The organism is Streptomyces sp. NPDC058459, from assembly GCF_042721685.1.
Taxonomy (GTDB): Bacteria; Actinomycetota; Actinomycetes; order Streptomycetales; family Streptomycetaceae; genus Streptomyces.
On record NZ_JBHXLV010000021.1, the window covers coordinates 1 to 45832 of the forward strand.

Below are 45832 nucleotides of genomic sequence, written 5' to 3' on the forward strand. Positions count from 1 at the left end.
GCCGCCGCCCCGGGGGGGCCCCCGCCGGCCCGGGCGGGCCGCGCGCGCCCGGGGGGGGCGGGGGGCGCGCCCCCGCCGGCGGCGCCCCCCCCGCGACCGCGTTGTCTCTAGTCGACCTCGGCGACCGCCTGCGCGAACTGGGCCTTGTACAGCCGCGCGTAGGCGCCATCGGCGGCCAACAGCTCGGCGTGCGCGCCCTGTTCGACGATCGCGCCGTCCTCCATCACCAGGATCGTGTCCGCGTCCCGGATCGTGGAGAGGCGGTGGGCGATGACGAACGACGTGCGGCCGTCGGCCAGTTTGGCCATCGCCTTCTGGATCAGCACCTCGGTCCGGGTGTCCACCGAACTCGTCGCCTCGTCCAGTACCAGGATCACCGGCTCGGACAGGAACGCCCGCGCGATGGTGATCAGCTGCTTCTCACCGGCGCTCACCCCCGTGCCCTCGTCGTCGATCACCGTGTCGTAACCGTCGGGCAGCGTACGCACGAAGCGGTCCGCGTGGGCCGCCCGCGCCGCCTCCTCGATCTCCCCCCGGGTGACCTCGCGCGAGGAGCCGTACGCGATGTTCTCCGCGATGGTGCCGCCGAACAGCCAGGTGTCCTGGAGCACCATGCCGATCCCGGCCCGCAGCTCGTCGCGGGACATCTTGCGGACGTCCACCCCGTCGAGGGTGATCCGGCCGCCCGTGACGTCGTAGAACCGCATCAGCAGGTTGACCAGCGTGGTCTTGCCCGCGCCGGTCGGGCCGACGATGGCCACCGTCTGGCCCGGCTCCACGGTGAGCGACAGATCCTCGATCAGCGGCTTGTCCGGGTCGTACCGGAACGACACATGCTCCAGCCCCACCCGGCCGCGCCGCTTCGCGGGCCGCTCGCCCGGCACCGGGTCCGCCTCCTGCTCCTCGGCGTCCAGCAGCTCGAACACCCGCTCCGCCGAGGCGACGCCGGACTGCACCAGGTTCGCCATCGAGGCCACCTGCGTCAACGGCATCGAGAACTGCCGGGAGTACTGGATGAACGCCTGCACATCACCGATGGACAGCGTGCCCGAGGCCACCCGCAGCCCGCCGACGACGGCGACCAGCACGTAGTTCAGGTTCGACACGAACATCATCAGCGGCTGCATCACACCGCTGTGGAACTGCGCCCTGAACGCGGCCTCGTACAGCTCGTCGTTCTGCTCGGCGAACTGCCGCGCCGACTGCTCCTGCCGGCCGAACACCTTCACCAGGGTGTGCCCGGTGTACATCTCCTCGACGTGCGCGTTCAGCGTGCCGGTGACGCGCCACTGCTGCACGAAGTGCGGCTGGGAGCGCTTGCCGACCCGGGTCGCCACCACGAAGGACAGCGGCACCGTCACCAGCGCGACCAGCGCGAGTATCCACGAGACGTAGAACATCATCACCAGCACGCCGATGATGGTCAGCACCGAGTTGATCAGCTGGCCCATCGACTGCTGGAGCGTCTGGCCGATGTTGTCGATGTCGTTGGTGGCGCGGGAGAGCACCTCACCGCGCTGCCGCTTGTCAAAGTAGGACAGCGGCAGCCGCGACAGCTTCCCCTGCACCTGCTCGCGCAGCCGGTACATCGTGCGGTTCACGGCCCGGTTCACCAGCCGCGTCGCCACCGCCATCAGCAGCCCCGCGACCAGGAAGACACCGAGCGCCAGCAGCAGCACCCGGCCGACCGCGTCGAAGTCGATGCCCTGACCGGGTACGAAGTCGGTGCCGCGCAGCATGTCCGCGACCGAGCCCTGGCCCCGCGCGCGCAGCGAGTCCAGCACCTGCTCCTTGGACCCACCGGCGGGCATCCGCCGGCCCACGATGCCGGCGAACACCAGGTCGGTGGCCCTGCCGAGGATCTTCGGGCCGATCACGCTCAGCGCCACGCTGACCACCACGCAGGCCAGCAGCCCGTAGATGGTCATCCGTTCGGGCCGGAACTGGGCGACGAGCCGCTTGCCCGAGCCCTTGAAGTCCATCGACCGCTGGTCGGGGCCGCCCCCGGTCATCATGCGTCCCATGGGACCGGCCATCAGGCGGCCTCCGCTTCCGTCAGCTGGGAGAGCACGATCTCCCGGTACGTCTCATTGCCCGCCATCAGCTCGTGGTGCCGGCCGGAACCCACCACCCGGCCCTCGTCCAGCACGATGATCCGGTCCGCGTCCCGGATGGTCGCCACCCGCTGGGCCACGATCACCACCGTGGCGTCCGCCGTCTCCCGGCCGAGCGCCGACCGCAGCGCCGCGTCGGTGGCGTAGTCGAGCGCGGAGAACGAGTCGTCGAACAGGTAGATCTCCGGGCGCTGGACCAGGGTGCGGGCGATGGCCAGCCGCTGGCGCTGCCCGCCGGACACATTGGTGCCGCCCTGCGCGATCGGCGCCTCCAGACCGCCTTCGAGACGCTCCACGAACTCCCTGGCCTGCGCGGTCTCCAGCGCGGCCCACAGCTCGTCGTCGGTGGCGTCCGGCTTGCCGTACCGGAGATTGCCGCCGACGGTGCCGGCGAACAGGTACGGCTTCTGCGGCACCAGGCCGACGGTACGGGCGAGCAGGGCCGGGTCGGCCTCGCGCACGTCCACCCCGTCCACCAGGACCTCGCCCTCGGTGGCGTCGAACAGCCGGGGGACCAGGCCGAGCAGGGTCGACTTGCCGCTGCCGGTCGAGCCGATCACCGCCGTGGTCTCGCCCGCCCGCGCCACCAGGTCGATGGAGCGCAGCACCGGCTCCTCGGCCCCCGGATACCGGAAGCCCGCGCCCCGGATCTCCAGCCGCCCGTGCCCGCGCAGCTCGGTGACCGGCGCCACCGGCGGCACGACGCTGGACTCCGTCCCCAGCACCTCCTGGATGCGCTCGGCACACACCTCCGCGCGCGGCACCATCATGAACATGAACGTGGCCATCATCACGGACATCACTATCTGCATCAGATAGGCGAGGAACGCCGTCAGGTCACCGATCTGCATCCCGCCGCTGTCGATGCGGTGCGCGCCGAACCACACCACGGCGATGGACGACAGGTTCACCACCGTCATCACGATGGGGAACATCAGCGCCAGCATCCGGCCGCTCGCGAGCTGCATCTCGGTCAGCTCGCCGTTGGCCCTGCCGAACCGCCCCTGCTCGTACTCGTCGCGGACGAACGCGCGGATGACCCGGTTGCCGGTGATCTGCTCGCGCAGCACCCGGTTCACGGTGTCCAGCCGGGTCTGCATCGACCGGAAGAGCGGCCGCAGCCGGCGCACGATCAGCGTCACGCAGATGCCCAGCACCGGTACCACGGCGACCAGCACGCCGGAGAGCGGCACGTCCAGCCCCAGGGCCAGCACGATGCCGCCGACACACATGATGGGCGCCGACACCATCAGCGTGAACGTCAGCAGGACCAGCATCTGGACCTGCTGCACGTCATTGGTCGTACGGGTGATCAGCGAGGGCGCGCCGAAGTGGCCCAGCTCCCGCGAGGAGAAGGACTGCACCCGGTCGAAGACCGCGGCACGCAGGTCCCGGCCGAGCGCGGAGGCGGTACGGGCGCCGTAGTACACGGCGCCGATGTTGCAGACGACCTGGACCAGCGAGATGCCGATCATCAGGGCGCCGGCGGTGACGATGTAACCCGTGTCACCCGTCACGACACCGTTGTCGATGATGTGCGCGTTGAGGTTGGGCAGGTAGAGCGTGGCGCAGGTCTGGAGGAGCTGCAGCGCCACCAGCAGGACGATGGGTTTCTTGTAGGGCCTGAGACAGGTCCGCAGAAGTCGTATGAGCACGCTTGTCTCTCGGAGTCGGCGGTGGGGGCGGTGGTCTGCCCATGGCCCTATCGTCGGGCACTCCACCCTTGTTACCTCAACCGATTAACCCATCGGGTGGCCCGCCGGCCCCGGCTTGCCCGGCTCTTTACGTCCTCACGGCCGGAAGGCGCCCGGATGGGTCTGCTCCCGTACCGCCACGTACTGCTGGCGCACCGCCTGCCCCACGGCCAGTTCGTCGCCCGGCTCCAGCACCTGCGCGGCCGCCCCGTGCCAGGCGGGCGGGGTACGCGGGTCCAGGGTGCCCTGGGCCGCCCCGAGGGCCCACGCGGCCTGGCGGGCGGCGCCGATCGCGGCGTAGTCGGCGGGCTGCGGCACGACCACCTGCACGCCGAACAGCGCCGGCGCGATCGCCTGTACGGCGGGCAGCTCGGCGGCCTGGCCCAGCAGGAAGATCCGCCGCACCGCCACACCCCGGCCGCGCAGCACGTCCAGCGCGTCCGCGAGGCCGCACAGCATGCCCTCGAAGGAGGCCCGCGCCAGATGCTCGGGCTTCATCGACTCCCGGCGCAGCCCGGACAGGGTGCCCGCGGTGTGCGGGAGGCTGGGGGTGCGCTCGCCCTCCAGATAGGGCAGCAGCACCAGGCCGTGCGAGCCGGGCGTGGACTTCAGGGCCAGGTCGGAGAGGGTCTCCAGGTCGGGCAGGCCGAGGAGACCGGCGCTGCCGCGCAGGGCCCGTACGGCGTTCAGCGTGGTGACGACCGGCAGGTGCATGCCGGTGGCGTCGGCGAGGGAGGTGATCATCCCGGTCTGGTCGGCCAGCGCCTCGGTGTGCACGGCCATCACGGAACCGGAGGCGCCGAGCGAGACCACCGCGTCGCCCAGACCGATCCCGAGCCCGAACGCGGCGGCCATCGTCTCGCCCGTACCGGCGGAGATCAGCAGCCCCTCCGGGGTGGTGCCCGCGGCGTCGGCCGGGCCGATCACCTCGGGCAGCGCCACCTGGTGGCCGAGCGCCAGCTCGACCAGGTCGGGCCGGTAGGCGCCGGTGGCGGCGGACCAGTACCCGGTACCCGAGGCGCCGCCCCGGTCGGTGGTCCGGCGCACCGGCCGCCCCAGCAGCTGCCAGACCAGCCAGTCGTGCGCCTGGAGCAGGACGGCGGTACGGCTCGCGTTCTCCGGCTCGTTCCTCGCCAGCCAGCGCAGCTTGGTCACCGGCCGGGCGGCCTGCGGCACACAGCCCACCGCCTGCGCCCACGCCTCCCGGCCGCCGAGCGCGTCGATCAGGTCGGCGGCGGCCACCTGGGCCCGCTTGTCGGCCCCGGCCATCGCCGGGCGCACGGTGTTGCCCTGCGCGTCCAGCGGGACCACCGCGTTGGCCTGCGTGGAGACCCCGATGGCCTGCACACCCTCCAGCAGCCCGCCCCCGGCGGCCTCGCCCAGGGAGAGCAGCCACGCCTGCGGGTCGACGTCACCTGGCCGCGGAGCGCCGTCCGGCACGTCCAGCGGATGCGGGGCGTACCCCTGACGCAGCACGGCCCCCGTGGCCGTGTCGCAGACCACGATGCGAGTGAATGCGGGCGAACTGTCCAACCCGGCGACTATCCCCATGACTCAAATTCTGCCGCAGAGCGGAGGCTGCTCCCGCCGGTACGCCGGTGCCCCCTGGAGCCGCGGCTCAGGGGGCACACGCACGGGGTGGCCGATTCAGGGATGGCTGGTGCCCCAGTCGTCCTGGGCCGGCCGGCCGGGACCGCGCCGACCGAGGCGGGAGCGGACGCGGCCGGTGAACGACTCGGGAACGCTCTCGCCGACCTTCTCGCTCACCGTGTGCAGCGCCTTGCCCGCGTAGACCTTGCCCTGCTGCGCGGCGGTCTCGGCGGAGTTCCGCACGGCGGGGTTCTGCGCGATCCCGCGAACGGCCTTCTTGATCTGCTCGTAGCGCTGCTGGCCGGCGCGTGCTCCGAGTACGTATCCGACGGCCAGGCCGGCGACGAACGTGAGCCGGTAGCGCATGTGGGCCACCCTTCCTTGCGTTGTCCCTGACGGGGGGTCTGTGGTGCCGAGCGGGGTCGGAGGGGAACCGATTGGCGGAGCACCCCCCTGCTTGCGCTAATGTATGTGTCGCAGCGACCGCCCGCCCCCTGGCGAATACCCAGGCGGAGGCGTTCGATGCAGACGAAGCGATCCCCTGTAGCTCAATTGGCAGAGCAGCCGGCTGTTAACCGGCAGGTTACTGGTTCGAGTCCAGTCGGGGGAGCTTCGGTCCCCTGTAGCTCAATTGGCAGAGCAGCCGGCTGTTAACCGGCAGGTTACTGGTTCGAGTCCAGTCGGGGGAGCGCGTTGGACGAGGACGGTGGACGAGGACCCTGCGGGGTCCTTTTTCATGTCCGGTCCCCTGCCCGGGAGCCGTGCCAGGTCAGGGAAGCAGCGCGGAAGCCGACCATCCGAAGCAGGAGATCGTATGAGCGGCTATGCTGCGGCAGACGGCGCGCACAGTTGTACGCGACACGCCGCGAGGGGCGGTAGCTCAGCCGGTTAGAGCAGCGGACTCATAATCCGTCGGCCGTGGGTTCGAGTCCCACCCGCCCCACTCAAGAGTGTCCTGACCTGCGAAAACGTTCCTAGTGAGGTGCCGGATCGTCAACTTCGCCTCAACGGAACGAAATTCGGTGCTCGCGACCTCGGATCGCGGTGCGGCTCATGCTCCCTCGCGGAGCAGGCGACGCGCTGACCTGCGAGAATGCTGACGTTCGGAGCTTGAGTCGACGAGCTGGCAACACCTCCCCGATCTCATTTTCATGATCGTGGGAAGCGTTGGGGACGCCAGGTCTCGGTGACATCCGTCGGCCGCCGTCCGCACGCCCTTCGTCCGGCGTTCGGAAGACCTCCGGCCGGGACTGCCGACCGGGTTCGACATCAACCTCTAGTGTCCTGAGTCGTTAGTTCGCTTGCGGTTGTAGGGTGGGGTGATGCCTGGTCCGAAGCCGTTGCCTCTGGAGTTGTCCGATCACGAACGCAGGGTGCTGCGCGGGTGGTTGCGCAAGCAGACGGCGTCTCAGGCACTGGTGCTGCGGTCGAGGATCGTGCTCGCGTGCGCGGAGGGCCTGTCGAACGCGCGGGTCGCGGACGACCTGGGCATCTCGCGGGAGACGGTACGCAAGTGGCGGTCCCGGTTCGCGGCGGACCGGTTGGAGGGCCTGGTGGACCGGCCGCGTTCGGGGCCACCGCGAAGGATCACGGACGAGCAGGTCGAAGCCCTGGTCGCCAGGACACTTGGCCAAGCTCCGCCTACCGGTGATTCGCACTGGTCGACACGTTCGATGGCCGACGCGGAAGGCATGTCGCAGTCGGCCGTCTCGCGGATCTGGCGGGCGTTCGGCCTCAAGCCGCACATCGTGGAGACCTGGAAGCTGTCGACCGACCCGCAGTTCGTCACCAAGGTCCGCGACGTGGTGGGTATCTACCTGTCCCCGCCGGAGAACGCCCTGGTCCTGGCGGTGGACGAGAAGTCGCAGATACAGGCCCTGGACCGCACCCAACCGGTGCTGCCGATGGCACCGACCACGCCGGCGAGGATGACCCACGACTACGTCCGGCACGGCACCACCAGCCTGTTCGCGGCCCTGGACATCGCCTCCGGGTCGGTCATCGCCCAGCACTACCGCCGCCACCGCCACCAGGAGTTCCTCCGCTTCCTGAAAGTCATCGACGCCGCCGTCCCCAAGAACCTCGAACTCCACCTGATCCTGCACAACTACGCCACCCACAAGACCGAGCCGGTCAAGAAGTGGCTGCTGCGCCACCCCCGCTTCCACCTGCACTTCACCCCCACCTCGGCGTCCTGGCTCAACCTCGTCGAACGCTGGTTCGCCGAGCTGACCACCCGCAAACTCCGCCGCTCGGCCCACCGCAGCGTTGTCGAACTCGAACGGGACATCCGCCGCTGGATCAACGAGTGGAACAGCAACCCCAAGCCGTTCATCTGGACCAAGACCGCCGACGACATCCTCGACACCCTCGCCGCATACTGCACACGAATTAACGACTCGGGACACTAGGATCCCGATCGCGCTGGCGCCGGGGCGTGAGGTTTGTTGCGCGCCGGACGGAAACGGCTCGAACTGAAACGGCCCGGGCGTCCTGATGAATCGCTCGACCATGGTGCCGCCGTCGCTCGCCGCCGTGATGCGGTCCGCACAGGGCCTGCACCGCGTGGGGCGCAACGGTCACTGTCGAATGATCGGCGCCGCCTGTTGTGCCGCCGTGCTCCGCAGGAGGCGGGGTGGAGGCGCAGACGGTCAGGGAACGGCCGACGTCCGGAAGGAGGCCGTCATGACCCGCTAGTCCGAAGCCCCGCCACACACCTGACGGGGCTTCAACTTTGCAGTTCGGAATGGGGGGAAGATCAGCAGACCCCCAGGAGAGCGAGGCCCTCACGCCGCATGCGAGGAACTGGTGAAACCCTCGAATGGAGCCTCGCCCGTTCCTGCGAGCACCAAGGAGCTATTTACCTTCTTCCCTCAGCAAGATCTGAACCTTTGAGGGAAATTGTGGATCATCCGCCATTGCCGAACAGATCACAGAGTCGCGAAATCCAGCGAATTGCATTCGGACGTATTCGTTCGGGTCCTGCAATACGAGCCACCCAGACGGACATGGGAGTGACACCTCGAAGAGGTTCGCAGGAAGCACAGCCGGCGGAGCTGACTTCCACACCTCGCATTCGACAGGACCGTCAACGCCGGCCTGAACGCCGAAGATAAGCGAACTGCCCTCTCGATACCAGCTGCTCGACGCCGGATCCCAGTCGCTGACGTCATCGTCGCTTCCCGCGTCCCGCAAGATCAGGCATCCATGCTCGATTTTTGCCAGGAATGCAACCACAGGACTATTAGCTACCATTCCTTCTTGCTCTTTCCTTGTGAAAGTTGTGATACGACTCCACCCTGTCTCCTGGCACAAGGCAGGCAGTGCGGATACGCCGTCTGAGGAGATCCGGCAGCGACGAGACTGGACGGCGGCTGGTGATCTGGTATCCAGTCCCCGTCCTTGGTGCCAGGGGCCGTGGCATCGCAAGTATGACAGCCGTGCGCATTTCCTGATTCATTGATCAGATCTCGAACGCCATCTGCTTCGATGTCGCCGTTCTCCAGACCTACTCCCTCTCGGGCATTCGGACCGGCACCCAGCGTCAGATCGCACTTCTGACCTGGCGTTGCATTGTGAACCAGAACCGGCGTGGCCCCCGCCAGCACATAGTACGTATGCACCGTCCCGACCGTGAGGTCGTACGTCGTCCTGTGCTGGTGGAAGTTGGTGACGGCGGTGACCGTGACCTTGGTGCCGTCGAGTTGGCGGAGCTCGGTGCCGGGGGTGAGGTCGTGCGCGTCGGTCCAGCGGTGGTGGGTGACGTCCCAGAAGGGGTGGTGCCAGGTGGTGGTCAGCTTCTGTGCAACCGGCTTGCGGTGGGGCGGACCACGGACCGGTGCCGTCTTCAGGGTCAGGGAGGTGAAGTCATGGTCCGTGCGGGTGACGATCACCCTCTGGACCGGTTCGGGTGCCGTCACACCGGTCTGCGGGTCCGTCGCCAGGACCGTGTCGCCGACCTTGACCTTGCTGATCGGTCTGGAGGAACCGTCGGCCAACTGGACGTCTGTGCCGGGTACGAAGCTGTGAGTCGCGCAGGTGACGGCTTCCGTGCCGGCACTCTCCACCTTCTCCGCTTCCACGATCGCGCGTTCGGCATCCAGTGCGTCGTCGGCGATCTTCACCGCTTCCTCGGCGTCCTTCACCGCCGTGTAGGCGCGGTCCAGCGCGCGCCAGATCTTCATGGCCTCGAGGCCGATCTTGACGACCTTGAAGACCTTGCCCCACGGGACGAATGTCAGGGCGGTGTTGATGCACCCCATGACATCGCCCTTGGTGAAGCAGTTGTACGCGTCGGTCACGCCGATGACGTCGGCTACCAGGCTGAGCAGTTGATGCTTGAACCCGCCGGCTTGTCGTTTCGCCGCCGCTGCCGCGGCGTTCGCTGTCGCCTTCTGGCGTTCGAGGGCGCGCTGCTCCTGCTGCGCGTGGACCACCGAGTTGCTGATGTCCGCCTTGTACTGCTTGGCGTATGCCTTCGTGTTGTTGACCGTGCTGCCCGAGCCCGGCCGGTCGGTCAACGCCGGCGAATTCGGGTTCGTGTCGATCGGCGTGCGGTTGAGGCAGTTCGGGCAATTGCGGGTCGGGCAGTCAATATCAGGGCAGGCGCCCGACGGGTCCGAAGTGGTGACCGGGGTGTCGTCCGCGTAGTCGTACGCGTTCCAGGACTGCGGTGCTCCTGGGGCCAGCAATGGGTCAGGACTCAGGAAGCGACCGATCGGCGGGTCGTACTCGCGGGCCCCCAGGTTGGTGAGGCCGGTGTTGTCGTCCTGGGTGCCGCCGACGTAGCCGCGCTGGCCGGCTGCCCAGGGGCCTGTCTGGTCGCGAGTCTCACCGAAGGGCTTGTACTGGCGGCGGACCACCTGCTGGGTCTGGGCGTCGATCGTGAGTGTGCCGGTGCCCTGGCGGTCGGGGATCAGGTAGGTGAAGCGGCCGTCGGAGGAGTGGCTGGCCACCGTCTGGCCGGCCAGCGAGATGTACCGGACGCCGTCGGCACTGGTGGCGTTCTTCTTGAGGGTGATCTCCTCGTCACCGGTGTACAGCGTGGTCCCGTCCGGGCTGTGACGCAGGAGGAGCCCGCCGTCGGCGCCGTACTGGTAGGTGGTGTCGCCGGCGCTGCCAGTGGAGGACAGCTTGGCTAGCTTGTCCTCGTCGTCGTAGGTGAAGGTGTCGGTGCCCGCGCGGGTGGTGCGGGTCTGGACGTTGCCGTTGTCGTCGTAGGTGTAGGTATTCGAGGTGTTGGAAGCCGGGTCGGTCGGGGTGGTCCTGTTCACCTGCGCGACAGCGTGCGCGGGATGGCCACTCCCAGCGGTGAAGGGAGTGTAGGCGGCGGTGGCGTCGAGGGAGGTGTCACCGGAAATGTTGTGGTCGACCTGGGACTGCCGAGCTCCGGTGGCGTCGAAGGTCCAGCTCTGCCAGTACGGGGAAGGGCCGCCCACGGTCGCTGAATTGCCCGGGGTGGGAGTGGCAGTGCAACCGTCGGTCGCTGTCCAGGCGGCCTTCAGTCGCTGGGCCCAGTCGTAGTCGAAGCACTGGGTGTCCGTCTGACCGGTCTCCAGTTTGTCGGCGATCTTGGTGACGTTGCCGGAGGGCTGGTAGCCGTATGTCGCCTGGTCGGCGATTGCGGCACCGGAGCGGGTGACGGTGGTGGAACCCGTGAGCCGGTGCGTCTGGTCATCGTAGCTCAGCGTCTGCTGGGCGAAGTTGCCAGAGGTGCCGTAGGTGAACTGCTGCGGTTCGTCGAACTCCGTGTAAGTCAGACCGCTGACGTAAGCCCAGCCGTTGGTGTCGCCGCCCACCCCGACCGGGCGGTCGGCGGAGTCGTAAGTGTAGGAGACCGTCTCCGACGGAAGTTTGACCGTGCCCGGGTCCTGGTCGGTGTACGACTTGAGGGTGCCGGTCAGGTTGTAGCGGTTCTGATGGAGGTACGTGCCGGCCAGCGCGCCCTCGGAGGACGGGACGACGAGTTGGGTGGCCTGCACCCAGCCGTGACTGTCGTAGCCGAGAACCTTGCTGGTGTACGCGGGTCCCGCACTGCCGCCGACGTAGCGGGTGGAAGCGGTGGGCAGACCCTTTTTCAGGGTGTCGTAGGTCCAGGCGGCGAGCTGGTCGCCCGAGGCCGGAGTGGCGCCGCCGGTGACGTCGTACTCGGCGGTCTTGCGACCCATCTCGTCGTAGGCGAGCTGGATCACCTTGTTCCGGGCGTCCTTGGTGGTCAGAAGCTGCCCGGCATTGTCATAGGTGGATGTGGAGGAGCCGGCGTCGGGGTCGGTCTGGGAGGTGCGACGACCCAGCAGGTCGTAGACGCTGGTCCAGCTGTGCCCCTGTCCGTCGTCCTGGCCGGTCTGGTGACCGGCGTCGTCGTACGCGTACGTGACGGTGTCGGCGTCCCCGGAGGGCGTGCTGCCGTGGTAACGCAGCAGTTTGGTCGTACGACCGCGGCCGTCCGTGTACGTCGTCGTGGGTGTGGCGCCCTGGGCGGGTGTGACATCGACGCGGTCTGCGCCGGGATACGCGGTGGTGGTACGCCAGGTCTCGGACGCGAAGTGGTACGCGATCGAGGCTGTGGCACGGCCGGCGCCGTCGTACACCGTGGCTGTCTGGGACGGAGTCTGGTTGTCGGCGGCGTCCACCAGCGTGCCGGAGGGGGCACCACTGTTGTAGTAGGGGTCGGACGACTTGACCGACCATCCGTGACTGTCGTAGACGGTGTCCGCGATGATCCGGCCGCCGTCCGCGGTGGACGTCTGCGTCTCACGCGGGCGCAGCGAGGAGTCGTAGATCGAGACGGACGTGTCGTAGGTGTTGTCGTCCTTGAGGGTCTGGGTGGTGACCGTCGAGGGCGCGGCGGGGTTGAGGTCGTAGCTGTATTTGGTGTTGGGGTTGTTCGACGTGGAGAAGCCGGGTTCCCACACCGCCGTGAGACGGCCCAGCGGGTCGTATGTGCTGGTGGTGGAGTAGCCGGCGGCGTCCGTGGTCTTCAGATCGAGGCTACGTGCGGGGTCGATGGTCGTCGTGCTGCTGAACGCGGTGGTCTGGCCGGTGACCTTGGGCTGGGTGACTTTGACGGCGGAAGGAGAGGCGCCCGCGGCGGGTGTGTACGCCGTGGTGGTGGTGCGGTTGTCGGCATCGGTCTCAGTGAGTTCGCGGCCGTAGTCGTCGTAGGTGTTCTGCAGCGCGGTGATGTAGTGCGGGGTGCCGTCGGCGGCGACCGAGTCGGCCTTCTGCACCATCGTCACGTCGCCCTTGGTGGGTACGGCCGTGTTGTCGGTGGACTTGTCGAAGAAGGTCAGGTCGTCGCTGATCAGGTCGGCCGGGTACTTGGGGGTGGCCGAGCAGGAGACGGCGACCTCCTGGACCCGGCGGGGGACGGGCAACGTTTCGCCGGACGTGTCCTTGATGTACCAGGTGCGGCTGCAGGTGTCGTCCGCCGAGGTGGAGACGTCACCGCGGTCGTCCGCGGCCATCGGCAGGCCGGTGGCGTCGTCGATGGTGTAGTCGGTCTCAGTGGTACGAGGCGTGCCGTCGGTCTTGGTCGTGACGGTGCGGGTGCGCTGCACATTGGTGCGGTGGGCGACCAGTGGGTCCAACCCGGCCTTGGTGCGTGACTGGGTCGCGGTGGCGGGCGAGGTCCAGGGGTCGGTGGTCTCGTCCGACAGCAGCGCACCACCGTCGCCGTTGAAGCCCTCGGTCTCGAACGTCTGGCCTGCCAGCCAGTCGGAGTCCTTCTGCGGGTCGTCGCCGGCCCGGTCGTTCAGCGTGACGCTGCGGGCGCCTGAAGCCGTCTTGTCGCCGTCCATTCCCCGGAAGTACGTCTCCCGGGACAGCGTGATCTTCTCGGGCGAGGTTCCGGTACGGGTCTCGACCCGGCCGTAGCCACGCCACTGGTTCCAGGTGCGGTACTTGGCCTGCGAGAGCGGGTCGTCGTTGTAGTGCCAGGCCGGGTCGCCGAGGTAGGTGTACGCCGTCTGGACGGGAAGGCTCTTGGTGGCCGGGTCCTGCGTGGTGACGGTGTTGACGACGAACTTGTTGAACCAGTCCAGTTGTGGCGAGGTCTGCCCCAGTGGGGTCCAGTACGACGGGAAACAGCGGTAGATGTTTGAGTCCGGCGCGGACGGCAGCACCGTGGTGCCCTGACGGTGGCACTGGGGGCTGGAGTAGTTGACGGCGATGACTCCACCGGACTCGGTGGTCACTGTGGTCAGCCGGTAGCGGGTGATGGGTTGGTAGCCGTCCAGGCCGTCGACGCGGTTGGCCAGTGCCTGGCCCACGAAGGTGGCCGGGGGCAGGTTCTTGCTGCCGCCGTCCTTGCCGGTCCGGGTGACCGACGACAGCCACAGCGACGGGGTGGTGGTGTCCCCGGTCGTGGGAAAGGTGTGGGCAAGGGACCAGGAGTCCACGTCCTGGTAAGCGGTGCCCACGAGAATCCTGGTGCGAATCCCCGTCAGACGCTTGGTGGTGAAGAACGCAGGCCCGTGATTGTTGCAGCTCCCGGTGGACGCGCAGGCTTGGTCCACTGGCACGTCCGGCCAGCGCGCCGCGTTGGCCGTCGTCATCTTGGACGGCGCGCAGTCGAAACCGGAGTCGGGCAGGCAGCGTTCGGAGGTGTCGAAGAAGACCTGCGCGGCTTCGGGAGCCGTGGTGTCATAGACCTTGCCCGCCAGTTGGCCGTAGCGGATCTCGCTGAGGTAGGCGCCGCGGGTGTACGGGGATGCCGTCGTGGTGTTGTCGCGGCCGTAGTACCCGGTCTCGGGCGTGTACCAGTAGCTGAGGGCATCGCCGTGCTTGTCCACCACGTAGTCGAGGTTCCAGCGGTAGCCCTGCTGGCACCACGAGGCGGCGAAGGTGGAGGCGTGGCAAGGCTCGCCCATGTCGTTGCCGTAGACGGGTGTGGTGAGGACGGAGTTGGTGGTGGCGTTGCCGGCCGCCCAGCCGGGCAGACGGTCGCGGCCGAAGTAGTACTGGGTTCCGTCGACGGTGGTGACGACGAAGTATTCGTGGTCGTTGTCGTCGTTGACCGTGTCGGTTCTGATCTCGATCTTCTCGCCGTTGTCACCCTGGGGGTGCCAGGTGTTCGACTTGTTGTCGTGGATCAGCGTGTTCGACGAGCCGTTGAGCGACAGCGTGAGTGTCTGCGCGTCGTTGGACCAGCACTCGTCAGAGGTCTTCGGGGTGCCGTTCGCCGTGTCGTCCGAGCAGCTTGGGTAGCTCCGCTCCACGAAGCCGGGCGAGTAGTCCCAGCCGTCGCCGATCCAGGAGGACTGGGCATTGGTCGAGGAGGTGCGCCCGTCCACGCTCTGCGAGTTGTAGCTCAAGCCGACGCTCGGGACGAGGCTGCCGGGGACGTCGGGGACGGTGATCGGGTACGAGTAATTGAAGGCGCCGCTCGAGCCGCCGCCGGACCACTGGCCGGAGGGGGCGAGCGAGGTGGCCGCATAGGACCCGCCTCCACCGGACGCCGCTGCTACGGCGGCGATCACCAGCGGACGGGCGGACGCCGGGGCATCGGTACGAGGCCGCTCGGGAAGCGGGACATCCGCGGAGACGGTGTGCGCTCCGGCGTTGTTGGCTGAAGCGAGGGGGCTCTGGATCCGGCAACTGCTCTTACCCGGGGTGGTCAGGGCGCAGCCGGGGAGCCGCACCAGGCGCAGCCGGGTGGCCCAGTCGGCACCATAGGCGTCCTGGAACGCCGAGTAGTCCAGGCTCAGGCGGGCGCGGCCGGCGGGTGCCGTCGCCGCGGACTGGACGGTGAAGACCACGCCGCGCAACCCGAGTTTCTGTGCCGCCGACTGGCCTGGGAGCCGTACGTGCAGTTCAGTGCCGGGTTTCGTGCTGTGACTGCTCTTTGACGCCACCACGGAAATGGGCAGGCCGCCCGCCTGACGTGCGCCGCCGTGAGACGGTACGGCCGCATCGGCGGTGCCGGACGCGGGCCACGCCCGGCGCGTCCGGTCGGGGTTCCAGCGAGCCATCGCCGGCTTGTGGACCGGCTGTCCCATGACCGGCTTCACGGGCACGGATCGTGTCGCCCTGCTTTTGACGAGGTAGTTCCCGCGATGTCCGGAGGCCAGCGCCGTCTGAGGAGCGACGAACCCGCAGAGAAGTCCCAGAGCGGTGACCATGACGAGCCACAGTGCGGGATTCCTGCGAATGCGCATAGCTCTATCAAAAATCCGCCATGGCAAATTAAGACGCACCCCGACCCCCCAAACAAAATGAATCCAGCGAAGAAATATTCGATCAGAGTGAAGACTGGTTTCACAGGGCCTCTATAGTATGGATCACACATAGAGATGGCCATGAGATGCCCATGCGTTTACCACGTAATAGCAGGCTGGGGCATGTGAGGGTTACAAATAGGTGCCTCAGGTAAAAAACGCCACAACACGTTCAGGCTTGAATAAATCACTCATACCCCATGCGCAGGATTCGCCCGCTGGCCGGATGCTGCTCGGTCGCTGGTTGTCCATATGGAGCAGCCGCAGGTAGCCTCTCGCGCCTATCGACTCTTTTCTCATCGGACCCGATCTGGGGGGCAGATGTCCGGCCTTTTCCGCCTGCGTCACATGAATAGACGAGCGAAAAACAAAACACGGATATCCGGCCGGGCACTGGCCTTGGTGTCCGTCGGCGCGCTGTCGCTCTCCCTGGTTCCGGTGTTGCCCGCAGTGGCCGCCACAGACAGAGACCAGCCGGTCTCGACTCCGGCTCCGCCGCTTCCGTCCGCCCGCCCGGAGGGTCCGCTGGGCACGACCGACGCGCCGGACGACTCAGGCCTGTCCCAGGATCAGCAGACGGCTCTGGCAACCGCCCAGAGCAAGGCCCGGTCCACCGGCAGCCCCGTCCAAGTGGACGCGCTGACCACCGAGAACGCCACAGTGCGGGCCAACCCTTCCGGCACGGTTACTTGGACCACCAGCCTGCTCCCGCAGCGGGTCCGTCAGAACGGCACATGGGTCCCCGTCGACGCGACCCTGCGCCGCAACGGTGACGGCAGCTACAGTCCAGCGGCGTCCGCCGAGCCGCTGACCTTTTCCGGCGGTGGCAACACGCCTCTGGTGTCCATGACGAACGGCAAGGCGCAACTGGCTTTCTCTTGGGCGCAGCCGTTGCCCCAGCCGACCGTGTCCGGCGCAGCGATCACCTACCCGGACGTCCTCAAGGACGTGGACCTCCGGCTGGCGGCGAACACTCTCGGCGGCTTCTCCGAACTGGTCGTCGTCAAGACCGCCGAGGCCGCGGCCAACCCCGCACTCGCGACTCTGAAGCTGACCACCCGTGCCACTGGTCTCACGGTATCCGACGACGGCCACGACAACCTGGAGGCCACCACCTCCTCCGGCCAGGTGATGTTCAGCGCACCGCAGCCGATGATGTGGGACTCCAGCTCCGGCACCGCGCCCCAGCACGCGGCCGCCGCACGGATTGTGGCAGCCAATGCCACGGCAGCGGGCGGTACCGCCTCGGGACCGGGGATCGGCGCCAGGACAGCCCGCGTCGCCGACGACGTCACAGGCACCACACTGTCCCTGACCCCGGATCAGGAACTGCTCGCAGGCTCCGATACCCACTACCCGGTCTACATCGACCCGAGCTGGAACCCGCACTACGCCTCCGGCGGCAAGCAGCACTACGTGGAGACGCAACAGGGCTGCCCCACAGCGAAGAACTACGACTCCACCCAGTACGGCGACCCTGGCGTCGGCTACAACAGCTGGTCCGGGTGCATCGGCACCGAGCGCTCCTACTTCCAGCTCGGCGTCCCGTCCTCGGTATGGGGCACACACATAGTGTCCGCCACGGTGGACGCCAAGGAGAACTATTCCGCGAGCTGCAGCCTCTCCTCCGATGTCAAGCTGTACCTCTCCGGGGCCATCGGTTCCGGCACCACGTGGAACAGGCGGCCCTCGCTGTCGAGTCTCCTGGCCACCAAGAGCTTCGGACCCGCTTGCACCAGTGAGCCCTCCGGCGGTTTCTCCGTGACCTCGACGATCGCCAAGAAGGCCGCCGCCAAGGACTCCAACTGGACCTTCGCCCTGGTGAACAGTCACGAGGGCAGTGGAGACGGCAACTACTTCAAGCGTTTCGCCAACAACCCCTCAATGTCCATCGAGTACAACCACATACCCGGCAAGCCCGGCAGCCTCGCCGCGAAATTCGGCACACACTCGGTGGGCTGTGGCACCGCCACCCCCTACCCCGTCATCGGCAAGACGCTGGTCACCACGCCACCGACGCTCAACGCGGTCGTGAGCGACGGCGACAAGGACGCACTGGCGGCGACCTACAAGTACTGGGTCAACGGCGGGACGGACACCACGACGACCAGCGCCACCGTGTCCAGCGGCCAGAATGCGCCCAAGCAGTTGTCGTCCTCGTTCATGAGCGGCCTCAAGAGCGGCGACACGGTTGGCTGGAACGTCGCCGCCACCGATGGCAAGGACACCAGCGTCGCCTCGTCGAGCTGCCACTTCACCGTGGATCTGACCGCGCCCGCCGAACCCACCGTCAAGGACAAGGACCGCACCTATCCGGAGGACTCCCCCGGCATCACTCCTGCGGGGACCCAGGGGCACTTCACGCTCAGCACCAACAGCGCCACCAAGTTCCTATACCGCCTCGACGTCACTCCGGCCACGTCCAACACCCCCAGCTCCCAGGTGGCAACCGCGACGAGCAACAGCGCGACGATCTCGATCACCCCCACAGCGCCTGGAACACACACTCTCTACGTCTACGCAGTCGACTCCGCCGGTAACGTCTCCACCCAGCAGCAGTACCAGTTCACCGCACTCGGGCACGCCGGAAGGACTTACGCCAGTCTCAAGGACGCGTTCGACAACACCGCAGTCACCGACAACGCGAACCAAGCGGCTGCCGATGCGGACGGTAGCGGGGCCACGATGTCACTGCAGGACCTGAAGTCGGCAGGATGGCAGCCCGGCGGACGGATCACCGTGGACGGAGCCGGCTTCACCCTGCCCAACTTCGCGGCGTCCTCGGGCGATAACGTCATGGCCGCCAATCAGACCATCCAGCTGAGCGGCAGCGGCCGGTCGCTGGTCTTCCTCGGATTCTCCACCTACGGGTTCGTCAGCTCCCTGCGCGCCGAGGACGACTACTCCAGCCCCGTGATCCCGGACGGCACCTCCGTGGGCGGCACGGAATGCACTCTCGGCAACGGCCAGTACGAGGACTGCCGGGCCGGCGGCCCCTACGGTTCCATCACCTACTCCGACGGCAGCACCTCGGCCTACCACCTGACCGTTCCCGACTGGGTGTACGGCTCCAACGCCTTGGCCGCCGTCACCCTCCCCCACCGCAACCACAGCAGCGGCAGCCAGGAGACCCGCAGCACCAACGTCTACGCCTTCGCCGTCCCGCTCAGAGCAGGCGCCCAGATCAGCTCGGTCACGCTGCCGGACCTCAGTGACAGCGCTCGGCAGAACGTGCCCGGCCTGCACCTCTTCGGCATGGCCCTCCGTGACACCACCACAGCGCCCGGAGGCGCCAAGTGGACCGGTGCGTGGAGCGCGCCCAACGAAGGAGCCTTCAACTACGAGGGCACCGACTACAAGGACCAGACGTTCCGGATCGCCGCAGCCCCCAGCGTCTCGGGGTCCAGCATCCGAATCCGCCTGTCCAACGCTCTCGGTCGCACCCCGCTGACCATCGACCACACCACGCTCGCCACTCAGTCGTCGGAGTCCGCTCCTAGCGCCACACCGGTCGACCTCGCCTTCAACGGGGGCAGCAAGACGGTCACCATCCCCATCGGCGGCGAGGCCTACAGCGACCCGATCACCTTCCCGGCCACGCCCGGCAAGCGCCTGATGGTCAGCCTCCATCTGGCGAGTACCGCCGCCTACCTCGTCCAGCACAGTTGGGCCGGGGCGGCCGCGCAGTACGTTACTGCGGTCGGCTCCGGGGACCATACCGCCGACACCGGCACCACCGCCTTCACCGCCAATGGCGCGCTGTGGGGCGAGTTCACCGACATCCTCACCGGCATCGACGTGGTGACCAGTGGCAACCAGCCCACCGTGGCGGTGCTGGGCGATCACCTCACCGACCCGTTCGCCGCCGCCACCAAGCCCGGCCTCACCACACCCCGCCTCTCCGACGACCTCGCGACCGCCCTGCGGACGAACGAGCAGGGAATCCCACAGTACGGAATCGTCGCCTCCGGCATCGAGAACAATCGGGTGGCCACCGAACAGAGCCGGGGCGGACCGGCCCTGCTGACCCGTCTCGACCGGGATGTCCTGTCGCTGCCCGGCGTCAGTACCGTTGTGGTCGACGAGGGCCTGGAGGATGTCGTCGCGGGCACAGACGACATCACCCTGGAGCAGGAGTACGACCAATTGCTCGCCCAATTGCGGGGGTGGGGCATCAAGGTCGTCCTCGCCACGCTCACCCCGTGCCACGGGTACGCCCCCTGCACGACGGGCGTTGACGGCAACCGCGTCGACATCAACAGCTGGATCACCGACCAGGTGGACTTCAGTACCCCGACCGTGAACGTCCTCGATGCCGAGTCCGCTGTGGGCGTACCAGACGCTTCGAGCACAGCCGATCCCACGCCCCTGATGCTCGGCGCTGATGCCGTTCCCGGTAGCTTCGACACCGGCGACCACGTCAACCTCACCGCTGAGGGCTACCGGGCCATCAACAGCCTGGTGGACCTGAGCACCCTGGGGCCCGACAACTGAATCTGCTGGCCATCAGGTGGCTCCCTCGTGTACCGGATGGGGGGGCCACCTTCATTGTCGTAGGCGTGCGCAGTCGAAACGCCCGCATCCGTCCCTGCCAGGAGGTGGAGAACGGGTGGGACGAGAGGAAGGACCTGCGGAAGGGCGGAGAAGGCCACTCATCGCCGTCCAAGGGCGAACACCGGCGGAGCGGCCTCTCAAGCGGTGCGGGCGCTGGGGATCGAGACGGATCGAGCTGGATGCAGCAGGACATGAATGTTCCCCAGGTCCGAGTCCCGCGCGCCCCACCTCAGCGGAGGTACGTTGACCCGTGGCAACGCTGGTCGGACCGTTCCGTCGCACGAACACCGCACCGAGCCCGCGTCAGCTTGTCTCTACGGCGTGCATCAAGTCCAGGGCTCTGAAGGCCGGTGAGACCTCACACACCGTCGAATGGCGAGCCGGTGGTGCTCGCGGTGAGGCGTGGTGCACCGAGACTTTCGATGAACCCGATCGGGCAGCGCGTGCGACCGATATGTCGGACCACGCGAGAGCTGTCCGTCTCGATCAGGGAGACAGGCTCGCCCGCGATCATGTAAGCCAATGCGACTCGCACCCTGCGCGCCGACCGGATTGCCGAAGGGCCACAAGGTCGAGAACGATGAGGTGTCCCTCGGCTACTCCGCACACAGCACGGTGCTGCGCAGACCAGATACACCAGCAGGCCGAAGCGCTCCAGAGTGATGTGGTGGAGAGGCACCCTCGAACCCCAGGGGGTACACGGGTGGCAGACAGCCCCCCCCGTAGCACCTAGCTTTTTCATCAGTCATACGCACTCTGACTCGCTCGTAGCGGCCAGGATCGCTGAGGAGTCGCTTGGTCGTTACTTCGAGGTGCGGGCCGCAGAACAGGGTGCGGACTGGCTACAGAGTCTGCGGTGGCATATCAAATCGGCAGACTCATTCTTTGTGGGCAGGACAAAAGATCCATACCCCGCGCTGCGAGATGGACCAGCGAAGTGTCGATGTAAGCCCCGTTCGGTGGCGTGATGAGCCGCGGTGACCCCGTCGGACTGGGTGCCGGCCCCCAGGAAACTGGTGTAGACGATCGAGCCGACGCCGGCGTCGACGGCCGCGTCGACGGCCGCCCGGTGCTGGGCAGCACGCCGGGCGGGGTCCAGCTCGGGGGAGGAGATCAGCAGCAGTCGGTCTGCTCCCTCGAACACCGTACGCAGGGTCTTCGGCACGTCGTAGTCACCCGGACGGACCCTCACCCCGCGGGCGGCCAGATCCGCGGCCTTGCCGGGGTCGCGGACCGCGGCTGTGACAAGGTCGGCGGGGCACCGTTCCAGCAGCCGGTCGACGACCAGCCGGCCGAAAGCCCCCGAAGCGGCCGACACGACAATCATGCACAACTCCTCACCACGAGGCGGCCGCCGGCGGCACGACGGTTCGGACCACCCGCTTCGGACCACCCGCTTCGGACGTCCGGCTCACCTTCGGCGAACAGCGGACCGCGCGTCAAACCTTTTTGCCGTCACCCGGCTACCTCCTCGCCGACGTACGCCGGGGAGACCGCGGCAGTCATCAGGCGGTGGGCCGGGCCGGTGCCGTCGGCCGGGACCGTGTAGAGGTCGGCGCCGTAGTCGCCGGGGAGGGCGTAGACCAGGGTGTGGTCGTCGCGCCAGACCAACTGGTCGTCCACGCTGCGGGGTTCGGCGAGGGCCGTTTCGCGGCCGGTGCTCAGGGTCAGGACGTACAGGTGCCAGGGGGCGTCCTTCGGGGCGCCCTTGACGCGCTTCTTGTAGGCGATGCGGGTGCCGTCCGGGGAGAGGGACGGGCACTCGACGTTCGTGTGCAGCGTGGTGAGCGTGCGGGCACGCAGGTCGCCGCGGACCAGGTAGGTGCTGCCGCGTGTCGCCATGGTGGCGTAGAAGGTGCGGTCGTCGGCCGCGAAGGTGACGCCCCAGAAGTTCACGTCCGCCGCCCGGTAGGGCCGGCCGTCCTTGACGATCCGGTACGCCTCCAGGGTGGGGGTCAGCCTGCCGGTACGGGTGTCGACGATCGCTGCCCGGGTGGAGAAGGCGGTACCGGCGTACGAGTCCCCGCCGACGAACGCCGTCCAGGCGGCGAACCGGCCGCTGGGGGAGACCCGGGCGCGTGAGGGGATGCCCGGTACGTCGTAGCGGGCCCGCTCCTTCAGCCGGGCGTCCAGGATGACCGCGCGGTAGGTGTCCTGGACCGCCCCGTGTACCGCCCGCAGGCACACTCCGGTGCCCGAAGCTGCGTAGAAGCGTAAGCACTTGACGCCGGAAGCGGTGCGCGGGCCGGACGGGTCGGCGGCCGGTGCCGACACCAGCTCGTCGCGGTGCGGGCCCCACGCCATGTTCCGGAAGACCACACGGGGACCGCCACCGGTCAGCGCGAACCGTCCGGCGGTGATCCGAGGACCGCCCGGACGGGCCTGGTCACGCCGGTCGGCCCGCGCCGAGGCGTGCAGCACGGACGCCGCCGCGACACCCACCAGGACGACGAGCGCCGATACCAGGATCAGGAGGCGGGTACGGAGGGCCATGCGGGCCTTTCGGGGGTGGGGGGAGGCGGGGCGACGGGGACGCCCGGGGTCATGTGGGTCTCGTCAGTACCGGGACGCAGGGCGACGGCTACCAGGGTGCCCAGCGCCGGTACCCGGGTCAGGCCGCCGGCCCGTACGGTCATGCCGGACTCTCCGCTGCGATCGGCCGCAGGGCGAGCGCCACCAGGCCGCACAGTGCCAGCGCGACGGCCGACCCGGTGAGCGCGGCGCGGTCGCCCCACGCCGTCCAGGCCGCGCCGAAGGACAGCGAGCAGGTGAAGCGGGCCAGCGCCTGGCCCGTCTGGACCAGCGCGAGCCCGGACGAACGCAGCTCCGGCGGCACGCTGTCGGCGGCCGCCGCCATCAGCACGCCGTCGGTCGCCGCGTAGAAGGCGCCGTGCAGGAGCAGGACGGCGTACGGCAAGGCGGGGCCGTGCCAGGCGGAGAGCAGCAGGCCGTACGCGAGGAGCAGGGCGAGGTGGCCGGCGAGGAACACCCGCCAGCGGCCCACCCGGTCGGCGATCCGGCCCAGCGGCACCGCCAGCAGCAGGAACGCCGCCGCCGTGCCGAGCGGCAGCAGTGCGAACCAGCGGTCCGGCACCCCGAGCCGTCGTTGCAGCAGCAGGTAGACGAATGAGTCGCTGACCGTGGCGAGTCCGAGCAGCAGGGCGCAGAGGGCGATGCGCCGCAGGTCGCGGCGGCGCAGCAGGGCGAGGGCGGCGCGCAGGGTCGCGCGGGTGGCGCTCTGGGCGAGGGGAGCGGTCGTGCCTCCCGGTACGAACAGCACCAGTACCAGGACCCCCACCACCGCGACACAGAAGCTCACGGTGAAGACCGCGTCGTAGCCGTCGACCGTGGTGCGCAGGACGAGGAAGGCGGCCAGCGGGCCGAGCAGCGCGCCGGCCGTGTCCATCGCCCGGTGCACACCGAAGGCGCGGCCCCGGGTCGCGGGGGTGCTGGACAGGGAGATCAGCGCGTCGCGGGGGGCGGTGCGCAGGCCCTTGCCGGTGCGGTCGACGGCCAGTACCAGGCCGATCGGGGTGAGCGTCTGGGCCACCAGCAGGAGGGGCTTGCAGGCCGCCGAGAGGGCGTACCCGGCGCCCGCCACCCACTTGTGGCGCCCGCCGCCCCGGTCGGCGAGGTGCCCGCCGGCCAGCCGGACCAGCGCCGAGACGCCGTTGTAGATGCCGTCGAGCAGCCCGAAGCCCAGCGGGGACAGGCCGAGGCCCGCCACCAGGTACAGGGGGAGCACGGCGGTGACCATCTCCGAGGAGACATCGGTGATCAGGCTGACCGTGCCGAGCGCCAGCACGGTGGGTGCGACCGCGGTGAGGCGCCGCCCGGCCCGTGGCCGGACGGCGTCTGCCGCGGACGCGGCCGTCCGGGGCGCCCCGGCGCGGCTGTCCGCTACGTACATGTCACGGAGTCCAGATGCCGGTGATGTCCTTGCCGGAGGCGGCGTTGCCCGCGTGCGGCAGACCGTGCATGTCCTCCAGCGTGCGCAGCAGGTCGTAGTGGTTGTACGTGGTCGACGAGGTCGAGCCCGCCGTCACGCGCTGGCCGTACAGCACCGTAGGGATGCGGTTGCCGCTGAGCCGGTTGTCCTCGTCGAAGGTGACGACGAGGAGGCTGTTGTGGGTCTTCGCCCACGTCGCGTACGCGCCCAGCTTGTTCTTCAGCCAGGTGTCACCCGTGGAGACCGAGCAGTCGTGCATGTCGCTGCACAGATTGGGGACGACGAACGACACCTGCGGGAGCGTCGAGTAGTCCGTCGGGAACTGCGTGAACGTCTTGGCGCTGGACGTCGGTACGTTGCTGAACCCGAACCACGGGTTGTGCTTGCGGGCGTAGTCGCCGCTGCCGCATGTGGTCGAACCCTGGCTGGGCAGCGTCTCGTTGTAGCTGGCCCACGACTTGCCCGCGCCGATCAGCTCGGAGGCGAGGTTGGGGGCGGAGGAGAAGCCGGGGGTGTAGCAGCTGTCGTCGGTGATGCCCTGGGTGGAACCGGAGAACAGGGCGAAGTAGTTGGGCTAGCTGGGGTGGGTCTCGGCGTAGGACGCGGAGAGGCTGGCGCCGCCGGTGCGCAGCGAGTTGATGTACGGCGCGCTGGAAGAGCCGATCACCTGGCTGTAGGCGTGGTTCTCGAAGACCACGACGACCGTGTGGTCCGGGGTCGGGACCGCGGCCGCGGCCTGGGCGGGCGACGAGCCGCCGACCCCCGACCACAGCCCGGCCGCGGCGGCGACGAGAGCGAGAGCGGACGCCATGGCGGCACGGCCGCGACGGTGGGCGATTCTGCCGGACACTTCTGACCTCCGGTGAGGAGCGGGGGCGGGGGTGTGGCGGTGCGGCATGAGCATGTACGCGCCAGCCCAGCCTCGCCCCACGGCACCCGGCCCGCCAGATGAAATCGGCGTGAATGCCTGTCCTTCCTCGGCGCCATGGGTGTCACCCCGTCCGCCGCGCACCACGGCGGGTCCTCCGGACGGAGCCGCCGGCCGCCCCCTGCCCGTCTTCCGGACGGAGCCGCGGGCCACCCTACTGCCCGGCCGCCCGGCCCGTCTTCCGTGAGGGCGGCACACGGCTGGTCAGGGGTGCGGGCCATCTCCGCCCCGGTGCTGTCCGCCTTCCACCGGCTGATCGCCCGACGGCGCGTCGGGAGCCCTGCGGACCCCGGCCGGAGCCCTGCGGACCCCCTGGGGAGCCCCGCGGACCCCCGGCCGGGGCCCGGTCAGGTTCCGGCTCAGCATCGTCGCTCCCAGCAACGTCAGCGTGTGGACGACCGTGTTGCCGTGGCGATGGCTGGTGATGAGGCCCGCGTCGCGGAGGGCCGTGGTGTGGTGGGTGGCGGTGGCGGGGGTCACGCCGGCCCGGTGGGCGGCCTCGGTGGTGGTGGCGCCGGCGGCGGTGGCGCGGAGGACCGTCGCCCGCGCCCGGCCCAGCAGGATCTCCAGGGAGGGGGAGCCGGGGGCCGGCCGGGGCAGCTCGTGGTGGACGGAGTAGGCGAGGACGGGGGGCAGGGCCGGGTCGGCCAGGGAAATGGGGCCCTTCCAGCAGAAGTACGAGGGGATCAGGAGCAGGCCACGCCCCTCCAGCCGGATGTCGTGCTCCGTCGGGTACGTGCCGATCTCCAGCCGGGGGTGCCGCCAGCGGACCGCCGGGCCCAGTCCCCCGAGCAGCCCCTCGGTGCCGTCGTCGAGCAAGTGCCGGGCCAGGCGCACGCGTTCGGTATGGACGCCTTCGCGCATCCACTCCTCGTGGGGCGCGATCACGGCGCCGTGATAGGCGCGCAGGACGCTCACCAGCTCCTCCCGGGCCCCCCGCTCCGGCAGGCGGGCCAGGTGGGGCGGGACACGTCTTATCCGGGCCAGCGCCGCCAGCTCCGCCTTCACCCGGGCCGGGGGAGTCGCCAGGATCGCCGCCAGCCCCGCGTCCAGGCCGGCCACGCCCTCCAGCGGGGTGAGGAAGTCCGGCCAGTACGACGCGCGGGGGTAGAGCGGCAGCAGAATCCGGCGTACCGCGCTCTCCAGCCCCGCCTCCCGTAACCGCTCGCGGGCCGTGCGGTACCAGAGCGCGTACGCCCAGCGGCCCGCCGGGGTCTGGAAGCGGTGGAGGCTGGCTGCGATCTCCCACAGCGGATGCGGCGTGGCGGCCACCCTGGTCCTGGCCAGATCCTCAGCCGAGAAATGAAAGCGAAGCACGCTCGACACCCTCTCCACCGGCGTCATTTCACCCTGTTCGAATGAGCATGACAGCCGAAAGCGCACACCGGAGCATGAACTCGCTCCGCCGCACCGATCTCCACGGCACCACCCGCACCTTCCGCCGACCGAAGGAAACCGATGGCGAAGATCCTCACCCACCCGGCCGCGGCGGCGGCCCTGCTCGCCGCCCTCGCCGTCTCGGTGCCTACCACCGCGTCGGCCGCCCCCGCCTCCACCGCCGCCACCAGCTGCTACGGCGGCGCGGTCACCGTGGACTACGGCGACGCCGCCGAGTTCGGGCCCTACACGACCACGTCCCGCTGCTCCGACATCAACCTCCGCATGATCAGCGGCGACTCCGAGTTCGTCTGGGCCTGCGTGAAGTTCACCCGCGTCGGCGAGTGCAACTACTGGACCAAGGTCGGCCGGAGCTGGAAGACCATCGCCACCGACGTCAAGAACGGCAGCAAGTTCACCGTGCCCCTCGGCGTCGACCTCGAAGGCGCCTCCGCACGCGTCCAGATCGCCTTCTGAACACCGTCTCTCCTCAAGTGATCGGACCCACATGACCCGCACCCGGAGAACGGCGGCCGTTCTCGCCGCCACCACCGCGCTGATCGCCGCCGGCGCCACCGCGCCGGCCGTCGCCCAGCCCGGGAAGGCCGCCGCCACCTCCTGTTACGGCGGCGCCAAGTCCCTCACCTACCGGTACTCCACCGCCGCGGTCGAGTACGGCACTTACACCACCACCTCGCGCTGCGGCGACATCAACATCAAGCTCAGCAGCTCGGCCACCGGCTTCCTGGACGCCTGCGTCGTCTTCGTGGACCACACCACGCTGTGCAACCACGACAACACCTACTCGACGTTCGGCCCCCAGTGGGCGACCGTCGCCACCGATGTCAAGGACGGCACCCGCTTCAAGCTGCGCGTGCACGCCTACGACACCGACGCCCAGAACGTCCCGTTCCAGCTCGCCTTCTGACCGCTCGTACAAGGGAGTTCACGATGACCTTCTCTCCGGACCGCCGCACGATCCTGCGCGGCACCCTCGCCGCGACCGCCGGCATCTTCGCCGGTCCCGTACTGCTGTCGGGCAGCGCGCAGGCGTACAACTGGACGCGCACCCTGAACCAGGGAGCCAACGGCGCCGATGTGACGGAGCTGCAGATCCGGGTGGCCGGCTGGGCGGCGGACTCCGCCTCGCAGTCGCGGGTGGGCCTCGACGGCGACTTCGGGCCGGGCACGGCCGCCGCGGTACGCCGCTTCCAGGCCGCGTACGGGCTCTCGGCCGACGGCAGCGCCGGGCCCGCGACCCAGGCGCAGCTCAACGCCCTTGAGCAGTCCGACGGTTCCACCGCGCACTTCAACTGGGCCGAGTTCTACGACCGTTCGAACGGCAACTTCAACGGTGGCAAGGTGAGCGCGGCGGCCGTCAAGGAGAACGCCCGCCGGGCCATGTACAAGCTGGAGGCGCTGCGCAAGAAGCTCGGCAACGTCCCGATCACCGTCAACTCCGGCTTCCGCAGCATCGCGCACAACGCCGACATCGGCGGCGCCAGCGACAGCATGCACCTCTACGGCACCGCGGCCGACCTGGACGTGCCCGGCGTCAGCAACCGCACCGTCTACCAGAAGGCCGAGACCTGCGGCTTCTCCGGCCTTGAGCACTACGACACCGACCACCAGCACGTCGACAGCCGCGCCGACCTCGGCCGCTCCTGGTGGTGGGAGAGCGGCACCATCTGACCCTCCGCGGCCCGGGGCCGGGGACCGTACGAGGTCCCCGGCCCCCCGCACATCCGCACCCGGAAACATCCCCACCCGGAAGGTCACACCCCCATGCCCCGCATACCCCTGGCCCGCGCGGCCCTCGCCGGCCTCGGCACCCTGGCCGTCATCGCCGCCGCCGTGCAGCCCGTCAGCGCCGCACCCCGGACCGGCAGATCCGAGGGCCCCGTCGCCCACGCCTTCAGCGGCGCGGCGGCCGAGTACGGCGTCCCGCGCGACCTCCTGATCGCCCTCGGCTACAGCGAGACCCACCTCGACGGCCACCACGGCCTGCCCAGCCAGGCGGGCGGCTACGGAGTGATGCACCTGGTCAGCAACCCCGACCAGCACACCCTGGAGCTGGCCTCCCGGCTGACCGGTGAGACACCCCGCGAGCTGCGCACGGACACCGCCGCGAACATCCGGGGCGGCGCGGCCGTCCTGCGGGCCTACGCCGACCACGCCGGACTGAGCCGGGCCGAGCGGCGCGACACCGGCGCCTGGTACCCGCTCCTCGCCCGGTACGGCGGCGCCACCGACCCCGCCACCGCGAAGCTCTACGCCGACACCGTCTACACCTTCCTGGCCGAGGGCGTCACGGCCCGCACCGAGGGCGGCGAGAAGCTGACCCTGCCCGCCCGGAAGGTCACCCCCCGGCGCGGCGCCCGCGGGTCCGCCCTGGCCCCGGCCGCGCAGAGCCCCGACTACCCCTCCGCGCTCTGGGTCCCAGCCAACCCGGCCAACTACGTGGTCGGCCGCACCGCCGCGATCAGCAAGGTCGTCATCCATGTCACCGAGGGCTCGTACGCGGGGACCCTCAGCTGGTTCCAGAACCCGGCGGCGCAGGTCAGCGCGCACTACGTGGTGCGCTCCTCGGACGGTCAGATCACCCAGACGGTCCGCGAGAAGGACACCGCCTGGCACGCCCGCTCCGGTAACGCCAGCGGCATCGGCATCGAGCACGAGGGGTACATCGACAACCCCAGCTGGTTCACCGACGCGATGTACCGCTCCTCCGCCGCGCTGACCGCCTCCATCTGCGCCCGGTACGGCATCCCCAAGGACCGCGCGCACATCGTCGGCCACTCCGAGGTGCCGGGCAACGACCACACCGACCCCGGCCCGAACTGGAACTGGACCTACTACATGCAGCTGGTCGGCGGCAGCACCGGCGGCGGCACCGGCGGCGGCGAGGTCCAGCTCAGCTTCCCGTCGTACGACACCCTGCGTGCCGGCTCCACCGGCGCCCAGGTTTCGGCCGCGCAGTCGCTGCTGGAGGCGCAGGGCTTCGACGTGGGTACCGTCGACGGCAGCTTCGGCACGAAGACCACCTCCGCCGTGACCGCCTTCCAGAAGGCCCGCGGACTCGGCTCCGACGGAGTGGTGGGCGCCCGTACCTGGACCGCGCTGCTCTCGGCCGGCAGCACGCCCGCCCTCAGCCAGGGCTCCACCGGCGCCCCCGTCCAGCGCCTTCAGCGGGCCCTGACCGCGGCGCTCGGGCGGACGATCACGGCGGACGGCGAGTTCGGCTCGGGCACCCAGCAGGCCGTCCGGGACTACCAGACCAGCCGCTCGCTGGGCGTGGACGGCCAGGTCGGGCCCGCCACCTGGAGCGCGCTGCAGGCCGGACGCCCATAGCCTGGAAGGTGCGTACACGGGGGGAGGCAGAAGGGAGGGGACGCCCGTACCTTCCGATCCGAGCGGGGGGCTTTCCGGAGCATCGCCCATGACCACTACGCGCACCTTCCGACCCGCCCATGCCACGGACCGCACGGCGTTCGGCTCCGCCGCCGACTGGGGGCTGCTGCTCATCAGAGTGACCTTCGGTCTGGTGATGGCGGCCCACGGCGCGCAGAAGCTGTTCGGGATCTTCGGCGGCCAGGGGCTCACCGCGACCGGCAAGGGGTTCGAAGCCATCGGCTACCGGCCGGGCAAGGTCTTCGCCACCATCGCGGGACTGTCCGAGCTGGCCGGTGGCCTCGGCCTCGCCGTCGGCCTGCTCACACCCCTGGCCTGCGCCGCGCTGATCGGCGTCATGATCAACGCGATGGCGCTGGTCACCGGCCCGCACGGCCTGTGGGCGTCCGACGGCGGTCTCGAGTACACCCTCTGCATCGCCGTCGTCGCCCTCGGCATCGCCGCCACCGGCCCCGGCCGGCTGGCCCTCGACCGCTTCTTCCCCTGGGGCCGGGGCGGCTGGTGGTCCGCCGCCCTGGCCCTCGGCCTGGGCGGCATCGGCGCGGCGATCACCCTCAGCATCTAGGGCTGCCCCAGCCGCCGGGCTGCTTCCGGCGCGATCGATCCATCCGGCCCGCGCCGAGGGAGGCCGCGTCGGCGGCGGTCATCCTCTCCGGGTCGGCGCTCTTCCGGCAGGGCGGCCGCGCGCCGCGCTGGACGCCTGCGCCGCGATCCCGGCACCGGCGACGACCGCGACCCCGGCGGCGCCCCACGCGATGTGACGGGTCTTCCTGGACAGCCGATGGCTCGACATCCCCACCCCGGATGCTCATGCCCCCGGCACGCGGACGGCGTGGCGAGTGGCGAACGACGTGACTCCGGTACGGCGGCCGAGCGCGGAACCGCGGACGTACGAAGTGACAGCACTCTGGTGGAAGGGGTGTACGAGGGGATCGGGTGCCATGTGTACCGGAATCCGTTGCCGGGTCCGGGAACGGGGTGATCGCATTCTTTTCGCCGGGCGGGCTTGGGGCGCCCGCGTTATGGGCACCGTCCTCCTACCGGTGTTCGGTGTCGGCTGGGGAGGGTGACGTGGAGCGTCAGATTCGGGTACGGGTCAGTCGGCGGCCCGCGGCCCCGCGGGGCCAGGAGATCGACCGCAGGACGCCCTCGGGCCGCGTCCTGCCGTACTGAGACCGGACGGCCGGCCCCGCCGCGTCAGGCGGCCAGCGGGGCGAGGACCAGCGGGGCGATCCGCCCCTCCAGCATGGCGCCCAGACCCTGTACGGCGCACACGTCGGGGCGTTCCGCGATGTGCACCGGCATGCCGGTGGCCTCGCCGAGCATCTGGTCGAGGCCCGGCAGCAGCGCGGTGCCGCCGACCATCATGATGCCCCGGTCCACCAGGTCGGCCACCAGGTCCGGCGGGCAGCCGCGCAGCACCTTGCCGATGCCGTCCAGGACGGCCAGCAGCGGGGTGTGGATCGCGGTGCGCATCGCCGCCGTGTCCACCCGTACGCTGCGCGCCAGGCCCGTGGCCACGTCCCGGCCGTGGATCTCGGTGGACACCGGGCCCTGCGGGGTCAGCCCGTTGTCCGACAGGGCTATCTGGAGCGGCCGCACCGACTGGCTGGGCAGCATCAACTCGTGCTCGTGCCGCAGGTGTTGCACGATCGCCCGGTCCACAGCCTCACCGCCCACCGGAACCCGCTCGGCCGTGACGATCGACCCCAGCGAGAGCACCGCCACCTGGGTCGCCGCCGCCCCGCACACCATGATCATGCTGGCCTCGGGGCGCTCCACCGGGAGCCCGCAGCCCACGGCCGCCGCGATCAGCGTGTCCACCAGCTCCACCCGCCGGGCGCCGAGTCCGACCAGCGTCTCGATCGTCGCCCGCCGCGCCAGTGGGTCCGCCTCGTGCGGGGTGCACGCCGCCGCGCGCAGCCGGGGCCGGCGGCGCAGGGCGCGGCGCATCTTGTCGCCGAGCAGATGCCGCAGCATGCGCTGCGCCATCTCGATGTCGACCACCGTCCCACCGGAGACCGGCCGCACCACGCGGATGTACTGCGGGGTGCGCCCCGTCATCTGCTCCGCGAAGTCGCCGACCGCGATGAGCGCCCCGGTACGGGTGTTCACGGCGGCCACCGAGGGCTGGTCCACGACGAGTCCGGCACCCTTCACGTACACGCGGGTACGGGCCGCGCCCAGGTCCACGGCGAAGTGGCAGCGGCCCAACTGCTCCAGGCTGACGGTCACGGCAGTTCCTCCCGAGTGCGCTGACCATGGGCGGACCGTCCGGTCCGGCGGCCCTCACTGGCATCCTGCGGGGACGCCGGTGGGGGTGCCTTCTGGAGGGGGCCGGGCGGGGTGCCGCCGAACGGGGGGTTTCGGCGGGCCTATGCCGTGTCGGACTGGCGGCCGGCGTCCCGGACCGTCAGCGCACGCTTCATGATCTTGCCCATGTCGTTGCGCGGGAGCACCGGGAGCAGGTGCAGCACGCGGGGCCGCTTGTGCGGGGCCAGCCGTGCGGCCACATGTCCGGCCAGCTCCGCGAGCGCGGGCGGGGCTCCGGGGTCCGACGGCACCACCCAGGCCACCACCCGCTCGCCCAGGTCCGCGTCCGGCTCCCCGGTGACCGCCGCCTCCGCCACCGCCGGGTGCTCCAGCAGCGCGTTCTCGATCTCGCCCGCCCCGATCTTGTAACCCCCGCTCTTGATCAGGTCGGTGGCCTTCCGGCCGACGATCCGGACATACCCGTCGGACTCCCGCACCGCCACGTCCCCGGTGCGGAACCAGCCGTCGGCCGTGAACGCGGCGGCGGTCGCGTCGGGCCGGTTCAGATACCCGGTGAACAGGTTCGGGCCGCGCACCTGGATCTCGCCCACGCTCTCCCCGTCCCACGCGCCCACCTCGGTGCCGTCCTCCTCCACCAGCCGCAGCTCCACCCCGGGCAGCGGCACGCCCACGGTGCCCGCGCGGGCCTCGCCGCCGACGCGTACGGAGGTGTTCATCAGGGTCTCCGTCATGCCGTACCGCTCGATCACCCGGCGTCCGGTCGCCGCCGCGATCCGCTCGTGGTCGTGCACGGGCAGCGCGGCCGAGCCGGAGACCAGCAGCCGGGCCCGGCCGAGGGCCTTCGCCAGCCCGGGGTCGCCGGGCAGGGCCTCGGCCAGCCGGTGGTACATCGTGGGCACGCCGAACAGCATGGTCGCGCCGTCGTCCAGCTCACGGGTCACGCCCTCGGGGGAGAAACGGCCCAGGTGGCGCACCGAGCCGCCGCGCCGCAGCGGGCCGAGGACGCCCAGCACCAGCCCGTGCACATGGAACAGGGGCAGGCCGTGCACCAGCACGTCGTCCCCGGTCCACCGCCAGGCGTCGGCCAGCGCGTCCAGGGTCGCGGCGAGCGCCCGGCGCGGGACGACGGCACCCTTGGGCGGGCCGGTCGTGCCGGAGGTGTAGACGATCAGCGCCGGGTCCTCGTCCCCGTAGGTGTCCTCGGGGACCGGCCCGATGCCGGAGACCTCCAGCCGGGGCAGGTCCGCGAGGACGGGCGGGAGTCCGGCGCCGGGCGCGGTCAGCACCAGCGCCGGGTCGCTGTCGGCGAGGATGTGCGCCAACTCGCCTTCTCCCGACTTCGGGTTGAGCGGAACGGCGGCCGTACCGGCGAGCAGCGCCCCGGTCACCGCCACGGCGCTCTCCAGTTCGGGCGTCGCCCACACCGCGACCCGGCCGAGGTCCACGAGCCGCCCGGCCACCGCCCCGGCGGCGGAGGCGAGTTCCGCGTACGACAGCGACCGCGCGCCGAAGCGCAGCGCCGTCCTTCCGGCCGACCGGGGGTCCGTCAGGGCGGGGAACAGGGAGGACACGCGGGACTCCTTCGCTGCCGGGTACGACAGTCCCTTCCTACCCCACGTCCCCGACCGCACAGCTCACGTTGTCCGGACCGCCCGCCGTGTTCGCCGCGTCGACCAGCGACCGTACGGCCGTCTCCGGGTCCGGGGCGGCGGCGAGCAGCCCCCTGATCCGGTCGTCGGGGACGACACCGGTCAGGCCGTCCGAGCAGAGCAGGTAGCGGTCCCCGGGGAGCGCCTCGTGCAGGCGGAGGTCGGGGTCGGGGCCGGCCCCCAGGACCTTCAGCAGCAGCGACCGCTGCGGGTGGCTCTCGGCCTCCGCCGGGGTGAGGCGGCCCTCGTCCAGCAGGGACTGGACCACACTGTGGTCGTGGGTGATCCGGAACAGCCCGCCCCCGCGCAGCAGGTAGGCCCGGCTGTCCCCGATGTGCGCCAGGGCCAGCCCCGACCCCGTCCAGAGCAGCGCGGTCAGCGTGGTGCCCGCCTCCCCGTCCCCCTCCGTGGCGTCCCGTACGGCATCGCTCGCGCCCCGCACCGCGTCGGCCAGCAGGTTCAGCACGTTGCCCGGTCGCGGCCCGTCCTCCTCGTCGAGGAACCGCAGTGCCTCGACGGCGGCCTCGCTGGCGGGCGCCCCCGCCGGGCCGAAGCCGTCGGCCACGGCGAGCAGCCTGCGCCCGGCGTAGACGGTGTCCTGGTTGGCGGGGCGGACGTGCCCCCGGTCGGAGTGGGCGGCGCAGCGCAGTTCCAGCATGGTGGGTCCCTCTCCCGGTGCCTCGGTCGACTCGGTCAACTCGCTGACGAGGAACGCGGCCAGATCCCGCCGCACGGCCGTCTCCGCCTCCACACGCGCCCAGTACGCCCGGACCTCCCGCGCCGCGTCCGCTCCGTCCAGCGTGCTCACCGCGCGGATCTCCGCCAGCGGCATCCCGAGCCGCCGCAGCCACGCCACCAGCCGGGCCCGGTCCAACTGGGCGACGGCGTAGTAGCGGTAGCCGGTGTACGGGTCGACGCGCGCGGGGCGCAGCAGGCCCAGCTCGTCGTAGAGCCGAAGGGCCTTCGGGGAGAGCCCCGACGCCTTGGCGAACGCGCCGATGGTCAGCAGGTCCATGTCCGTCCAGGCTCCTTCGAAAGGCCGGTTCCTCGCTTCCCCACCGATGCTGGGGCTTCACCGAAGGGGAAGGTCAACCGGGGTGTTCCGGTTCCGGGACGGATTGCTAGCCTCGCGATCACCGAGCCGACGCAACGCCAAGGGAGCCCGCCGTGCCGCGTATCGCCCTCGCCACCTACGACCCCGGCCCCGAGCCCAGCAAGGACCCCGATCTGGTGGGGCTGGCCGCTGAGTTGCGGGCGGCGGGCGCCGACGCGGAAGTCCGGTTCTGGGACGACCCGGACGCCGACTGGGCCGGCTACGACCTCGTCCTCATCCGCTCCACCTGGGACTACACCTGGCGCACCGCCGAGTTCCTGGCCTGGGTGGACCGGGTCGACGCGCTCACCCGGCTGCTCAACCCGGCCGACGTGGTGCGCTGGAACGTCGACAAGCGGTACCTGGGCGAGCTGGCGGCGGCCGGTGTGCCGACGGTGCCCACCCGCTACCTCCCGCCCGGCGCCGAGCCGGACCTGCCGGCCGGGCACGAGTACGTGATCAAGCCGGCCTCGGGGGCGGGAGCCCGCTACGCGGCCCGCTACACACCCGGGGAACACGAGCTTGCGATACGGCAGTTGGCGCACATGCACGCCGAGGGCCTGACCGCGATGGTGCAGCCGTACATGCGGGGCGTCGACCAACACGGCGAGCGGGCCCTGCACTTCTTCGGCGGGCGTCTGCTGCACGCCAGCCGCAAGGGTGCCGTCCTCGTCTCCGGCACGCCCTTCGACGCCGAGAAGACCGCCCACCCGAGGCTGGCGAAGTGGCAGCCGACAGCGGCCGAACTCGACGTGGCCGAGCGGGCGTTGGCGGCCGTGCCCGGCGGCGCCGAGCGGCTGCTCTACGGCCGGGTCGACCTGATCGACGGCGAGGACGGACAGCCCCGCGTCCTGGAGCTGGAACTCGTCGAGCCCCACCTCTTCCTCGAACTGCACCCCGAGTCCCGGCCCCGCGTCGCCCGGCTCGTCATCGGGGCGGCCGAGGCATCCTAGGGGCATCCTCGGGGGGTGTCGCGCCGATCACGCCGGGCTCGCGGCGCCCCGGTCCCGCGGCGCGGTCCGCTGGAGCAGTCCCCAGGTGAACTCGGCCGCCAGCTCGTGCCGTGCCCCGTCCCGGTCCGGCGCGGTGAAGGCGAGCGCCTGGCGGCCGGGGGCGGTGCCCTGGACCGGGCGGGCCGGGGCGAAGGCACGGGCCACCTCCTCCAGCGTGCAGGACCACGGGGTGAGGTCCTCAAGGGTGGCGGGCTCGGGACCCGGGGCGTCCGGGGCGCGCACCAGCCACTCGGTGAGGACCACCCCGCCCGGTCCGGTCACCACCTCGAAGCGCAGGTCCGGCCAGAGGGGCAGGGCCCACCGCCACGCCTCGCAGTCCAGGTCACCGACCCGGCACGGCGCGGCCGACTCCGGCTCGCCCAGCACCGCGCGGTACCGGGCGGCGGCCGGACGCGCCCTCGGTGAACGGGCCATCGCCTGCCAGCGTCTGTTCGCCTCCCGCATCTCGGCAGCCGAGGCGCCGAGCCGCCGGCGGGCGTCCTCGGCCGGCTCCGGGTTGTGGTCGGCCATGCGGCGCAGCAGCACCAGGGAGAAGTCGAGAGCCATGCGTTCCATGGTGCCCGGCGCGAGGGCGGCCATTGCCCGCGCGACCCGCGCTGACTAGCCTGTGTTCGCCCCGCCGGTCGCTGGTCGGGGTGTCGAACACGGGCCGCCGTGCCCGCAGAGCTGGCAAGGAGGCCGGACGTGGGACGCCTCGTGCCCGCCGTGACGCGGGCCTTCGACATCCTGGAACTGTTCCTCGACGGGGACGGCACGCTCTCCGCGCCGGACATCGTGGGCAGACTCGGACTCCCGCGCACCACCGTGCACGAACTGGTCACCACCCTCGCCGCCCGCTCCTACCTGGTCCCCGTGCCCGGCCGGCCCGGCCGGTACCGGCTCGGCGTGCGCCCGTACCAGCTAGGCAGCCGGTACGCCGAGCAGCTCGACCTCGCCGCCGAGGGCCGGGAGGTGGCCCGCGGTGTCGCCGAGACCTGTGACGAGACGGTCCATGTGGCGCTGCTGGAGGACACCGACGTCATCTACATCGCCAAGGTCGACTCCACGCACGCGGTCCGCATGGTCTCGGCGGCCGGGCGCAGGCTGCCCGCGCACTGCACGGCGGTCGGCAAGATGCTGCTGGCCTCGCTGCCCGCGCCGGAGCTGGCCGCCCGGGTCCCGGACGGCGCCGCGCTGGCCGCGATGACCCCCGACAGCCTCACCGACCCCGGCCGGCTGCGGGACGCCCTCGCGGAGATCCGGCGCCGGGGCGTCGCGGTGGAGCGCCGCGAGTCCAACCCGGACGTGAGCTGCGTGGCCGCCCCCGTCCGCGACCGCACCGGACGCGTGGTCGCCGCCCTGTCCATCTCGGTGCCGACGGTCCGCTGGAGCGAGGAACGCCGCACCGAGCTGGAGGCGCTGGCCGTCGAGGGCGCCGCCGAACTCTCCGCCCGGCTCGGCCACCGGGAGGCGGCGTGAGCGGCTACGAGGTCGCCGTGGCCGCGTCGGCGGAGCTGGGCGAGGGCCCCACCTGGGACCCGGCCACCTCACGCCTGCTGTGGGTGGACGTCCCTGCGAGCCGCGTCCACACCTACGACCCCGCCACCGGCCGCCGCCGTCCGCTCCTCCCTCGTCAGGGGCGGCCCCGACAGGGGCGGGCGCAGCGGGCCCACGGCCGCCGCGAGCAGCATGCGTGGCGCGAGCAGCGCCTCGGCGCCCGCCTCCAGTGAGATCACGTCCGTCACCCGGCGCGCGACCCGTCCGTTGCCGGTGGCGGTCAGCAGCAGCCGGCCGACGTACGCCGAGACGAGCCGGTCCCGGACGGTCGGCCCGGTCGGCGTGGCGCCGGGGTAGAACACATCCGCCCCGGTCGCCAGGTCCCACGCGGTACGGACCGTGCGGGCCACCGCCCGCTGCGCCCGCCGGGCCAGCCCCGGCGCGCCGAGCCCGCCCCGCCGCCGCACCACCTCCCGCAGGGCCACCGCCGACCGGGCCGCGACCGACATGCCGTGCCCGTACACGGGGTTGAGCGCGCACAGGGCGTCGCCCAGGATCACGAAGTGCTCCGGCCACCGCGGCGAACGCTCGGGGAAGACGCGCCGGTTGGCGGTGGTGCGGGTGACCGTGACCTCGGTGAGCGGCTCGGCGTGGGTCAGCAGCTCGCCGATCAGCGGATGCCGCAGCTCCTCGTGCGCGTACCGGAGGAACTCGGCCCCGGTGGCCGGGGGTTCGTCGGTCCGGCCGCCGATCAGGGTGACCAGCCACCTGCCGTCCTCGACCGGCAGCAGCACACCGCCGCGCCCGAAGCCCGAACCCTCCCGCTCGGCCTCGATGCTGACCACCGGGAAGCGGTCCCGCGCCCCCTCCGGCGCCCGGAACAGCCGGCTGGCGTACGACAGTCCCGAATCGACCTCCCGCCGCTCCGGCTCCGGCAGGCCCAGTCCCGCCAGCCAGTGGGAGGCGCGGGAGCCGCGCCCGGTGGCGTCCACCACCAGGGCGGCGTCCAGGGTGCGTCCGGTGCCGTCCGCGCGCACCCGCACCCCGGTCACCGCCCGGCCGGTGCCGGTCAGGCCGAGGGCCTCGGTGCGGTCCAGCAGCTCGATCGCGTCGTCCGCCAGCACCAGCTCCCGGACCACCCAGTCCAGCAGGTCGCGGCCGGCCGCCAGCATGAACGCCGACTCCGGCCAGCGCCGGTACCAGCCGTGCGCCGACAGCGCCACCATGTCCGTGGTCATCGGCACCCGGCGCACCCCGGCCGCGCTCAGCGCCGCCCGCGCGCCGGGCAGCAGATCCTCCAGCGCGCGTGCGCCGCCCGACCACAGCTGGTGGACATGGCCGGCCTGCGGCAGCCCCCTGCGCGGCTCGGGCCCCGCCGGCAGCGCGTCCCGCTCCACCACTGTGACGCGGGCGCCCGCCGTGGCCAGGGCGCGCGCCGCGAGCAGACCGGCCAGGGAACCGCCGAGCACGACGGCCGTGGGCTTCACTTCACTCATGTGCGGCGACGCTCTCTGCCGGGTGGGCGGCCGCACGGGCGCGGACCGCCGCGATCTCGTCGGGTCGCCGGAGGGCCCGGGAGACGGGCCCGATCTCCCGGAGCAGGCCGGTGGTGTCCGGCGCCGCCACTGTCGCGGGCGGCTCCGGCATCCGCGCCTTGGTCTCGACCGCGTCCAGGATGGTCACCGCCGAGGCCAGCGCCCTCGCCCGCGCGGGCGGGTGGCCGAGGCCGAGCGCGGCGTCGTACGCGCGGGCGCCGAGGGCGGTGTCGAAGCGCCGGGCGAGCGGCAGCAGCATGTCCCGGATGAACGTCTCGCGCCGGGTCAGCCGCAGCTCCGGGGTCGCCCGCAGCACGAACGGCACGCCCTCCCCGGCCGACGCCCGCATCAGCGCGTACAGCGGTCGCAGTTGGCGGTGGGCGAGGCGGACCCGCCAGCGGTCGCCGGCGTACTGGCCGGCGTGCGGCAGGATGAAGCCGACCGCGATCAGGATGGCGGACAGCGCGGCGATAGGCGGCGCGAGATCGGTGCTCAGCCAGTCCAGATCGCCGCCCAGCCGGCGTGCGCCGACCGCGGCCAGCTTGACCGCGTCGAAGACCAGGTTCAGCGCGTAGCCCACGCCGAGCAGCGTCAGCCCCCAGCGCAGCCAGGCGTCCAGCCCCTCGGCGCGCACCCAGTTCCACAGCAGCCGCGAGGTGAACAGGCAGGCCACGGCGTGGGCGCCGAGGTACAGCAGGATCTCCTCGCGCATGAACGGCGTGGTGGCGTAGTAGGTGTCCAGGTCCCGCAGCCGCTCCTCGGGCACGTCGGCCAGCCAGAACAGCACCCACAGGGCGGCGATCACCCCGCTGTACACCGACACCACCCAGCGCCGGGCCCGCCGGGTGACGGCGGAGCGGTCGGCGGGGCCGTTGCGCCAGGTGATGATCATCAGCAGGCAGGAGCCGCAGAACGCCATGAGCAGCGAGTAGCACCAGGGCGCGGAGATGTTGGGCACACCGGCCAGCCGGTTGACCCGGGCGATGGTGGACGGCGAGCAGAACACGAAGACACCGCTGGCCACCAGCAGCAGCCCGCCGACCGCGCGCAGCAGCGGATCACGCCACAGCCGGACGATCGTGGGCAGCTTGATCACCAGCGCGACGCTCAGCACCGCCGCCGGAATCCAGAAGGAGATCGAGAAGTCCCGCAGCAGGGCGGCGGGTTTTGTGGCCGCCCCGCTCACCGCGCGGCCCCGCCACGGCCGCGGTAGCCGAGCGAGCGCTGCACGGGGTCCAGCGGCTGCGCCGGACGGCCGAGCCGGGAGCGGAACAGGGTGGCCAGGCGGTGGCCGAAGTCCTCGGCGGCGGCCTCGTCGGCCTCGCGGGAGCCGTCACGGGCGGCCACCGTCAGCGCGGTCTCCTCCCAGCCGGAACCCTCCGCGAGCGCCAGGGTGGCCGAGCCGGGCGGCGGATCATGCCGGTGCCCGGCGTGCAGATGCCACAACTCGTGTCCCAGGATCACCAGTTGCTGTACGGCCTCGGCCCGCTCCTCCACGATGACCAGGTCGAAGTCCTGGAACTCCACGCAGAGCCCGGTGACCTCGATCTCGTCCGGGAAGCGCTCGAACCGCAGCTCCACCGGCCGCCCGCCCCGCCGCACGCTCATCGCCGCGCACAGGGCACGGCACACCTCGCGCACACCGGCCGGAGGCTGCGGCAAGCCGTCCACCTCCCTGGCGAGTTCCCGGGCCAGGGAGCGCATCGCGTGCCCCCGCCGGGAGGGACGCAGCCGGGCGGCCAGCCGTGCCGCTCGCGCCCGTGCGCCCGCGCTGACCATGTGCCGCCCTCTCCGCCCTCATCGGGCCTCACCCCGGCGCCGTCGCCGTCGCCGGACGGTCCGAGCGTACGCGCACGGGTGTGTCCACGTCATGCGGATCAGCGGGGATGGTTCAACCGGTAACCACCCGTGCGCGTACGGGCGTTCAGTGGCCGGGAGAGGGCACCGGGGTCACCGGGACGCCGCCGGCGGACGCGCCCATCAGGGTCAGGCTCACCTTGCCCGGCCCGGACAGGGTGGTGAACTCCGACAGCACCGCCAGCGCCAGTGTGTTGGTGCCCCGTGTGCGCAGAATCCCGTTCGGCAGCACGAAGGTGTGCTGCGGACCCACGTTGTTGATGTACTGGCCCATGTTCCAGCCGTTGAGGAAGATCTGCGCCCGGTAGGCCCGGTACGGATCGTCCTCCAGCCGCAGCCCCACCGAGGCGTCCACATCACCCGGCACCGACAGCCGGAAGGTGGTCCGGTACCACGTCACCCCCTGCCGCCGCTCCTCCCTCGGGAAGGTCACCGGCTTCCAGTCCCGGTCGCGCAGGCCCGGCAGATGCCAGCCCTCCCGCTCCCCGTACAGCCCGCCGGTGTTCTGCGGTCCGCGCACCGGGTCCACGGCCCGCTCGCCCTGCAGCCGCCAGGACACCTTCGGCGCCGCCCCCGTGAAGGACACCGAGGTCAGACCGCGCGCCGCCTTGTGGCTGTCGTCGCCGTGGCCGTCCTGGTCGTGCTGCATGCGCCGCACCAGGACCGACAGCACATGGCGGCCGGGCGAGCGCAGCTCCGGGCGCACCGGGAAGGTGGCCGTCGCCTCCCAGGTGCCCTTGCGGATCGTGGTCGTCCCGTCCGGCACCGGCAGCCGGTGCGTGCCCAGCGGCTCCCCGTCCAGCCACGCCATCAACAGCCCCTGGGTGCCGGAACTGTAGGAGAGCGAGACCTTCTCGATGCCGGGACCGCCCGTGAACGAGCCCCGGTACCAGACGTCCCCGTAGTGGAAGCCGTAGTCGTCGGCGAACAGCACCGGGCCGCCCCCGGGGACCGGGGTGGTGCTGTACGACGACGTGCGGTCCGCCCGGCGCCAGGTGGAGTCGTCGAAGCCCGGACCCGCCTCCGGGTTCTCGGCGCGCGTACGCCAGCCGGTCAGCTCCGGGAGCCGCACCTCGGGCACCCCGGGCAGCATGGCGGTGGTCATCAGGCTGCCGGAGAGCGTGACCCGGGTCGGCACCCGGCGCCCGTTCCACACCAGGGTGTCGACACCGCGCGGCCCCCACACCTCGACCATCGACGCGTCGTCCAGGTCACCGGTCAGCCGGACCTCGGAGCCGTGCACCTCGGCGCGGCGCAGCAGTGCGGGGCCGTACACCACCAGGGTGCCGGCGGGGGTGTCGTGCGGGAAGATCCGCAGCGAGGTGGCGTCGTCCGCGAACAGCAGCACCAGCGGGGTCTCCGTCCCGCCGCGCGTGACCAGCACCCGGGTCAGCCCGCCCTCCCCGAGCGGGGCGCCGACGTGCAGCTCGCCGCGCTCGTAGGCCCAGCCGGCCTCCGGGTCGAGCCGGGTGACGGTCGGCTCCCGCGGGCAGTCCAGCACCAGTTCCGCCCTGTCGCCCCGGCGGCCCGTGAAGACGGCGATGTCCCGCCTGCCCGCCGTCACGGCCATCATGGGCTGCGCGGTGCTGTGCTTCATCGTCCGCCTGCCGAGCCGCAGCCCGGTGGCCAGCATGCGGGCGTCCCGCGCCGGCACGGTGATCCGCAGCTTCCCGGCACGGGTCGGCAGCTCGGCGGTGACCGGGCGCGTACCGTCGTTGCGGGTGATGTACACATGCGTGCCGGTGTCCGGGTTGGCCAGGTGGTAGACCTTCAGCCCGGCCACCTTCACGTCCGCCGCCCGGTCCAGCCGCGCGAAGTCCGGCACCCGCTGGAACAGATGCCCCAGCTGGTGCATCGGCGCCATCTTCGCGGTGACGTTGCGGGCCTCGTCGATGGCCGCGCCGTAGTCGTACGACGTGTAGACGACCGGCGCGGGGAGCCAGCCCCAGCTGGTGCCGCCGAACGTCATGTAGACGTTGTGCAGGGTCAGGCCGTTGGCCAGGTTGGTCAGGTAGAAGCGGCGCTCGTAGGCGGAGTCGCGGGTGCGCCGGGCCTCCGGGTACCCCTTGCCGTCGAACCAGGCGCCGCCCCACGGGTCGAACCAGCCGCCGCCGAACTCCGGGACGAAACCCGGCGTGCGCGGTGAGGCGGTGGACCCGCCGGTCGCCCCGCCCGGCCCGAACCTCCCCCAGTCCGGCGGGGTCCTGGCCGGCGTGGGATAGCCGTCGAAGCCGTACAGCCAGCCGCCCTCCTCGCCCCCGGTGTCGAAGGAACCCGGCGTCCAGTAGCCGTTGCGCCCCTTGTCGTTGTGGAAGAGGGGTACGTCGATGCCGTCCGCGCGCACCTTCTTGTACAGGTGGGACAGGTACGCCCGGCCGACGCCGTCGGTGACGTGGGAGTCGTACTCGTTCTCCAGCTGGTACAGCAGGACCGTGCCCCGGCCCTGGGTGTACAGGTGCCGGCGGACGATCCGGTCGACGTGCGTCAGCCACGCGTCGGCGTGCCGCAGATAGGTGGGGTCGGTGGTGCGCGCGGTGCCCTCGGTCACCGTCAACCAGCCGGGGAAACCGCCGCCGTCGGTCTCGGCGTTGATGTACGGGCCGGGCCGCAGGATGACGTACAGCCCCGTCTCGGCCGCCGTGCGCAGGAACAGGTCCAGGTCCCGGACGCCGGTGAAGTCGAAGGTGTCCGGTGCGGGGGAGTGGTAGTTCCAGGAGACGTACACGCTCACCGTGTTGAAGCCGTGCGCCCGCATCTTCTGCAGCACGTCCCGCCACAGGGACGGGCTCGGCAGCCGGAAGGGGTGCATCTCGCCCGACCACACCACCAGCCGTCGCCCGTCGACCAGCAGCGAGTGCGGGTCGTACCCGACGGTGTGGCGACGGCCGTCGGCGCGCGGCGTGGCGGGTGCCGGCCCGGTCGGCGCTCTCCGTGCCGCGAACGCCGAGGGCGCTCCCGGACCGCCGCTGCCGCCCATGGCGAAGCCGAGCGCGGCACAGCCGGTCAGGGCACTGAAAGTACGTCTGCTGAGCGCCAAGATTGTCCTCCGGTCGACCCCACGACGAGCGTGGGCCCGGCCATTCTCCACGCCCCGCCCACCCGCGGCCGGAACCAAGCCGCCCCCGGCGTGGGCGAATCACCCGGTAAGGGGGGACGGCGCCTCGGTGAAGCACCGGGAAACGGGCGTCGTACGGAACGCCCGCGCCCGGACCTCAGGGCTGACTCATCGGGGGCGGTGCGCCCGCGCCCGCCGCGTTCGGCCAGCTCTGGACGTTGGGCCAGCCGGGCGCGGCGGCCGGGGTGAGGCCGGGGGACACCGGAGCGGCGGGGGTGCCCGGCGCGGTCATGCCGCGCACCTGAGCCGCCGTCAGGCCACCGCGCGCCGGGACGCCGGGCGGGGTCGGGCCGAGGGCGGCGGCGGGCGCGGGGACGGGCACGGGTGCCGCCATGGGTGGGGGGACGGGGACGGGGACGGGTGGGGCCATGGGCGCGGGGACGACGGAGGGTGCGGCCATGGGCGCCGGGGCGACGGCAGCGGCGGCCGGTACGGGTGCCGGGTACGGAGCCATGGGCGCGGGCGCCGGAACCGGCGGGGGTGCCATGGGGGCCGGGGGAGCCGGGGGAGCCTGGGGTGCCATGGGAGGCGGGGGTGCCATGGGCACCGGCTGCTGCGGCGGAGCGGGGACCTGCTGCGGCACGGGCTGCGGCAAGGGCGCCGCCGGTACCCGCATCCCGCCGCCCGGAGGGGGCGTGGCGGCGGCGAGCGGCATTCCGGTACCGGCGGCGGCCAGGGCGGCGGCGATGACGGGAGAGCCGGAGGAGACGGGCGGGGCGGCCAGCCGGACTCCGGCGCCGTTGGTCTCGCCGACCAGCCGGTCCACCGCCGGAGTGCCCGAGCTGTAGCTGGTCGCGGAGCCCAGCTCGGGCACGGCGGGCTCGTAGAGCACCTGCTCCAGACCGGCCACCAGACGGCGGACGTCGGTCTCGGGGCGCACCGCGAGCCGCAGGAAGCGGCTGGACGAGCCGATCTTGTCGCCGCACTCGCGGACCAGAATCCGGTGCTCGTTCAGCAGCCGGTCCCGGACCACGGTGCCCTCGGCGCCCACGGGGAGGCGCACGAAGAGGAAGTTGCCCTGCGAGGGATAGACCGTGAGCCCCGGCAGCGCCGACAACTGGCTGGCCATCTCCAGCCGGTCGCGCCGCACCTGGAGCAGGCTCTGCGCGTACTCGGCGCCGTGCTCCTTCAGCATGAACACCACGTACTCCGCGAAGGAGTTGAGGTTCCACTTGGGCAGCATCGAACGGACCTTCCTCGCCAGGCCCGGGTTGGCCACCAGATAGCCGAACCGGATGCCGTGCAGGCCGAAGTTCTTGCCGAGGCTGCGCAGCACGATCACGTTGGGTCTGAGCATCGCCTCCCGCACCACGCTCGGCTCCGCCTCGGCGTCGGCGAACTCCAGGAACGACTCGTCGATCACCACCAGGTCCAGGTCGGCCATCGCGTCCATGAACTGCACCACCGACTGCCGGGGCAGGAAGCCGCCGTCCGGGTTGCTGGGGTTGCAGAGCACCGCCACCCGCGTGCCCCGGGCGCGGATGAACTCCGCGTACCGGCCGAGGTCCAGCGCGAAGCCGCCTGCCTCCTGGAGCGGGAACATGTCGACCCGCTTGCCGGTCTCCATCGGCTGGTCGGTCCAGCGGCCGAAGGTCGGCACCGGCACCGCGAGCGACTCCCGGACCAGCAGATGGTCGATCCAGGTGATCAGCTCGGTCGATCCGTTCCCCATCGCCACGCACTGCGGCGGCAGTTGGAGCAACCTGCACAGCTCGGCGGTGACGGTGTCGGCGCCGCTCGGGTAGTACGTGATGATCTCGCGCAGCCGGGACGCCATCTCGTCGAACATCGCCGGGGTCGGGAAGTAGGGGTTGCAGGGGATGCAGAAGTCCACCGGACCCGTACCGTCGCTCTCCCGCGCCGGCGCCGCCGTCGAAGGGCTGTGCGCGGCGGCGCTGCGGAACAACGAGGTGACGTTGTCAGGCAAGGGGACCTCCGTCGAAGGGTGGCCCGCGCGGGGGGGCGCGGGCCACCCAAGCATAAGGA

Annotated in this window: 28 protein-coding genes, 3 tRNA genes and 2 pseudogenes; 13 read left to right on the forward strand and 20 right to left on the reverse strand. The window is 71.1% G+C overall.

Annotated features, from left to right (window positions below):
* Window positions 1–107: 107 nt before the first annotated feature.
* The 4 genes from ACFWN1_RS06820 to ACFWN1_RS06835 form a co-directional block, all read right to left on the reverse strand.
* Entirely contained in the window at window positions 108–2036 is a 1929-nt protein-coding gene (locus ACFWN1_RS06820) for an ABC transporter ATP-binding protein (protein ID WP_384358953.1), read from the reverse strand.
* The gene (locus ACFWN1_RS06825; protein ID WP_384358955.1) at window positions 2036–3769 is read right to left on the reverse strand and encodes an ABC transporter ATP-binding protein; all 1734 of its coding nucleotides are present in this window, start codon (window positions 3767–3769) and stop codon (window positions 2036–2038) included. The genes ACFWN1_RS06820 and ACFWN1_RS06825 overlap by 1 nt, the downstream gene beginning before the upstream one ends.
* A gap of 135 nt (window positions 3770–3904) precedes the next feature.
* Window positions 3905–5359, reverse strand: a complete 1455-nt coding sequence (locus ACFWN1_RS06830) for an FGGY-family carbohydrate kinase (RefSeq protein WP_384358957.1) — start codon at window positions 5357–5359, stop codon at window positions 3905–3907.
* 96 nt (window positions 5360–5455) lie between these two features.
* Window positions 5456–5764 (reverse strand): YtxH domain-containing protein, encoded by a 309-nt coding sequence (locus ACFWN1_RS06835; RefSeq protein ID WP_384358959.1) that lies wholly within the window; start codon window positions 5762–5764, stop codon window positions 5456–5458.
* A 171-nt stretch (window positions 5765–5935) separates the two neighbouring features.
* On the opposite strand from ACFWN1_RS06835, the gene ACFWN1_RS06840 reads away from it, so the two are divergent.
* From ACFWN1_RS06840 to ACFWN1_RS06855, 4 genes are all read left to right on the forward strand, one after another.
* Window positions 5936–6008, forward strand: a tRNA-Asn gene (locus ACFWN1_RS06840).
* Window positions 6009–6014: 6 nt separating this feature from the next.
* A tRNA-Asn gene (locus ACFWN1_RS06845) sits at window positions 6015–6087 on the forward strand.
* Between the two features lie 180 nt (window positions 6088–6267).
* A tRNA-Ile gene (locus tag ACFWN1_RS06850) sits at window positions 6268–6341 on the forward strand.
* 379 nt (window positions 6342–6720) lie between these two features.
* Complete coding sequence (locus ACFWN1_RS06855; protein ID WP_384358961.1) at window positions 6721–7809, forward strand: IS630 family transposase; 1089 nt, start codon at window positions 6721–6723, stop codon at window positions 7807–7809.
* An 837-nt stretch (window positions 7810–8646) separates the two neighbouring features.
* Here the strand turns inward: ACFWN1_RS06855 and ACFWN1_RS06860 are convergent.
* Entirely contained in the window at window positions 8647–15156 is a 6510-nt protein-coding gene (locus ACFWN1_RS06860; protein ID WP_384359007.1) for an RHS repeat-associated core domain-containing protein, read from the reverse strand.
* A gap of 909 nt (window positions 15157–16065) precedes the next feature.
* On the opposite strand from ACFWN1_RS06860, the gene ACFWN1_RS06865 reads away from it, so the two are divergent.
* Window positions 16066–20109, forward strand: coding sequence for a hypothetical protein (locus ACFWN1_RS06865; RefSeq protein WP_384358963.1), 4044 nt, complete (start codon window positions 16066–16068; stop codon window positions 20107–20109).
* Window positions 20110–20971: 862 nt separating this feature from the next.
* Here the strand turns inward: ACFWN1_RS06865 and ACFWN1_RS06870 are convergent.
* The 6 genes and pseudogenes from ACFWN1_RS06870 to ACFWN1_RS06895 form a co-directional block, all read right to left on the reverse strand.
* Window positions 20972–21496, reverse strand: a complete 525-nt coding sequence (locus ACFWN1_RS06870; RefSeq protein ID WP_384358965.1) for an NAD(P)H-binding protein — start codon at window positions 21494–21496, stop codon at window positions 20972–20974.
* A gap of 128 nt (window positions 21497–21624) precedes the next feature.
* Window positions 21625–22662, reverse strand: a complete 1038-nt coding sequence (locus ACFWN1_RS06875) for a TolB family protein (protein WP_384358967.1) — start codon at window positions 22660–22662, stop codon at window positions 21625–21627.
* On the reverse strand, window positions 22638–22805 hold the full coding sequence (locus ACFWN1_RS06880; RefSeq protein WP_384358969.1) for a hypothetical protein: 168 nt from the start codon (window positions 22803–22805) through the stop codon (window positions 22638–22640). Before ACFWN1_RS06880 ends, ACFWN1_RS06875 begins: the two co-directional genes overlap by 25 nt.
* Window positions 22802–24079 (reverse strand): MFS transporter, encoded by a 1278-nt coding sequence (locus tag ACFWN1_RS06885; protein ID WP_384358971.1) that lies wholly within the window; start codon window positions 24077–24079, stop codon window positions 22802–22804. The genes ACFWN1_RS06880 and ACFWN1_RS06885 overlap by 4 nt, the downstream gene beginning before the upstream one ends.
* Before the next feature lies 1 nt (window position 24080).
* Window positions 24081–24929: pseudogene (locus tag ACFWN1_RS06890) on the reverse strand (alkaline phosphatase family protein).
* Between the two features lie 321 nt (window positions 24930–25250).
* Window positions 25251–26363: an ArsR family transcriptional regulator gene (locus ACFWN1_RS06895; protein WP_384358973.1), complete on the reverse strand. Its 1113-nt coding sequence runs from the start codon at window positions 26361–26363 to the stop codon at window positions 25251–25253.
* A 141-nt stretch (window positions 26364–26504) separates the two neighbouring features.
* Here ACFWN1_RS06895 and ACFWN1_RS06900 point away from each other — a divergent pair, with 141 nt between their 5' ends.
* The 5 genes from ACFWN1_RS06900 to ACFWN1_RS06920 all read left to right on the forward strand — a co-directional run bounded on the left by ACFWN1_RS06900 (window position 26505) and on the right by ACFWN1_RS06920 (window position 30399).
* Window positions 26505–26900, forward strand: coding sequence for a hypothetical protein (locus tag ACFWN1_RS06900; RefSeq protein WP_384358975.1), 396 nt, complete (start codon window positions 26505–26507; stop codon window positions 26898–26900).
* Between the two features lie 31 nt (window positions 26901–26931).
* Window positions 26932–27351, forward strand: a complete 420-nt coding sequence (locus tag ACFWN1_RS06905) for a hypothetical protein (RefSeq protein ID WP_384358977.1) — start codon at window positions 26932–26934, stop codon at window positions 27349–27351.
* 23 nt (window positions 27352–27374) lie between these two features.
* The gene (locus ACFWN1_RS06910; protein WP_384358979.1) at window positions 27375–28115 is read left to right on the forward strand and encodes a D-Ala-D-Ala carboxypeptidase family metallohydrolase; all 741 of its coding nucleotides are present in this window, start codon (window positions 27375–27377) and stop codon (window positions 28113–28115) included.
* A gap of 93 nt (window positions 28116–28208) precedes the next feature.
* Window positions 28209–29774, forward strand: a complete 1566-nt coding sequence (locus ACFWN1_RS06915) for an N-acetylmuramoyl-L-alanine amidase (protein ID WP_384358981.1) — start codon at window positions 28209–28211, stop codon at window positions 29772–29774.
* Between the two features lie 88 nt (window positions 29775–29862).
* Window positions 29863–30399: a DoxX family protein gene (locus ACFWN1_RS06920; protein WP_384358983.1), complete on the forward strand. Its 537-nt coding sequence runs from the start codon at window positions 29863–29865 to the stop codon at window positions 30397–30399.
* 632 nt (window positions 30400–31031) lie between these two features.
* Here the strand turns inward: ACFWN1_RS06920 and ACFWN1_RS06925 are convergent.
* The 3 genes from ACFWN1_RS06925 to ACFWN1_RS06935 all read right to left on the reverse strand — a co-directional run bounded on the left by ACFWN1_RS06925 (window position 31032) and on the right by ACFWN1_RS06935 (window position 34772).
* On the reverse strand, window positions 31032–32069 hold the full coding sequence (locus ACFWN1_RS06925) for a rod shape-determining protein (RefSeq protein WP_384358985.1): 1038 nt from the start codon (window positions 32067–32069) through the stop codon (window positions 31032–31034).
* Between the two features lie 140 nt (window positions 32070–32209).
* A complete protein-coding gene (locus ACFWN1_RS06930; protein ID WP_384358987.1) occupies window positions 32210–33679 on the reverse strand; it encodes an acyl-CoA synthetase in 1470 nt (489 codons plus the stop codon).
* A 37-nt stretch (window positions 33680–33716) separates the two neighbouring features.
* Entirely contained in the window at window positions 33717–34772 is a 1056-nt protein-coding gene (locus tag ACFWN1_RS06935) for a MerR family transcriptional regulator (RefSeq protein ID WP_384358989.1), read from the reverse strand.
* Between the two features lie 152 nt (window positions 34773–34924).
* Here ACFWN1_RS06935 and ACFWN1_RS06940 point away from each other — a divergent pair, with 152 nt between their 5' ends.
* Window positions 34925–35803, forward strand: a complete 879-nt coding sequence (locus tag ACFWN1_RS06940; protein WP_384358991.1) for a RimK family alpha-L-glutamate ligase — start codon at window positions 34925–34927, stop codon at window positions 35801–35803.
* Between the two features lie 27 nt (window positions 35804–35830).
* On the opposite strand, the gene ACFWN1_RS06945 is transcribed toward ACFWN1_RS06940, so the two are convergent.
* Window positions 35831–36409, reverse strand: coding sequence for a hypothetical protein (locus tag ACFWN1_RS06945; RefSeq protein ID WP_384358993.1), 579 nt, complete (start codon window positions 36407–36409; stop codon window positions 35831–35833).
* A gap of 138 nt (window positions 36410–36547) precedes the next feature.
* On the opposite strand from ACFWN1_RS06945, the gene ACFWN1_RS06950 reads away from it, so the two are divergent.
* Both ACFWN1_RS06950 and ACFWN1_RS06955 read left to right on the forward strand, forming a co-directional pair.
* Complete coding sequence (locus ACFWN1_RS06950; RefSeq protein WP_384358995.1) at window positions 36548–37321, forward strand: IclR family transcriptional regulator; 774 nt, start codon at window positions 36548–36550, stop codon at window positions 37319–37321.
* A pseudogene (locus ACFWN1_RS06955) lies at window positions 37318–37458 on the forward strand (SMP-30/gluconolactonase/LRE family protein); the annotation flags it as partial. The gene ACFWN1_RS06950 and the pseudogene ACFWN1_RS06955, both read left to right, overlap by 4 nt.
* On the opposite strand, the gene ACFWN1_RS06960 reads toward ACFWN1_RS06955, so the two are convergent.
* The 5 genes from ACFWN1_RS06960 to ACFWN1_RS06980 all read right to left on the reverse strand — a co-directional run bounded on the left by ACFWN1_RS06960 (window position 37390) and on the right by ACFWN1_RS06980 (window position 45773).
* On the reverse strand, window positions 37390–38835 hold the full coding sequence (locus ACFWN1_RS06960) for an NAD(P)/FAD-dependent oxidoreductase (protein WP_384358997.1): 1446 nt from the start codon (window positions 38833–38835) through the stop codon (window positions 37390–37392). The pseudogene ACFWN1_RS06955 and the gene ACFWN1_RS06960 sit on opposite strands and share 69 nt — an antisense overlap.
* Complete coding sequence (locus ACFWN1_RS06965; RefSeq protein ID WP_384358999.1) at window positions 38828–40060, reverse strand: MAB_1171c family putative transporter; 1233 nt, start codon at window positions 40058–40060, stop codon at window positions 38828–38830. Before ACFWN1_RS06965 ends, ACFWN1_RS06960 begins: the two co-directional genes overlap by 8 nt.
* On the reverse strand, window positions 40057–40653 hold the full coding sequence (locus tag ACFWN1_RS06970; RefSeq protein WP_384359001.1) for a toxin-antitoxin system, toxin component family protein: 597 nt from the start codon (window positions 40651–40653) through the stop codon (window positions 40057–40059). The genes ACFWN1_RS06965 and ACFWN1_RS06970 overlap by 4 nt, the downstream gene beginning before the upstream one ends.
* 145 nt (window positions 40654–40798) lie before the next feature.
* Window positions 40799–43768, reverse strand: coding sequence for a beta-galactosidase (locus tag ACFWN1_RS06975; RefSeq protein ID WP_384359003.1), 2970 nt, complete (start codon window positions 43766–43768; stop codon window positions 40799–40801).
* A 175-nt stretch (window positions 43769–43943) separates the two neighbouring features.
* Window positions 43944–45773 (reverse strand): pyridoxal phosphate-dependent aminotransferase, encoded by a 1830-nt coding sequence (locus ACFWN1_RS06980; protein ID WP_384359005.1) that lies wholly within the window; start codon window positions 45771–45773, stop codon window positions 43944–43946.
* Window positions 45774–45832: the final 59 nt, after the last annotated feature.

Excerpts from the sequence above, each read along its gene's own strand:
- ACFWN1_RS06820 (WP_384358953.1), bottom strand. The coding sequence starts at position 2,036 with ATGGCCGGTCCCATGGGACGCATGATGACCGGGGGCGGCCCCGACCAG.
- ACFWN1_RS06830 (WP_384358957.1), bottom strand. The coding sequence starts at position 5,359 with ATGGGGATAGTCGCCGGGTTGGACAGTTCGCCCGCATTCACTCGCATC.
- ACFWN1_RS06835 (WP_384358959.1), bottom strand. The coding sequence starts at position 5,764 with ATGCGCTACCGGCTCACGTTCGTCGCCGGCCTGGCCGTCGGATACGTA.
- ACFWN1_RS06855 (WP_384358961.1), top strand. The coding sequence starts at position 6,721 with ATGCCTGGTCCGAAGCCGTTGCCTCTGGAGTTGTCCGATCACGAACGC.
- ACFWN1_RS06870 (WP_384358965.1), bottom strand. The coding sequence starts at position 21,496 with ATGATTGTCGTGTCGGCCGCTTCGGGGGCTTTCGGCCGGCTGGTCGTC.
- ACFWN1_RS06875 (WP_384358967.1), bottom strand. The coding sequence starts at position 22,662 with ATGGCCCTCCGTACCCGCCTCCTGATCCTGGTATCGGCGCTCGTCGTC.
- ACFWN1_RS06880 (WP_384358969.1), bottom strand. The coding sequence starts at position 22,805 with ATGACCGTACGGGCCGGCGGCCTGACCCGGGTACCGGCGCTGGGCACC.
- ACFWN1_RS06885 (WP_384358971.1), bottom strand. The coding sequence starts at position 24,079 with ATGTACGTAGCGGACAGCCGCGCCGGGGCGCCCCGGACGGCCGCGTCC.
- ACFWN1_RS06900 (WP_384358975.1), top strand. The coding sequence starts at position 26,505 with ATGGCGAAGATCCTCACCCACCCGGCCGCGGCGGCGGCCCTGCTCGCC.
- ACFWN1_RS06905 (WP_384358977.1), top strand. The coding sequence starts at position 26,932 with ATGACCCGCACCCGGAGAACGGCGGCCGTTCTCGCCGCCACCACCGCG.
- ACFWN1_RS06910 (WP_384358979.1), top strand. The coding sequence starts at position 27,375 with ATGACCTTCTCTCCGGACCGCCGCACGATCCTGCGCGGCACCCTCGCC.
- ACFWN1_RS06915 (WP_384358981.1), top strand. The coding sequence starts at position 28,209 with ATGCCCCGCATACCCCTGGCCCGCGCGGCCCTCGCCGGCCTCGGCACC.
- ACFWN1_RS06920 (WP_384358983.1), top strand. The coding sequence starts at position 29,863 with ATGACCACTACGCGCACCTTCCGACCCGCCCATGCCACGGACCGCACG.
- ACFWN1_RS06935 (WP_384358989.1), bottom strand. The coding sequence starts at position 34,772 with ATGGACCTGCTGACCATCGGCGCGTTCGCCAAGGCGTCGGGGCTCTCC.
- ACFWN1_RS06945 (WP_384358993.1), bottom strand. The coding sequence starts at position 36,409 with ATGGCTCTCGACTTCTCCCTGGTGCTGCTGCGCCGCATGGCCGACCAC.
- ACFWN1_RS06960 (WP_384358997.1), bottom strand. The coding sequence starts at position 38,835 with ATGAGTGAAGTGAAGCCCACGGCCGTCGTGCTCGGCGGTTCCCTGGCC.
- ACFWN1_RS06970 (WP_384359001.1), bottom strand. The coding sequence starts at position 40,653 with ATGGTCAGCGCGGGCGCACGGGCGCGAGCGGCACGGCTGGCCGCCCGG.